The sequence below is a fragment of the Lysobacter sp. CA199 genome (assembly GCF_052078715.1).
GTDB lineage: Bacteria > Pseudomonadota > Gammaproteobacteria > Xanthomonadales > Xanthomonadaceae > Lysobacter.
In genome coordinates, this window is record NZ_JBQJIL010000015.1 from 1 (window position 1) to 57,025 (window position 57,025).

Here is a 57,025-nt window from a genome sequence, read left to right on the forward strand (position 1 = left end):
TTCCGGAGTAAATCGCTGTGTGCTCATGGTCTTCCTCCTATGCTCGGATCATAGGCCGGAAATGTCTATATTTCCCTGGACAGTCCAATCATAGGCCGGAAATGTCTATATTTCCCTGGACAGTCCAGCGCGACTGATTTTCGATATGCGATTCCCTGGGCAGAGATACGATAGTGCAAGTGGGATTAGCTATAACTATTTCAGGGATTATGATTCCAGTGTTGGGAGATACATGGAGAGCGACCCGATAGGCTTGCGGGGTGGGCTGTCGACATACGGTTACGTTAAGGGTAGCCCGTTGAATCGCTTTGATAGCAGTGGGTTGCTGGTCAGTGCTCAAACTGGAACTATTGTCAGTGGAGAGAATACTGTCGTATGCGATGGCAAGGGTGGGATGAAAGTTTTCCTGGACGATAGGGTTTTGTACAGCGATTATCCTTGCCTGATTGATTGTGCACGAGTACATGAGCAAACGCATCTCAATGATGCTCTTCGTATTTCTCCAAACGCATGCTTAGGGGATGTGGATAGGACTGGGATATTTTGGGATGACGCAGACAGGCTCGCATCTGAGAGAAACGCGCATGCGGCCGAGCGTTCTTGTCTTAAATCGAAGCTTCGTAATATGAATTGCGACGACAAATGTAAGCAGCAGATTGAGGAGAGGCTTCAGGAGGTCGATGTTGATCTCCTTCCTTACTATCAGAGCGGCCGGGATCCCTATACCACGAATCCGCGATATAACAAATGAGGGTTGCATGAGAATTATTGGTTTTCTCGCATTTGTGGCCTGTATTATCTTCCCAGCTATTTCCAATGCTGAAGATTTTGATGTTTCGGTTGATTTGGCGGGATCCAGTTCAGTCCCTCAGTTAAATGTGACTATTGCAAATAAGTCTTCTCGTAAGCTTGTCATATACAGAAATTCGTTGCCCTGGGTGAATCGCCCAGGAAGCTTTGTGTTGAAGGCTTTTAGATTTGATTCGGAATTTTCGGAAGTTTCCGTTGGCGGCCGATTGAGTAATCTTGTGGGTGTGCAGGAAATTCTGCCGGGTGAAGTTAAAAATGGCGTGATTGATCTTTGCTCTCGGATTCGAAACCTTGATTATGAGTCGGAAAAGGGGCGTTTGGTGTTTCTGTGGGCCTACCATATGAAGTCGCCAGGGGGGGCGGATTCTGGTTTGTATTCGGGATCATTTATATTGAAAGATCCAACGGCGTGTCGGGCATAATGGCGTCGCGCTCAAAAAAAGAGAGAAAAGGTCCCGCGCACGCTATTGCGACGCAACTCGCGGCTGATCGTGCTGGGCGCACGACCTAGCTGGCTGGCAATCATTCGTTGCGAACAACCAGCTTCGGATAAAGCATGAATCCGGTATCGTTCGTGCTGGTTCAGGCGGCCATCGGCCATGGGTCACTCCACTTGGCGGTGAAGTGGCTAGGCTAGGTCGCCTGGACCACTTCAACACGTTGGGTGTTGCGATCCAGAGTTGAACCCGCCGGCCTTGGAGTGGGCCTTGTTGCTGGGTTGACGGAGTGATTCAGCTAGGATGAAGAATGTTTTGCCGTCAGGCGAATGAAGTTCCCCTTCTTCCCCATCTCCAAAAAAAAAGCCCCGCATTGCGGGGCTTGTTCTCAGGTATTTGTTGACTAGTTATGCGCTACGCCGCCTTCGAACGACCTGCACGACTCGTAAGCCGAGCCGTCAGAACTTGCCCCCAGCTTTAAACCCGAAATACCCACTCGTCTCCCCCGTACGCACATCCACGCTTCCGCGTCCGGTGAGGCCGAAGCTCAAACCGTTCTGGGTCGCGTTGAGTCCGGCTTCGCCGGTGATCCGGCTCAGGCCTTGGTTGTCGACCGCCACGCCGCCCTGCACGTAACCGTTGACGTTTTCGGTGAAGCTCCTGGAGAGCTTCGCGTTCACGTCGGCGTTCTGGAAGCCTTGGTTGTTGAAGGTGGCGCCGGCGTTGAAGTCGAAGCTGTTGAGGTTGCCCAGGTCGACGGTGCCTTTGACGTTGCCGGTGTAACTGGGAGTGGAGTTGGGGCCGAACGGGCCGAGCGCGGTGCTTACGCTGAGGCTGTTGAAGCCGTTGGTGACGGTGGCGTCGGCGGCGAAGCCGATGCGGCCGGGGTCGATGCCCATGCGCGCTTCGACGTTGGCGGTGATGTCGCCGGTGTGTTTCAGACCCAGGTTGATCGAGACGTCGTTGAGCGTGGCCTTGGCCACCGCCGCCGGCTCGTTCGGGGTGATGCTGAAGGTCGGCGAGAACGCGTTGAACTCGGTGATCGCGGGCGTGGCAGGTGTGGCCGGCGTGGCGGGCATCGATTGGGCGATGTCGGCGTAGGTCGCCGCGTTGGGCACGCCGCCTAGGGTCTGGAACGAGGACAAGCTCGGCACCGTGTCGACTTGCATGGTGCTGAGCTGGGACACGGTGGCGGTGGAAATGCTCAGGTCGACCGGCGCGGCCTGTACCTTGTCGACCGCTGCTGCGGCGGCCGCTTCGGCGGCGGCTTTGTCGGCCGCGGCTTGCTGGGCGGCGGCGGTTTCGGCTGCGGCCTGGCTTTGTTGCGCCGAGTCGGCGGCGTTTTGCGAGGAGCCCGAGCCGGAGACTCCTGAGGAGCCGGTGTCTGCCATGAGAAAACCCTCCATGGGGGCGTCCGGCGGGGGCCGGACGCAGGGAAAGCGTTTTCAGCAGGTCGACCCTAGCAACCTCGTCCGGCGGTGAGTACCTGGGGCGGACCCCAGCCTCGGGGCTGTGCGGCGTAGGCCAATGCCGGCAATCGCCTGGAAACGCGGGTTTCCGCGAAATGTCGCGATGCCCGATTCCTCGGCCGTCGCGATGGACGGCGGTATGCGCGGCTGCGGTCCGGGCCCGCCGGGCCCTGCCCGCCGTTGCAGCGCAGCACCGTCGCGCGGCGCGGACTTGCCAACTCGGGCGCATGCTTCGATCCTTGCCGGTCTGCTCGACAAGGCGGGGCCGAATACTTATGAGTTCACGTGGTCTTGGATGCTTGACGCTCGTGGCATCGCTCGCAGTTCTATCGTGCTCAACTCAAACGCATGAGCGTGGCGAGACGTGGATAAGAGGGCGCGGGGTCACCAGTTCTTTTGAACTGCGTAAGGATGGAACCTATACGGCTTCCGAGAATTGCGATATCTGCTCCAAGAACGAGAGAAAAGGCACTTGGCGAAGAGAGAGCGGACGTTTGATGTTGAACGCGGCGGATGGGGCAATGGCCCAAGTGCTCGTGAACGTGAAATATCGTGGCTGCGATGGGCTTGTTCCGTTGGACAGTGCGCCGAAAGCGGGCGAGCTGCTCCCGACGAATGTTTATTTCCGGTGGCGCGATCCATGCGCTCGACACCTATGACTCGAAGACTCCTGGTCGTGCTCTTGTTTGCAGGCATCGGCTCGCCGGCAACGCATGCGCTGGCTGCGGAGCCTGGCGCCAAGCTCGTTCCTGCCACAGTGGAATACGTAAACAAGCGCGGCGACGGAAGCTCGTACCCGACCGGAGATGCCGGCTGCGAGGCTTTGGAATTGGAGTTGAATGCCAAGCCCGGCTTCGTTCATTTCTGGAACGGCAAGTTCCGCGATAAACCTAACTACGGGGAAGGTTGCGAGTTCGATATCTACGATCGCGATTCGGGTAACCACAACGGTCGACATCACTATCAGCGGTGGGTGTTCAGCCGGATGACGTGTCCGCGCGGTTACGACGGGGTGTATTACTCAGGCGACGGCAGCAAGCCGTATTGCCGTTTGGCCGCCAAAGTCGTGGGGCCGCCGGTCTGTCCCGATCCCGTAGCCGGGCCGCGGTCGGCGTGGTTGCGATGGACTCGACACTGCGAGAGATTCGTTTCCCGCAAGCGGATCTTCTGATCGCCGTGAACGGCCGCGGTTCCGCGTTGCGGCTTACTATGGCGTCAGGCGAAACGCGAAGGGCATCGGGCGGCGGACATTAAGCCGCGCTGTCGGTCATGGCAAAGGTATTGATACTCGGCCCACGGGCCCCGGCGGCGTTGGAATTGGCGCGGCACTTCGCCCACGCGGGATGGTCCGTGCACGTCGCCGACAGCGTGCCGTGCCGTTTGACCGCGTGGTCGCGATCGGTGGAGCGGGCGCACCGGTTGCCGCCGCCGCGTTCGGAGGCGGCGGCGTTCGTTTCGGCGTTGGCGCGCATCGCGACGGACGAGCGCATCGATCTGATCGTGCCCACGTGCGAGGAAGTGTTCACGCTCTCGCGGTATCGCAGCGCGCTGCCGGCATCGGTGCGAGTGTTGGCCGACGATTTCGAAACGCTCAAGGCGCTGCACAGCAAGCGACGGTTCCTGGAGCTGGCGCGCGATTGCGGCGCGCACGTGCCCGACAGTCAGGCGGTGACTACCTTGGAGCAGGCGCGCGCCTGGGCCGATGGCCGCCCGCTGGTGCTGAAACCGGAGTACTCCCGTTTCGGCGTGCATGTTCGCCTGCATCCGCATGGTCTGCCCGACGATGCGCCGCCGCTCGGGCTCGATCAGACCTGGGTCGCGCAGCGTTTTTGCGTCGGCACCGAGCTGTGTTCCTACAGCATCGCCGATCGGGGCCGTGTGCTCGCGCATTCGGTGTACCGGCCCGCGTACCGGCTCAATCGCAGTTCGAGTTTCTATTTCGAGCCGCAGCCGACGCCGGCGATCCGCGGTTTCGTCGAGCGCCTCGTGCGCAAGATCGAGTTCACCGGTCAGATTTCCTTCGATTGGATCGTCGGCGACGACGGATCGGCGACGGTGCTGGAATGCAATCCGCGCGCGACCAGCGGCGTGCATTTGTTCGCGCCGGGCGATGGGCTGCCGGCCGCGCTGATGGGGCAAGCGTCGCAATGCATCGAGCCGGGTAGCGCGCGGCCGAAGATGTTGGCGGCGGTGATGTTGAGCGCGGGCTGGCTGCAGGCCTTGCGCCATAGGCGGGCGGGGCAGTGGTGGCGCGATGTCCGGCGCGCGGACGATGTGCTCTCGATCGCGGGCGACCGCTTGCCGCCGCTCGGCGGATTCGCCGATATCGCCGCGTTCGCGGGCATCGCGCTGCGCAGCGGTTGCAGCCTGCGTGAAGCCGCGACGCGCGATATCGAGTGGGACGGCGAGGAGTTGCCCGACCTGTGAACCCGGGCGCGCGCATCGACGCCGAGTTCGCGCAGCGCGTGGAGGCGTTCGCGCGGATTCATGTCGGCGCCGATTCGCGCGAACTGGTCGCCAATCTTGCGACCTGCGCTGAGCTCATCGACGACGGCGAGCGCCGGTATCCGGTCAGTGTCGACGATGGCGATGGCGATGACGTGGGCAACGCCTGGGTCTGTTCGCCGCGCGCTACCTATGGCGATTACGCCACCGAGGAAGCCGTGCGTTATGCGCCGCCCGCGGCCGCGCCGCTGCTGCGCGCGGCCGGGCGCGGACTCGATGGCTGGCTGCGCCGCGCCGGCGTCGATCGCGCGGTGGCGATCAACAACTGGTGGCTGTCGACCAATCTGTATCCGCGTTGGCGCGAACGCGGCGTGGCGCGGCTGCTGCATGGCGCCTTACAGCGCTGGCCGACGCACGCGGTATGGCTGCGTTCGCTTAACCGCCGTCAGCACTCGTACTGGCTGGCCGAATGCGAGGCGCTGGGATTCACGCTGATTCCGAGCCGGCAGGTGTATTTGTTCGGCGATCTCGCCGAGTCGGTGCAGCGACGGCACAACCTGCGCGTGGACCTCAAACTGGCGAGCAAGCAGCCGCGCCGCGTGCGCGACGCCGACATCGGCCAGGGCGACTACGCGCGCATCGCCTGGCTCTACCAGTGTCTGTATATGGACAAGTACTCGCGCTGCAATCCGCGCTATACCGAGCGTTTCCTGCGCGAATGGCACCGGGCGGGCCTGCTGCGCTTCGACGGCTTCCGCGACGAAGCCGGGCAGCTGTCGTGCGTAGCCGGCGTGTTCGGCTTCGGCGGCACGCTGACCACGCCCATCGTCGGCTACGACACCGACCAGCCGCAGCGCCTGGGCCTGTATCGGCTGCTGACCGCGACCACGTTCGAGCGCGCCCTCGCCAGCGGCGAGGCGATCAACTTCAGCGCGGGCGCGGCCGAGTTCAAGCGGCTGCGCGGCGGCGAGCCGAGCATCGAGTACAGTGCGGTTTACGCCAGGCACCTGCCGCGAACCACGCGACGGGCGCTGAGTACGCTGTCCGCGATCACGCGCCGGATCGGTGTTCCGATCATGCGCAGATACGAGTTGTGAATGCGTCATGGTGCTGATGGGTTTTGTATGGAGGCCGTGATCGAAACCGTCCAACATCGAGTCACTTACGCATGGCATCCCTCGCACGCGGCGCGCTGGTTCGCCGTGTCGTGCTCGGATCGGCTGCGCGGTGCGCCCTTGGGCGTGACGGTGATGGACCGTCCGATCGCACTCGCGCGTACGTCCGACGGCCGTGCCTTCGCCCTCGAAGACCGCTGCCCGCATCGCCATGCGCCGCTGTCGGCTGGTCTCGTCACCGGCGATGGCATCGCTTGTCCGTATCACGGTTGGCGCTTCGACGCGCAGGGGCGGTTGTGTGCGATTCCGGGCATGCCCGCGGACTGTGCGCTGCCGCAAGTGCGGGTGCGCGCGGCCGCGGTGCGCGAGCACGATGGTCTGATCTGGCTGCGGCCGGACGGTAATGACGAGGGCGAGCTGCCCGCGATGGCGCGGCGTAATCCGCCCGGTTCGCGACGTTTTCTCTGGCAGACACGATGGCGCGCCCATGTGGTCGACGCGGTCGAGAATTTCCTCGATCCGATGCACACCCACTGGATCCATCCGGGCCTGGTGCGCCGAGGCGGCGAGCGCGAACCGGCGGTCGCGCATTTCCAGTCAACCGAAGCCGGTTTCAACGTCCTGTATCAAGGCAGCCCGCAACAATCCGGCCTGCTCTACCGCCTGTTCGAATCACCACGCGAAAGCGAACGGGCCCTGTTCGACGCCCCCGGCAGCGCCCAGATCGAATACCGCTACGTCAACGGCGCGATCGTTCGCATCAGCCTGCACTTCACCCCGTGCACCAGCGACCGCACCGCGGTGTTCGCCACCTTGCACGTGGAGAACCGCTGGGCGCCGGCGTGGTTGGTGCGGGCCGTGGTTTGGCCGTTCCTCAAGCGAGTCAACGATCAGGATGCGCGCATGCTGGCGCTGCAGGCCGATAATCTGCAGCGCTTCCCCGGAGTGCGCGTCGCGTCGACCCAGCTCGATCTGGTCCGGCATTGGGTCGAAACATTTTGGGCGACCGGCGTTGCGCCCGAGGATGCTCAGGCGCGCGAAGTTCGGATCTTGTTGTGAGCGCGGCGGCTCGCGCCGCGCTCAGTCGTCCTTCCGATCCACTTCGATCGGTATCGTCCGGTCGCTGTCTCCCAACTGGATATCGGCCCAGCGGCGCGGAACCGCCCGCACCTGATTGGCGTGCATCGCCGGCGCGAACTCCTTGGCCGGGACGCTCATATAACTGCTGTGTCCGATCTTGCTCCACTCGCCTTGCTCATGGCTGTAGAGGAAGCACTTCGGGCCCCATTGCTCGGCGTTGCACAGCAGGTAATCGGCCTGACCGTTGCCGTCCAGGTCCGGCGTCATCAGCACGCACTCGGAATCGGCGTTCAGGCAGTCGGGCGATTCCAGTTTCTGCGCGACCAAGGCTTGCAGCCAGGCCGGATCCGGTGCGCCGACGCCGGCGGCCGGCTTGATGTGCTGCAAGGCTTCGGTGGCCGTACGCGCCTGCTGACTGCGCTTGTCCTGGCGGTACTCCCAGGCGTTCTTCATGACCAGCACGCGCTCGATTTGCGCGCGCTGCTGCGCGTCGGACTTCGGATCGGTCTTCAGCGCCTCCAGCGCCTGATAACCGCGACGGCCGGTGTTGAAGCGCAGGTAGCTCAGATCGAACTCCTTGGCGTCGGTGCGGCCGTCGCGCAGCCGCGCGAGTTGATCGTTGACGCTGAGCCTGTGCGGGTCGAGCAGCCACGAGTTCGCGAGCACCGCCAACACCAGAATCCCCAACGACACGCCGACGTTGACCCGCTTGAGATCGTGCAACCAGCCTGCACGCGGGCGCAGCGCGGCGATCGCGTAACCAACCGCGTACGCGGCCAGCACGATCGAGGCCAGCACCGCCCAGTAGCGTTCGGCGGTCCAGCCGTACTGGCCGATGCGCAGACTCAGCGCATACAAGCCCAGGCCGGCGTAGATCGGCAGGCTCAGCAGCGCCGCATCGACCACCCGGCGCAACCAACGCGGATAGGGCGGCGCATCGTCGCCGTCCTGATAGACCGCGTTGACGAACAACACCATCACCGCGATCAGGCTCATCAGGATCAAGGTCGCCGAGCGCGTGCGCCACAGCGCTTCCAGGCCCGTGAACGGCAGGCTGACCACGAACAACAGCGCGATCAACGCGACCAGCGGCAGCAGCCCCTTGAAGATCGCGAACAGGATTTGCCGCGCCACTTGCACCGGCCGCTGCTGGGTGCGTCCGACCAGCACGCCCAGGCCGATCATGATGCCGGTGGCCAGGTGGATGAAGCTGCGCGTACTGAACAGATCGCTGAAGAAGCCGATGCCGATCAGCTTGAACAACACCGCGCACAGGCCCAGCACCGCCCAGCAAATGCCGACGAACACGGCGGTGAGCTTCAGGGTCAGCGCGTTCTGCCAGCCGTGTTCGAACAGCGCGGTGTACGGCGCGCGCCAATGGCCGTGGTCGAGCCGGCACTGCAGATAGGGCAGGACGACGAACAAGGCGATCGCCAGACTGGCGCCGAACGGCCACAGCACCGCGCTTTGCTTGATGTCGGGCGCGCCGCTGGCGCTCCAGCCGGCCCACAGCGCCAGCAGCAGATAGACCGCGCCCACGCCGATCGTTCCGGTCCAGAAACGCGGGTCGTCCAGGCGCCGCACCGACAGCAGCATCACCGTGGGCACCGACAGCGCGATCACGTACGAACACACTTCCAGTCCCGAGCCGTCGGGCGCGCCGATCCGGATCAGATACAACAACAGTCCTTGCAGCAGGGCGACCAGGACGATGAAGGATCGGGTCGCGCGCGAGAGCGCAACGGGCGCGGCGGTGGGCGAGGTGGTCATGCGGTTCCTTGGCGGTGGCCTGGGGTGAAGGGCGGCGGTGCGGTGGTGAGTTGAGCCGTCGCCGGCTGCGGGAGATTACCCGCATACCTTGAGGATGTTGAGTGAGCGCGGTATGAAGCCGAGAAGGCAGCGGGCCGCTTTTGTGGGAGGGGCTTCAGCCCCGACGCTTTTCTATCAGTTGGCGAAGTCGTATCGAGTCAGGCGATCCGAACGAAAAGCGTCGGGGCTGAAGCCCTCCCACAAAAGCGTTCGTCGGCCCGCTGAAATCGTCTTGCCGCTATTTCGCCTGGGTCTTGCGCACGGCTTTCTTTGCGCTGTTCGTCGTCGTTTTTTTCGTCGCCTTTTTGACTGTGGCCGTGGCCGTCGTGCGTGGCGGCGTGGTGGGCGAAGCTTTCGCCCCCGGCGCCTTGGCGGCGCTCGCCGCGGTCCGCTGCCAGTACGGCTTGAGTTTCTCGATGCGCTTGTAGGCCGGGCACGTTGCGCGATGCGCGCCGGACAGATAGCTCAGGCTCATCAGAAACTCGTTGGTGATCTCGCCGCCGGTGAAGCGGAAGGTGCGCTTGAACAGCTTGATCCAGTCGGCCTTGCTGCGCGGCTGGCCGTCGAGCAGGGTGTGCGCGTCGAGCCATTGCGCGAATCCGCCGTGGCTACCGCGCAATTGTTGGATCACCTGGGCGTTGTGGATCGCCGCATCGACCTTGAGCCGGTTACGGATGATGCCGGCGTCTTCGAGCAGGCGCAGCCGGTCGGCCTCGCCGTAGCCGGCGACCGTGTCGACGTCGAAACCGTCGTAGGCGCGACGGAAGCCCTCGCGCTTGCGCAGGATCGTCTCCCAGCTCAGGCCGGCCTGGTTGATCTCCAGGATCAGGCGTTCGAACAGGTCGGATTCCTCGCGCTGCGGAAAGCCGTACTCGCTGTCGTGATAGCGGCCGTGGATGGGGTGGCCGGGGGCGATGTCGCAATAGCCGGACATGCGGTTCTCGTGGAGTGGCGGTCGGACCCGATTGTCGGCGGCGCGGGGTTGGGAATCCAGCCGAGGGCTCGGGGGTGTTGGTGGGGAGATTGATGAGGGGAGACCTTTGTGGGAGGGGCTTCAGCCCCGACGCTTTTCGATCCGATCGCCGATCGGCCTGCAAGCGACCTGATCGAAAAGCGTCGGGGCTGAAGCCCCTCCCACAAGAGCCGGGCCCGCCAGCGAAGTCCTTCCCCCAATCCCTCACCGAAGGCCTCTACTAATAGATAGAAGGCTTGGAAGGCTTGCTCCTATGGAAAGGCGTCCCCGGCAAAAGGCCGTCTTCCGCAAAAGGCCGTCCCGCACCCGAGGGATGGCCGGATCCGCCCCGATTCGTCGTATCCGCGGGCCCCGCCGGCCGCCGCGCGGCCCGCCCTGCACGGCCCGAACCTGCGGCGCGCTGCGCGTTTTCGCGACCCGCAGCCGCGCCCGGCACGTTAGAATGGCCCCATGCCCGTGATGCCCACGCCCCTTGCCAGCCAAGTCCTGATCGCGCTGCCCGCGTTGGCGGATACCAATTTTTCCCGCAGCGTCGCGCTGATCTGCCAGCACGACGACGACGGTGCGATGGGGATCGTGGTCAATCGCCCCTCCGAGTACACCCTGGGCGAGGTCTTCGGCCAGATGGGCGTGGACGGTGGCGATGAATCGCTGCGCGCCCAGATCGTGCTAGCCGGCGGCCCGGTCCATCCCGAGCGCGGCTTCGTGCTGCACGACGGCGGCACACGCTGGGATTCGACCCTGGTGATCGGTTCGGAGCTGTACCTGACCACCTCGCGCGACATCCTCGAGGCCATGGCCAAGGGCGAAGGCCCGGACAACGCCATCGTCGCTTTGGGTTGCGCCGGCTGGGGTTCGGGCCAGCTCGAACACGAAATCACCGAGAACGACTGGCTGACCGCACCGGCCGATGCCGAACTGCTGTTCGAGCTGCCGCTGGACGTACGTTGGCATGCCGCGGCCGGCCGCATCGGCGTGGATTTCGCTCACCTGGCCGATTACGCCGGACACGCATGAACGATCGCGCCTCCGACGCAATCCGACGCGACGGCACCGTCCTCGGATTCGATGTCGGCGCGCGCCGGATCGGCGTCGCCGTGGGCAGCGCGTTCGGCCACGGCGCGCGCGCGCTGGCGGTGATCGACGTGCACGGCGCCGGCCCGGACTGGGGCGCGATCGACCGGTTGCATAAAGAATGGCGTCCGGACGGATTGATCGTCGGCGACCCGATGACCCTGGAAGGCGGCGATCAACCCGCGCGACTGCGCGCGCACGCCTTCGCGCGGCAATTGCGCGCACGCTACAAACTGCCTGTGGTGCTGGTCGACGAGCGCTCCAGCTCGATCGAAGCCGCGCACCGTTTTGCCGCCGACCGCGCCGAAGGGCGCAAGCGCCGCCGCGACGCCGAGGCGCTGGACGCGGTGGCCGCGGCGGTGATCGTCGAACGCTGGCTCGCCGCGCCCGACGACGCCACCGACATCGAACACATTTCGCATCCTTGAAGCACCGCACATCATGAATACCTACGTTTCCGCCACCGGCGGTTCGCGCCACCTGCTGAGTCTGCGCGAGGCTTCGCGCGAATCGCTCGAAGCCCTGCTGATCCGCGCCCAGGCCTTCGCCGAAGGCCATTACGACAGCCAGGCGCTGGCCGGCACCGCGGTGTGCACCTTGTTCTTCGAACCGTCCACGCGCACGCGCCTGAGTTTCCAACTGGCCGCGCAGCAACTGGGCGCCCACGTGCTCAACTTCGATGCGTCCACGTCCTCGACCAGCAAGGGCGAGACCGCGCTGGACACGCTCAAGAACATCGAAGCGATGGGCGTGCGCGGTTTCGTGATCCGCCATCGCGAAGACGGCGCGGTCGCCGCGCTGGCCGCGCAGGCGCGCGCCGGCACCTGCCTGGTCAACGCCGGCGACGGCCGCAGCGCGCATCCCACCCAGGGCCTGCTGGACATGCTGACCCTGCGCCAGGCCAAGGGCCGCGACTTCTTGCAACTGCGCATCGCGATGATCGGCGACGTCAAACATTCGCGCGTGGCGCGTTCGGACCTGCAGGCCTTGCGCGCGCTCGGTGCGGGCGACGTGCGCGTCTGCGGCCCGGCCTCGCTGCTGCCCGAAGACGGCACGCTGGATGGTTGCACCGTCACGCAGGATTTCGACGCCGCGCTCGACGGTGTGGACGCGGTGATGATGCTGCGCCTGCAGCGCGAACGCATGGAAGAAGGTTTGGTGACCTCGCTCGACGACTACCATCGCGACTACGGCCTGACCGCCGCGCGACTCAAGCGCGCGGCGAGCGACGCGGTGGTGATGCATCCTGGCCCGATGAACCGCGGCGTGGAAATCACCGACGAAGTCGCCGACGGCCCGCAGTCGCTGATCCTCACCCAGGTCGCCAACGGCGTCGCCGTGCGCATGGCGGTGCTGGAGATGCTGCTCAAAGGCTGAGGCCGCGGCCCGACTCGTTCCCTGCCGCGCGGCCTGCCGCGGCCGTTCTTACCGCTTCGATGGAATTGGACATGATCGTGAAAGACAGCAACGGCACCGCGCTCGCCGACGGCGATTCGGTTCTGGTGATCAAGGACCTCAAGGTCAAGGGCACTTCGGTGACGCTCAAGCGCGGCACGCTGTGCAAGAACATCCGCCTGACCGACGACGAAGAACTGATCGAGTGCAATGTCGAGAAGGTGAAGGGGGTGGTGTTGCGCACGGAGTTCCTCAAGAGGGCTTGAGTGCGGCGCACCACATCGGCGCGCGTGCGACGACGGCCGGCGCCTCACTGGAAGCGGTGTTTCGCCGGAGCGCGCCGCTTACTTCTTCCGCTGAGCGAACAACCAGGTCCACAGCTCCGACATCGCGTATGCCAGATCCCATGAGTTGTGGTCCGCGTCGGGGAACTCGGTGTAGCGCACCTGTTGCGCGCCGGCGCGTTTGAGCGCAGCGACCATGTCCCGAGATTCTTGCGGCGGCACGGCGTCGTCCTTGGTGCCGTGGAATATCCAGAACGGCAGGTGGGCGATGCCGCGTACGGCCTCGTCGCGGTTCAGTGTCGGGCCCAGATCGCGTATCCGCTCCAGATCCCACACGTGGGCGGGGTTGTAGCCGCCACAAATGGGCACCACCGCGGCGAAGCGGTCGGGCTGCATGATCGCCAACTCGAAACTGGCGTAGCCGCCCATCGACAGGCCGGTCATATAGGTGCGCGCTGGGTCGCCGTCGAACTCGTTTTGGGTGCGATCCAGGATCGCCAGCGCGGTGCGGTTGAACGAATCCGCGTCGGCTTGATCCTTGTGCATCTGTGGGAAGACCACGATCGCCGGAAACTCGTCCATGCGCTTGCGCACTACCGGGGCGAGACCGACTTCGACTTGCTTACGGTTGTCGTCGCCGCGCTCGCCCGAGCCGTGGACGAACAAGATGATCGCCGGACGTTCGCCGCTAGCGTTACGCGAAGGAACGAAGACCTGATAACGGTGCACGATGCCGTTGGGCCCCAGATACGCGCGCTCTAGGAAACGGCCGTGTTGGTGTTCGTCGGGCATGGTGGCTTCCTTCGCAAGAATTTCCGAGGCGGCAGGCGCGGCCTGGGCGGCGAGGGCCGCGAGCGCGATCGATGCGCACAATAGCGGCGCGATGAAGCGGAGCGGGCGGTGGCCGGGCATCGACACCTCCATGACGGGTGCGTGCATCATCGGCCGCCCACCGGCGGGGATTCAAGTCCGCGGGCGATGCGCGCGGTCGCGATGGCAAACGAGGCGGCGTTGCGGTGGTCAGGTCAATTGGGCGAGCCGTTGCCGCAACAAACGCTGCGCGGCCAGGATCGCGTTGGCGCTGAGGCGGAACTTGCGCTTCGGCGAGCCTTGCGGCGTCCAGGCGAAACGGCGCCACAGCGCCAACGGCACGCCGGTTTCGGCGTAGCCACCGCGCAAGCGGTGCAACAGGGTTTCGGCGTAGGCGTACAAGGCCAAGGCTTCGCGGAACTCCGGATCGCGCATCAGCACATCGACCTCGTGTTGCTCCAGCAGGCGATCGACTTCCAGGGCGATTTCGTCGAGCCAATAACGCATGGTCTTATCGGCGCGATGCCGATCGACGGGGCGAAGTTTTCGCGCGCGTAGCGAGGGGTTGTCGATGTGCCAACTGCACATCTCACAGAAGCAGTGTGCATCCGGCGAATACAGCCGTTGGCCAGGATCCGGGACCAGTCGCTGGCTGTCGCCGAGCTGGCTGGCAAACAAGCGACAGAACGCCTCCAGATGTTCCGGTGGCAAACGCGCCAGCGACGGCAATTCGGAGTAATGGCGTTGGATCCACGCCGCCGCGGCCTGCGGGTCGCTGCCGTACGCGTGGGCGGCCTCAAAATCGACGAGGCCGCGCTGGATGGCCTCGGCCAACCATTTCAACAGCGCGTAGCTGCGCGCCTGCAGATCCACTGCGTATTCGATGTCTGCTTCCTGCAACATGCCGCGATCTTAGCGGCAGCCGCGTTCGGATATGAAGACCGTTCGTCCAGGAGCGAACGGCATCGTGCAGGTGGATGGCGTGTTCGCCAGTTGACGAAAAATACGGCGCGGGTCTCGATCACAGCCAGCGGATTCGATCCGCGCAGCCTGGTTCAGCGCAACAGAATCAACGTCGCCAACCCAAGGAAGCTCAAGAACCCCATCACGTCGGTCAGGGTCGTCAGCATCACGCCGCCGGCCAGGGCGGGGTCGAAGCCCAGGCGCTTGAGCGTGATCGGCACCAGCACGCCGCCGGCGGCGGCGGTCAGCAGGTTGATGGTCAGGGCGGCGCCGATCACCAGCGACAGGCCGGGTTGGCGGAACCACAGCAGCACGATCAGGCCCAGGCCGATGCCGAGCACCAGGCCGTTGATCAGCGCGACGGCCAACTCCTTGCGCAGCAGCACGCCGACGTTGGAAGCGCCGATCTGGCCCAGGGCCAGGCCGCGGATCATCAAGGCCAGCACCTGGGTGCCGGCGTTGCCGCCCATGCCGGCGACGATCGGCATCAAGGCCGCCAGCGCGACCAGTTTGGCGATGCTGTCTTCGAACTGGCCGACCACGCTGGCGGCGAGGAAGGCCGTGCACAGATTGACGCTGAGCCAGATCAGCCGGCGCCGGAACGCGCGCCGCACCGGGCTGAACAAGTCTTCGTCCTCGTCCAGGCCGGCCGCGCTCAAGGCCTGGTGTTCGGCCTCTTCGCGGATGATGTCGACCACGTCGTCGATGGTGATGCGGCCGAGCAGGATGTTGTTGTCGTCGACGACCGGGGCGCTGATCCAGTCGTGATCGGAGAATTGCCGGGCGACTTCGCCGGCGGTTTCGCCGACGTCGATCGCCGGTTGTTCGTCGTCGATCAGTTTGTTGATCGCGGTGCCGGGCTCGTGCGTGAGTAGCGCGGCCAGGGCGATGCGGCCCAGGTATTGATGGCGGCGGCTGACCACGTACAGGTGATCGGTGTGCTCGGGCAGTTCGCCGCGCAGGCGCAGGTAACGCAGCACCACGTCGATGGTGGTGTCGGCGCGCACCGTCACCACGTCGGGATTCATCAGGCGGCCGGCGGTGTCTTCCGGGTACGACAGGACTTGCTCGAGCCGCTCGCGGTTCTCGCGATCCATCGACTTGAGCACTTCGTCGATGACGGTGTCGGGCAGGTCTTCGACCAGATCGGCCAAGTCGTCGATGTCGAGGTCTTCGACCGCGGCGACGATTTCGTCGGTGTCCATGTCCGCGAGCAGGCTTTCGCGCACTTCCTCGCCGACGTGGACCAGCACTTCGCCGTCGTCTTCCGGATCGACCAGACCCCACACCACCACGCGCTTGCCCGGCGGCAGCGACTCCAGCAGGTTGCCGATCTCGGCCGGGGAGAGGGTGTTGACCAGGCGCCGCACCGGCCCCAGACGACCGCTGTCGAGCGCATCGGAAAGCAGGCGCAATTGACGTGCGGTCTTGTCGTGGCGGACGGCTTCGGCCATGCGGTACTTCCTGGCAGGTGACGGACGCGGCCACGAAGCCGGCGAGGGGTCAAACGATCACGCCGGCATTATCGCCTGTGGGGCGCGGTATGCACAGCGTTGCAGTTTGCGCCAGGCGGGGTGGAGAGGATGTCTGCAACCAGTGCCTGCGTTGCCGCGAGGTATTTTGTGGGAGGGGCTTCAGCCCCGACGCTTTTCTATCCGCTCGCGGTCGACTCACAGTCCGGCGATCGGACTGAAAGGCGTCGGGGCTGAAGCCCCTCCCACAATAGATTCCGCGGCTGAGCGGGCTTGGCCTTCTCAGGCCTTGAGCCAAGCCTCGATACTGGCCCGGTCCTTCGCCCGCAGCAACGCGGGCGCGCGTTTGCGCAGCGATTCCAGATTCAGGCCGCGGATCGCCCGGCGCAGTTCCAGCAGCGTAGCCGGATGCAGACTGAATTCCTCCAGCCCCAGCGCCAGCAGCAACGGCGCGAAGTTGGCGTCGCCGGCCATTTCGCCGCACACCGCGACCGGTTTGCCGCGCGCCTTGCCCAGCCGGATCACGTCGCGGATCACCCGCAGCAGCGCCGGGTGCAGCGGGGTGTAGAGGTCGCTGAGCGCTTCGTTGTTGCGGTCGACCGCGAGCAGGTACTGGACCAGATCGTTGGTGCCGATCGACAGGAAATCGATCAGGCCGATGAAGCTGGGCAGGGCGATCGCGGCCGCGGGCACTTCGATCATCGCGCCCAGCGGCACGTGTTCGGCGATCTCGTGGCCCTGCCGGCGCAGGTCGGCGGCGACCTGGGTCAACAGCGCGCGCACGCTGCGCACTTCCTCGGTCGAGCTGATCATCGGCACCAGCACGCGCACCGGACCGTAGCCGGAGGCGCGCAGGATCGCGCGCAACTGCGTTTCCAACAGGCCCTCGCGCGCCATCGACAGGCGCACGCCGCGCACGCCCAGCGCCGGATTGGGTTCATCGCGCAGTGCCAGCCCGGTCCTGTCGGCCTTGTCCGCGCCCAGGTCCAGGGTGCGGATGGTGACGGTGCGGCCGGTCATGCCGAGCACGACATCGCGGTAGACGCGGAACTGCTCGTCCTCGTCGGGCAGCTCGTGGCGCTTCAGGAACAGGAATTCGGTGCGGTACAGGCCCACGCCGGCCGCGCCGAGCGCATGCGCTTCGGCCACGTCCTCGCGCGATTCGGCGTTGGCGTAGAGCTTGATGTCGACGCCGTCGAGGGTGCGGGTGGGCTCGCGACGCAGGCGGTGCAGCTGCTTGCGTTCGCGCGCGGACTCGCGCACCCGCGTGCGATGCGCGCGCAGGTCGTTGGAGTCGGGTTCCAGAATCACCGTGCCGGTGAGGCCGTCGACCACCAGCGCATCGCCGTCGTTGATCTTCAGCAGCGCCTGCGAGGCGCCGACGATCAGCGGCAGGTGCAGGCTGCGCGCCAGGATCGCGCTGTGCGAGAGGGTGCTGCCGGCGGCGGTGACGATCGCCATCACCCCTTGCGCCTGCAGCTGCGCCAGCTCGGCCGGGGCGACGTTGTCGGTGACCAAAATCTCGCCGGCCACGCCCGAGGTGTCGTGATCGCGCCGATGCAGCGCGGCGTGGATTCGCCCGATCACCTGGTCGATATCGTCCACGCGGCTGCGGAAATACGCATCGTCCATCGCCTCGAACACCGAAGCGATGCGGTCGCGTTGCAGGCGCAGCGCATAGTCGGCGGCGTAATGGCCGGTGCGAATCAGCTCGTCCAGGCCCTGTAGCAGTTCCGGGTCGTCCAGCAGCAAGGTGTGCAGATCGAGGAACTCGCCGACCTCGTGCGCGAGCGCGCCGTGCAGGCGTTCGCGCAGGGCGTGCATTTCGCCGCGCACGGTGTCGATCGCCGCGTGCAGGCGGCTCAGTTCGCCTTCGACCTGCTCGTGGGTGATGCGTTCTTCAGCGACTTCCAGCGCGTGCGGCAGCCGCACCCGGGCGCGACCCAGCGCACTGCCTCGTGACGCACCGTGACCTTGGAATTCCTGCCGCATCCGCGCCCCCGGCTCAGCTGTCTTCGTCGAAACGGCGATCGAACAGCGCGATCACGGCTTCGGCCGCGTTGGCTTCGTCCTCGCCGTCCACGCGCAGTTTGACGTGGGTGCCTTGGCCGGCGGCGAGCAGCATCACGCCCATGATGCTCTTGGCGTTGACCTCGCGGCCCTTGGCGGTGAGCGTGGCGTTGCTGCGGAAGGCCGACAGCACCTGCACCAGCTTGGCGGTGGCGCGGGCGTGCAGGCCCAGTCGGTTGGAGACGGTCAAATCGCGTTCGATCATGTCGGGGTCCTCAGGCATTGGTCAAACGCATCGTGTTCGATACGGCTGCGGTGCTTGGTTCGGCGTTGTGGGTAGTGCTTGATTGCGGTTCGCGTCATGCGTTCAACAGGCTTCCTGTGAGTGGGTGTCGCAAACCTGGCGCTAGGCGTCGTCATGGATCACGCCGTTGCGGGCGCCGGCCGCGGCGACCGTGGGCAATTGGTCCAGCCCGAGTTCGGCGTAATTCATCACCCGCATCAGCATCGGCAGGTTCAACGCCGACACCCGCCGCACCGGCGTGCCCAACTGGGCCACGCGCGCGGCCAGATTGCTCGGCGAAGCGCCGTACAGATCGGTCAGCACCAGCACGCCGTCGCCGTCGTCGACGCGGCGCAGGGCGGCGCTGGCGACCGGCAGCATCTGTTCGAGGTCCGCATCGAACGGCACCTCCAGGGCTTCGGTGCGCAACGGCAGCGGATTCAACAGGCGGCCGGCGACGGCGACCAGCGCGCTGCCGATTCCGGAGTGGGTGATGAGTAGGACGCCGACGGACATGCCAACAACTTAACAGAGCACGGTGACGGCCCGAAAGCGTCCGGACGGTCGTGCGTCGATTTGTCGTCGGCCCGGGCCGACGGTGAAGCGGCGACGCCGAAGATTTGCCGCGCCGCAACGTGCCGCGTTGCCGCCGTCGGCGGCGTTTGAATCGGACGGACGGCGCGGCTGATGTGTGGCATGGCGCGCACTGGACGGCGTCCCGGTGGCCATCCGGCTGCGCGACGAGGGCGGTCGTCAACGAAACGGGCCGCCCGTGGGCGGCCCGTTGTTCGGGACCGGATGCTGCGCGCGGCCGGTTACTGCTTGGGCGGCGTTTCGGTCTGGCTCTTGTCCGGCGGCGGTGGTGCGCCGTCGGTGGGCTGCGGATTGGCCGGCGGCGCGTCCGCGGGCGGTGTCTCGGCCGGCGGCGGCATATCGGCCGGCGGGGTGGTATCGCTCGGCGGAGTGGTCTCGGCCGGAGCCGCGGGGGCCGGACCGGCCGTGTCGGGCGGCGGGGTTTCGCCGGGCGGTTTGTTGCAGGCACTCAGCAGGCCGGTGGCGAACAGGGCGCTCAGCACCAGGGCCAGCGTGCGCGGACGGGGAAGGCGGGTATTCATAGTGATCCTTTGCTGATCGGCTCAGCGGTGGGGAGAAGAGGGCGGAACGATCGTCGGGTCGTGGCGCTGCGGGTCATTTGTCGCCGACGCGTTTGTTCTGGCCGGCCTGATACTCCGACAGCGAGATCGCGCCGTCGCCGTCGAGATCGTGGGCGGAGAAGTTGGCGGCCAACCGCGCGTCGAGCGCGGCCTCGTCGCGGCTGATCTTCTGATCGCCGTTGCTGTCGAGTTCGGTGAATTTGGCCGGACCGATCGCATCGGCGGGCGGAGGGGTGTGCGCGTCGCTGCGCGCATCGTTCATCGGCGGCTCGGTGCGCTGCATGCTCGCATCGGGCGGCGTGGAAGCGGGACGGGAACCGGGCGGGGCACCGTTCTGCGCGAACGCCGCGGGCGCGGTCAAAGCGGCCGATACGGCGAGCAGGAGCGAACTGAGTACGAGCCGGCTGCGGGTCATGGAGGTCATGTCGCTGCTCCGTGGTGGCGGGAACGCCGGGTCGGGCTTCCGGCGTAGTCCGAAGCTACGTCCTCGCTCGCAAGCATCGCGGCACAGGGATGGCAAAATTTCGTAATGCTTCACGCGATCGGGCGTGAAAAAGTTATTGCCGATTCATGTGGCGCGCGCGGATGGGACACGCTGCGCGAAGCGATCGCGGCCGTTCAACCGCATCGCAGTTGCTGCTTCGGCCGACTCCCGATTCCCGAACCGGGTCCCGTCAATCCAACTCGCGATGATGCACCGCCACCTCGTTCCACCCGCGCAGGCGCGCGTGTTCGGCCAGACGTTCGGCCAGATACACCGAGCGATGACGCCCGCCCGTGCAGCCGAAGGCGATGGTGGCGTAGCTGCGGGTGCTGTCCGATTGCAGGCGCGGCAGCCAGGTGTCGAGAAACTGGCTGATCTGTTCGACGTACAAGGCCACGTCGGCCTGCGATTCCATGTAATCGCGCACGCCGCCGTCGCGGCCCGACAGCGGCCGCAGCGCCGGATTCCAGTGCGGATTGGGCAGGGCGCGCGCGTCGAACACGAAATCGGCATCGGCCGGCACGCCGCGCCGGTAGGCGAAGGATTCGAACAACAACGACATGCCGGTTTCGCCGCCCAGGCCGAATTCGGTGATGACGTGGCGGCGCAGCTGATGAATGTTGAGCTCGCTGGTATCGACGATCGCATCGGCGATCTGGCGCAGCGGCTTGAGCACCTGCCGTTCCAGCGAAATCGCATCGGCCAGGGCCAGGCCGAACTGGCTCAGCGGATGGCGCCGGCGGGTATCGGCGTAGCGCTTGAGCAGCACCTCGTCGCTGGATTCGAAGAACACCAGTTTCGGATCCGCGCCCAAGGCGCCGACCGCCGACAACCATTCGGGAATATTGGCCAGGTCGCTGTGCCGGTTGCGCACGTCGATGCCGACCGCCAGCTTGGTCGGCATGCCGTCTTCGGCCTTGATCACGTTCTGCACGAATTGCGGCAGCAGTTCCGCCGGCAGATTGTCGACGCAGTAGAAGCCGAGGTCTTCGAAGGTGTTCAAGGCCACCGACTTGCCCGAGCCGGACATGCCGCTGACGATGACCAGACTGAACATGCTGCTTTCCGGCGCCGATTCGGCGTTGGCGCGCATGTCGTTGGCCGCGGCCGGGTTGGGTTGGGATTCGATGCCGCTCACGATTCGCCGCGCTCCAGGAAGTTGCTGTGCCGGGCGATGAAGGCCGCGGCCGGGTCCAAGCCTTTCATGCGCAGGCTATGCAGGCGCGTGGCCGCTTCGGTGAGCACGGCCAGATTGCGGCCGGGCATCACCGGCAAGGTGATCATCGGCACGTCCAGATCCAGCACCCGGCGCAGGCCGCTATCGCCGGTCAGGCGCTCGATCCCGGCCGGCTTGGGCTCGCTCATCGGCTTGGTCAGGTGCACGATCAGGCGCAGGTACTTGTTGTTCTTGACCGCGGTGTCGCCGAACATCTGGCGGATGTTGAGCACGCCCAGGCCGCGCACTTCCAGCAGATCCTGCAGCATGTCCGGGCAAGTGCCGTCGAGCACGTCGGGGGCGATCTGGGTGAACTCCGGCGCATCGTCGGCGACCAGACGATGGCCGCGTGTCACCAACTCGAGCGCCAGCTCGCTTTTACCCGATCCCGATTCACCGGTGATCAGCACCCCGATCGAATAAATCTCCATGAACACGCCGTGCAGCGTGATCTGCGGCGCCAGCGCGCGCGCCAGATGGTATTGCAGATGGTTGAGCAACTCGTGCCCGCGGCGCGGGGACACCCACAGCGGCGTGTCGCTTTCCTCCGCGGCGATGCGCAGATCTTCCGGGCAGGGCTGATCTTTGCTGATGACCAGGGCCAGCGGCCGGAACTGCATGATCTTCTCGATGGTTTCCCAGCGCAGCCGCGAATCCAGGCCGTCGAGCCAGGTCAGCTCCTCGGTGCCCAGGATCTGCACTTTGTTCGGATAGATCGCATTGAGATAGCCGGCCAGCGAGGGCCGGCGCGCGACCGTATTGACCGCCTCGACCAGCCGCCCTTCGCCGCGTTGCCCGGCCGCCCAGCGCAGCGCCAGGCGCTCGCGCTGTTGTTCGAACAGTTCGCCCGCACGGATGCTTTTGCTCATGGGACCGGAGTTTACGGGATTCGGGTTACCGGGTTTATCGAAGGCTGCCGTCCGATTTTGTCGAGGGCGGTTGCCCGCTGTAGCGAGCGCCCCTTAGGTCGAGTGCGGTTGCCCCTTTGAAAAAAGGGGGCTGCGTGAGGAGAAATCCTCCATGAAAGGGGATTCCCCCATGGCAGGCGTCGCCGGCCGGGTTTCGGGAATCAAGCCGCGCTGCGGCGGCAGTGGTCGAGCAGGCGGAAGCTCAGTTCGGCGACCGACGGCGCCGAGCGCAGGCGGTCGCGGAAACCGGGGTCGGCGAAGCGCTCGGCCAGTTCGGCGAGCAATTGCAGATGCTGCTGGACATGGTGCTCGGGCACGGCCATCGCCAGCACCAGGTCGACCGGTTGGCCGTCGGGCGCGCCGAAATCGACCGGCTGGGCCAGGCGCAGGAACACGGCGCGACTGGTCTCGAACAAGGGGCTGCGGCCGTGCGGGATGGCCACCCCGTGGCCGATCGCGGTGCTCGCGAGTTTTTCGCGTTCGCGCAGGCCCGCGTTGAGCGAAGCGGCGATCAGCGGGCTGCCTTCGGACAGCATGCGCGCGGCGGTTTCGAGCACCGCGTTGCGATCGCCGGGTTCGACCAGGATCGCAACGCGCTCCGCGCTCAACAGTTCGTAAAGCGGCATGACGGCGTTGTAGGTGGCTTGCGGTACGTGGCTGGCGCGGAGTTTACGCTAAGGTCAGCTGAGTTCGCCGTTGCGGGCGAGGCTTTCGCCTCGATGATGGTCGACTTGCTTGCTCTTGTGCTTCATCAGCAGGCGGTCGAGCTTGTCGGCGAGCAGGTCGATGGCGGCGTACATGTCGATCGCGGCGGCATCGCAGTGCAGGGTGCGGCCGGCGATGAGGATGGTGGCTTCGGCTCGATGGTCGGGCTTGTCGAGGCTGAGCTGGGTTCGCACGTCGAAGGGATGGTCGTAATGGCGTTGCAGACGGGCCAGCTTGGTTTCCACGTAGTCGCGCAGGGCTGCGGTGACTTCAAGCTGCTGGCCGTGGGTTTCGATACGCATCGGGGACCTCCTTCACGTCGCGGATGAATGCGGAACTCGAGGTTCCGTCCGGCCTTGCCGGACCTAAACGGAACCGGGTGACGCCCTAGCCAAAGCCAGGGAGTCCAGCATCTCACGCTGAGTCTGCGGCGCAAGGGCCCGGTCTGGTCCTTTGGTAGTAACCGGCGCGGAAGACGTTGATACGGAAGAGATTTTTTCCGTATGTAAAGTTTTTGCAATGTCTTTGGCGGGAAAAGGTATAAGCCGCCAGGTTGACGGAGGCCAAGCGCACGCAACGTCACGACGCACACGAAAAGCCCCTCTCGCGCTTGCGGGAGCGGGGTTGGGGTGAGGGCGCGCCGGTAGCAACGTGCCCTTATCCGGCCCCCGCCTTCGCGGGGACAGACTCTCCCGCCACCTTCTCCCGCAAGCGGGAGAAGCGAAGGGCTGCGGGGCTCAGCCCATCCGCACGCGATCCTGAGACGAGGGGATGCTCATCGCCTCGCGATACTTGGCGACGGTGCGGCGCGCGACCGGCACGCCGGTGGCCTTGAGGGTTTCGGCCAGGCGCGCATCCGACAAGGGCTTGCGCGGATTCTCCGCTTCGATCAGGCGGCGGATCATCGCCTGGATCGCGGTGCTGGACGCTTCGCCGCCCGAACCGGTATCGATGCCGGAGGCGAAGAACGCACGCAGCGGCACGGTGCCGCGCGGAGTGCGCGCGTACTTGCGCGCGATCGCGCGCGAGACCGTGGATTCGTGCAGGCCGACTTCGGTGGCGACTTCGCGCAAGGTCAGTGGGCGCAACGCGCTGTCGCCGAATTCCAGGAACGCGGCCTGTTGCTTGAGCAGGCAACGCGCCACCTTGAGCAACGTGTCGCCGCGCGCTTCCAGACTCTTGAGCAGCCAGCGCGCTTCCTGCAGATGGCCGCGCAGATAACTGGCGTCGGCGGCGCTGGCGTGGCGGATCATGCCTTCGTAACCGCGATGGATCGAAATGCGCGGACGCATCGTTTCCGACAAGGCCACGCGCCACAGGCCGCGCTGACGCCATATCACCACATCGGGCGTGACATAGGTGTCGGTGGAGATCGCACCCATCTGCGCGCCGGGGCGCGGATCGAGCGAGCGCAGCAATTGCACCGCGACATCGACCTGCGCCTGATCGAGCTTGAACTCGCTGGCCAGGCCGGCCACGCCGATGCGCGGCAGACGCTCCAGGGGACCGGCGCAGATCTGCAGCGCCAGCGCCTTGCCCGGGGTCTCGTCGGGCAGGGTGCCCAACTGCAGGCTCAGGCATTCGCCGAGCGAACGCGCGCCGGTGCCGACCGGATCGAACCGCTGCACCTGGTGCAGTACGGTGACGATTTCGTCTTCGCCGACGTGCAATTCCGGCATCAGCGATTCGGCGATGGCCTGCAGGGGCTCGCGCAGATAGCCGTCGTCGTCGATGGCCTCGATCAGGGCCACGCCGATGCTGCGGTCGCGGGTCGACAGCGGGCTCAGGTGCAATTGCCAGAGCAGGTGGTCGAGCAGGGTCTCGGCGTCGGCGACCTGTTCGGCCGCGGTGGAGTCTTCGTCGTTATCGGACGGGCCGACCCGTTCGTACCAGGTCTCGCCGTCGTCCATGGTCCATTCCGGCTCGGGCGTGGCCGCGTCGCTGCCGGGGCCCGGGCCCTCGCCGTGATCGGCGTTCTCGCTGGAGGAGGCCGAGGTCTGCGGTGGACGCAGTTCCTCCTCGCCGCCCGGCGCGGCCGGTTCGGTCCAGTCCAGCAGCGGATTGCTCTCCACCGCGCTCGCCAGTTCGGCTTCCAGTTCCACAGCCGACAGTTGCAGCAGACGGATCGCCTGCCGCAATTGCGGCGTCATTACCAACTGTTGTCCGAGAGAGGCTTGGAGGCGGGGCTTCATGTTCGATGGCTGACGCGACCTGAAAGGCAACGACCTGAGATGGCAGTCGGCCGAGTCGTGCATCGCGGGCGTCGTTCGCGCCCGGCAACCAGAAGGTTACAGACGGAAAGTTTCGCCCAGGTAGACGCGACGGACATCGGGGTTGGCCAGCAGCGCGTCCGGAGCCCCCTGCGCGAGCACGCCGCCGTCATTCAGGATATACGCACGATCGCAAATGCCCAAGGTTTCGCGAACGTTATGGTCGGTGATCAGGACGCCGATCCCGCGATTCTTGAGATGGCGCACGATTCGCTGGATCTCGCCGACCGAAATGGGGTCGACACCGGCGAAAGGTTCGTCCAGCAGCATCAGGCGCGGCCGAGTGGCCAAAGCGCGCGCGATTTCCACGCGGCGGCGCTCGCCGCCGGACAGGCTGGCGCCGAGCTGATCGGCGACGTGGGTGACCTGCAGCTCGTCCATCAGGCTGGCGAGCTCGCGTTCGATGCCGGCGCGGTCGAGGTCGGCGCGCAGTTCCAGCACCAGGCGCAGGTTGTCGGCCACGCTGAGTTTGCGGAACACGGAAGGTTCCTGCGGCAGGTAACCGACGCCGTACTTGGCGCGCGCGTACATCGGTTCTGCGGTGATGTCCTTGCCGTCGAGCACGATCGAGCCGGCATCGGCCGGCACCAGGCCGACGATCATGTAGAAGCAGGTGGTCTTGCCGGCGCCGTTGGGGCCGAGCAGGCCGACCACTTCGCCGGCGTCCAGGGTCAGGCCGAAATCGCGCACGACCTCGCGCTGGCGGTAGGCCTTGCGCAGGCCTTGGGCGACCAGCATCAGCCGCCTCCCTTCTTGGCGGGGGCGGGCTTGCTCGCCGGCTTGGCCGGAGCGGTCTTGGGCACGGCCGGAGCCGGTGCCGCGCCGTCCTTGTTCTTGGGTTGCAGGCGCATGCTCACGCGGCCGCCGGTGCCGCCGCTTTCGACTTGCCCCGTCTTCATGTTGTAGACGATGCGTTCGCTGGCGATGGTGTCGCCGGCGTTGTCGACGAAGGCGTTGCCGGTGAGGATCACCGTGTCCTTGGACATGTCGTAGTCGACTTTGTTGGCGCGGCCGTTGAACGGCTTGCCGTCGTCGAGTTCCTGCTTCAGCGTGACCTGCGAACCGGTCAGCACCACTGAACTGATGTCGCCGCCGCTGCGCTTGATGTCGGCCTTGGACGAATTGATCACCAAGGTGCCCTGGACGATCTTGACGTTGCCGGTCAACACGCAGGGACCGGAATCGTTGCCGACCTGGCAGTTGCTCTGGTCGGAGTCGACATCCATGGGCTGGTTGCGGTCCGAGCTGCGGGCCTGCGCGCTCATGGCCGGAGCCAGCAGCAGCGCGGCCAGGCACAGGGCCGGCAGATTAGCGGGCTTTCGCTTCATAGCGCGCCTTGACGTTGGATTTGAGGATCACGTTCTTGGTCTCGAGATCGGCCTCAAGGCCCAGACCGCTCAGTATAGTGCCCGGCTGGACCATGTTGACCGCGACGGCCGAGGTGGCCTTGTTCGCATCGGGGAACACGTTCAGTTCTTCGGTGGCGATCTTGATCGGCTTGCCTTCGGCATTGGTGCTGTCGGCATGCACCTGTCCGCGCAGACGCACCTCGTCGGCCTCGGCGCTGACCCAGCCGCGTTGCGAGCGCACTTGCCACGGGCCGCCGTTGCTGCCCTGCTTGGGCGGAATCAGGAACAGCGGCGTGGTGATGTCCATGGTCTTGACCGCCGGATCGCGGGTCAGCTGGGGCGCGCGCAGAGTGAAGGATTCCTTGCCCTGCTTGTCGAGCACGATCGCTTCGAAATCGGTCAGCACGTAGTCCGGCCGCGTACCGGTCCGGGCCGCTTGCGGCTTGTCGCGCTGCGACCACAACGCCCAGCCGCTGAGCGCGGCGGCGGTGAGCAGGATCAGGGTGAACCATCCGCGCCAGCTCATCCCAGCGCTCCGTTCAATACGTCTTCGGCGTGGCCTTGCGCGCCCAGCAGCAGATCGCACAGTTCGCGCGCCGCGCCTTCGCCGCCGCGCGCGACGGTGCGCCAATGCACGCGTTCGCGCACCCACGGATGCGCGTTGGCCGGCGCGACCGCCAGGCCCACGTGCGGGAGGATGCGCAGATCGGCGAGGTCGTCGCCCATGAAGGCGACTTGTTCCAGGCTCAGGCCCAGGCTTTCGGCGATCAGCTTGACGCAGACCAGCTTGTCCTTGACGTCGCCGTGCGAACTGGCGCCCAGCTCGGCGGCGCGATGGGCGGCGATCGCCCCGCCGCGCGCGGTCACGAAATGCACTTCGATCCCGACCTTGCGCAGCAGCGCCAGACCCTGGCCGTCCTGGACATGAAAGCTCTTGTACTCGCGCCCGCTGCTGTCGAAGGTCAGCCGGCCGTCGGTCAGCGTGCCGTCGACGTCGAAGCAGGCCAACCGGATGCGGGCGGCGCGTTCGCGGATGGCGGCGGGATAGTCGTTGAGGTGGCTGTAGGGCATGGGATTCGGGATGGGGGATTCGGGATTGGTAAAGGCGTAAAGAGCGGGTGGGCCGGGGGATTCGCATTTTTCGAATCCCGAATCCCCCATCCCGAATCTCCGCCGTTAAACCACCCGAGCCCGCAACAAGTCGTGAATGTTCAAGGCGCCGACCACCCGCCGTTCAGTATCCACGACCAGCAGGCCGCTGATCTTGTGGGTCTCCATCAACTGCGCCGCTTCCACCGCCAGCGCATCGGCGCCGATGGTCTTGGGCGAACGGGTCATGACTTCGGCGATGCGCGTGGAGCGCAGATCCACGCCGGGGTCGTCGAGGGTGCGGCGCAAGTCGCCGTCGGTGTACAGGCCGATCAGGCGCTGCGCGTCGTCGACCACCGCGGTCATGCCCAGGCGCTTGTGGCTCATTTCCACCAGCGCCTCGCTGACGGTGGCGTCGGCCGACACCCGCGGCACTTCCTCGCCGGCGTGCATGATGTCGGTGATGTGCAGCAGCAGGCGGCGGCCGAGCGCACCGGCCGGATGCGAGCGGGCGAAGTCGTCGGCGGTGAAGCCGCGCGCTTCCAGCAGCGCGACCGCGAGCGCGTCGCCCATCGCCAGCGAGGCGGTGGTGCTGGAGGTCGGCGCCAGGTCCAGCGGGCAGGCCTCGGCCGGGACACTGACGTCCAGGTGCACGTCCGATTCGCGCGCCAGGGTCGACTGCGGCCGCCCGGTCATGCCGATCACCGCGTTGCCCTGGCGCTTGAGCACCGGCAGCAGCATCAGCACTTCGTCGCTTTCGCCCGAATAGGACAAGGCCAGGACCACGTCGGCGTCGGTGATCATGCCCAGATCGCCGTGCCCGGCCTCGCCCGGGTGGACGTAGAACGAGGGCGTGCCGGTGGAGGCCAGGGTCGCGGCGATCTTGCGCGCGATGTGGCCCGACTTGCCCATGCCTGTGCACACCACGCGGCCCTTGGCGCCCAGGATCAGCTTGCAGGCTGCGGTGAAGTCGCCGTCGATGCGCGCCGCCACCGCTGCCAGGGCCTGGGCCTCGATCTCGAACACGCGCCGGCCGCTTTCGGCCAGTCCGCTGTCGCTGGCGTGGGCGGACAGTAGGCTGGAATCGGGGGCGGGAACGGGTCGGGTCATGGGCAGGCCGGTCGTGAAAACGGGTGGTTCAGTGTGTTTCAGGGGAGCGCCGTTTCGAAGCGAGGGGCTTTCGGCTAGGCTAATCGGCCAATTCTAAGCGGTTCGCCCGCCCAGCGTCGTTCCGGCCGGCACATCCTCGCCATCCGGTCCTGCGCATTCAGCCGGCTTCCGGCCCGCGCAGCGGTACCGCGCCGGCCCGGGCGCCGCTTTCGTCCCCACGGCCCGGGTCTCCGGGTCGGCCATTCCAGAGGCTTTGAGTGAACGCCGAAACCATTCGCACCCTGATCGAACAAGGCCTGCCCGGCGCGCAAGCGCAAGTGCGCGGCGATGACGGCGTCCATTTCGAGGCCACCGTGGTGGCCGAGGCGTTCCGCGGCAAGTTGCCGCTGGCGCGCCACCGCCTGGTCTATGCGACCCTCGGCGAGCGCATGGGCGGGGAGATCCACGCGCTGGCGCTGAAGACGATGACGCCGGAAGAAGCAGGGAATCGGGAATAAAGGGAATGGGGAACGGCGAATCGCAGGCGCACGTGCGCTTGGACTTCACCGCGACCTCACCCAGCCCGATCGCTTCGCTTCTACCATTCCCCATTCCCAGTTCCTCATTTCCGGCTCTCTCAATGCACAAAATCGTGGTCGAAGGCGGCCAGCCGCTCAACGGCGAAGTCCAGATTTCCGGCGCCAAGAACGCTGTCCTGCCGATCCTGTGCGCGACCTTGCTGGCCGACGCGCCGGTGACCATCCGCAACGTGCCGCGTCTGCACGACGTGCTGACCACCGCCAAGCTGCTCGGCGAGCTCGGCGCGGGCGTGACCAGCGACGGCGCGACGATCACGGTCGATCCGACCACGGTCAACAGCCATATCGCGCCCTACGAGTTGGTCAAGACCATGCGCGCCTCGGTGCTGGTGCTGGGCCCGCTGCTGGCCAAGTACGGCGAGGCCGAAGTTTCGCTGCCTGGCGGCTGCGCGATCGGTTCGCGCCCGGTCGACCAGCACATCAAGGGCCTGCAGGCGCTGGGCGCGGAGATCACGGTCGAGAACGGCTACATCAAGGCGCATCGCAAAGGCCGTCTGAAGGGCGCGCGCTTCGTGTTCGACGTGGTCAGCGTGACCGGTACCGAGAACGTGCTCATGGCCGCGGCCCTGGCCGAAGGCACCAGCGTGATCGAGAACGCGGCGATGGAGCCGGAAGTCGTCGATCTGGCCGATTGCCTCAACTCGCTCGGCGCCAAGATCGAGAACGCCGGCAGCGGCCGGATCGTGGTCCACGGCGTGGAGCGTTTGCACGGCGGCAGCCACGACGTGCTGCCCGACCGCATCGAGACCGGCACCTTCCTGGTCGCCGCGGCGATGACCGGCGGCCGCGTCACCGCCACCCGCAGCCGCGCCGATACGCTCGATTCGGTGCTCGACAAGTTGCGCGATGCCGGCGCGACGATCGAAGTCGACGGCGACCGCATCACCCTGGACATGGGCGGCCGCCGCGCGCGCGCGGTCGATCTGGTGACCGCGCCGTACCCGGCGTTCCCGACCGACATGCAGGCGCAGTTCATGGCGCTCAACTGCATCGCCGAAGGCGCGGGCGTTATCAACGAGACGATCTTCGAAAACCGCTTCATGCACGTCAACGAATTGCTGCGCCTGGGCGCGGACATCCGCGTGGACGGCCACACTGCGGTGATCCGCGGCGTGTCCAAGCTCAGCGGCGCGCCGGTGATGGCGACGGATCTGCGCGCTTCGGCCTCGCTGATCCTGGCCGGCCTGGTGGCGCAGGGCGAGACCACGATCGACCGTATCTACCACCTCGATCGCGGCTACGAGAACATCGAAGAGAAGCTGTCGAAGCTCGGGGCGAAGATCCGCCGGATTGGGTGACGCATTTTTCCCCTCTCCCGCAAGCGGGAGAGGGAGAGGGACGGGGCACGAGTGTTGTTGCGGCGGCGATGACCGAAAACAAAAAGCCCCGCGTTTGCGGGGCTTTTTTGTCGGATCGCCGATCTTCGCGCGCAGTCTCGCCTCAACGCACCGCCTGCACCCGCAGATCGATCGCGTCGCTGCCGTTCTCGCGCTGCAGGATGCGCACGGGCACCGGCAGGTTCGGCACCACCCAGGCGATGGTTTCCTTGTCGCCGTTCTTGCTCGAGACCTTGGTCGCCTGCTGCGATTTGCCGCCGACGGTGATCGCTTCCTTGCCGACCACGCTGTAAGTCAATTCCTTGACCCGGCCGCTTTCGACCATGCGGTAGGTCATCGGCTTGCCGGCGCCGGCGTCGCGCACCAGCGCCAGGTTGACCAACAACGCGTCCAGGTCGCCGCTCTGCAATTTGATCGGGCCGGCGCGATCGGCTTTGACGTCGCCGGTCCAGGTCGCTTCGCCGCGCGACCAGTCGTAGGTGGCGGCGATGCTCTTCTTCTTGGTCAGCACCTTGCTCGAATCGCTGCCGCTGAGCGGACGCAACTTGCCGCCGGCTTCATCGAAGGTGGTGGTCTGGCGCAGTTCGGCCAGCGGGCTGGTGATCGACAGCTCGTACTTCCAGCGGCCGCCGTCGGCCTGGGCCACGGTCATGCGGCCGGCGCCCTGCATGCCCATGTAGCTGGCCGAATAGTCGGCGCTGAAGGGCTTGACCGCCAACGCCGGCGCGCTGACCGCGGCCAGGGCGACGGCCAGGGCCGCGAGGCGGAACTTGGGGGAACGATGGGTCGTCATTGTTCGTTGACTCCTTTGTATTCGACCAGACGCAAATCGTAGGTGTCCTGGCCATCTTCGCGCTGCAGGATGCGCACGGGGGTGGGAACGCCGTCGACCACCCAGATCGAGGTTTCCTCATTGCCGCTCTGCACGCGGTTGACGCGCATCGCGTTGAAGCTCATGTCGTCGACCTTGACGCCTTCCAACTCCTGGGCCACCAGGTATTGATGGGGGCGCAGGCGCCCGGAATCCACGAAGCGGTAGTTCAAGGTCTTGCCGGGCTGGGCGTCGCGGACCACCGCCAGATTGATCAGCAGGCCGCTCATGTCGCCGTCCTCCAGCGCGATCGGCTTGCGCCGGTGTTCCTTGATGTCGCCGTCCCATTGCGCGGCATGCTTGTTCCAGTCGTAGCTGCCGTTGATCACCCGCTTGGAAAACAGCAGCTTACGCACCATGGTCTGGCTTAGCGGCCGGTAGGTTTCGCCGACCAGATCGAACAACGTGCTCTGCTTCGCGGCCGCGCCGGTCAGGCCCATCATGCCGTGCTCGGCGCGGATGTCGAGATCGATGCGCCAGTGGCCGCCCTCGGGCTTGACCTGCATGGTCGCATCGCCGAGCGCCTTGCCGCCGTTGAAGACCTGGTAATTGGCCACGAACGGTTCCAGCGCGAGCGCGCTGCCGGGAACGGCCGCGCCGGTCAGCGTGGCCAGAAGCAAGGGCAGGAGGGACTTCATGACGAGGCGGGACGAGTCCTGGGGCGCGGAGCGCAGGGAGAATGCGGCGAAGACGCTCGCAGCGTTGAGCTGGCGGCGGCCTCCGACCGCCGTGGCGGTCAGGCCGGGTTACCGCTGGCCGGATCGGTCAATCGGCCGGCGAAATCTAAACGCAGCGGCGTAAATAGCGGATGACCGTCCAGGACTACGGTTGCGCCGTGTTCAGCCAGCCGGCCCGACGTCGCCAGTCTCATCACTGCGAGCAACAACGGGTGTTCCACGCCCAGCACCCGCTCGGCGAGCCTGTCGGGCGTATCGCCGGCTTCGATCGCGACCACGGCTTGCGCGATCACCGCGCCTGCGTCGAGTTCCGGGATCACGAAATGCACGCTGGCGCCGTGCTCGCTTTCGCCTTCTTCGATCGCCCGTGCATGAGTGCGCAGGCCGCGGAACTTGGGCAACAGCGAGGGATGGATATTGAGCGTGCGGCCGCGGAAGCGTTCGACGAACGCGTTACCGAGGATGCGCAGATAACCGGCGCACATGACCCAGTCCGGGCGCACGGCGGCGACCGCGTCGGCGAGTTCGGCGTCGAAGGCCTCGCGGTTGGGATAAGCCCTGGCGTCGGCGGACCAGCGCAGCTTTGCCGGCACGCGCTGCAGCGCGGCGGCGCCGGATTTGTCCGAGAAGACTCCGACGATCTCGCCGGCCAGAGTGCCCGCGGCGATGGCGTCGAGAACGGCCTGCAGATTGCTGCCGCGGCCCGATGCGAGGACGGCGATGCGGGGGAGCGGTTGGGGCATTGGGCCGGCAGGGTAGGAGCGGATCGGCATTTTAGGCGATCTGCGAGGTGGGGCGGTGGCCCTCACCCAACCCTTTCCCGGCCCGAACGCATGGCGTTCGGGCGTTCGCCGACGCGCGAGCCGGTGGCTGGCAAGCTGCGTCCGCTCACCCGGCAAGCGGGAGAGGGGCTTGCATCCGCGTTGTTGGCCTGGCTCCCTCTCCCGCTTGCGGGAGAGGGCCGGGGTGAGGGCATGCGTGAACTGGGCTATGACCAACCCGGCAACGCCCCCACGTTCAGAACTTCGCATCCACCGACACGAACCACTGCCGCGGCGCGCCGGTCAACAGCGTCTGGAACGTGCCCTGCGGATCGGTATCGCGGAAGCCGTTGCTGCCCAGGGTCGCGACATAGGTCTTGTCGAACAGGTTGTAGACGTTCAGGCCCACGCGCAGCGACTTGATCTGGCCCACGTCCTTGCGCTGCCAGCTCAGCCCGGCGTCCCACAACCAGAACGCGTCGGTGCCGGCGTCGTTGGTGTAGGTGTAGTAACGCTTGCCGGTGTACTTGCCGCCCAGGCGCAGCTCGACGTCGCCGATGCCGTAGCTCACCTCGGTGGCGAACAACTGTTTGGGCGTATCGACCACCTGCTTGCCGCGTACTTCGACCACCTTGCCGCTGCTCAGGTAATTCGAGCGGTATTGCGACTCGTTGTAGGCATAACTGGTGAGCCAGCGGAAATTCTTCGTCGGCGTCCACACGAACGCGAACTCGCCGCCCACGGTACGGACCTTGCCGACATTGGCGAACTGGTTCGGACAACTGACCACGCCCGGGCAGGGCACGATCACCAGTTGGCGGTCTTCGAAGTTGACGCCGTACAAGGTGGTGGACAACTGGTAATGATCGTCGCCGTAGCGCCAGCCCATCTCCAAGGTCTTGGACTGCTCGGGCTTGGCGCTGGCGCGGCTGAGGTCGAACGAGGCCTGAGTCAGCGACCACGCGCCGTTGACGCCAGGCCGGAACGCGGCCTGATTTTCGGCGTAGTTGGCGAACAGATCGCTGCGCTCGTTCAACTGCCAGGCCAGGCCGAGTTGGGGCAGGAAGTTGTCGCGCGTGCGCAGACGGCCGCCGGCGCGGCCCGGGACGACGACGGTACCGTCGGTCACCACGTCCTGGCCCTTGAAACCGGCGTTGACGGTCAGGCGCTCGTCGAACAAACGCATCGTGTCCTGCAGGAACCACTGTCGGGTGCGGGTATCGAAGCGCTGGCGGAACAGGCGCTGGGCGAACTCGCTGGGATCGAAGAAACGCTGATCGTCGATGGGCCCGGCGATGTTGACGAAGCTGCGGCCGGCGCCGTGCACGCTGTCTTCGAACCAGAACCCGCCTTCCACGGTGTGTTGCTCGAAGGTGTAGGCCAGGCGCGCGTTCAAACCGCTGCGCTCGATGTCGTAGCTGGTGATGCGCAGCGCCATCGGAATCGTCGGCGAACTGATGTACGGGGTGAACCAGTGGCCCTGGCCTTCGTTGCGATGGTAATAGGCGGTGGCGTCCAGGCGCAGCTTGTCGGTGAGGTCGAATTCGCCCGACAGGCTGGCCAGATCGTCGTTGCGCAGGCCGCGCGCGCGGAAGTAGGCGTCGTCCTTGGTTTTCACGCAGCCGCTGAACTGGCCGTTGGCGGCGGCGAGCGCGCGCTGCCAATCGGGAGCGTAGTTGTCCCAGTCGTAGCCGCAGCGGCGGATGAGGTCGAGCGACAAATCCTGATCGTCGGTTTCGTTGCGACGCGAAGTCGACAACCAGGCGGCGATGCGGCCGCGATCCCATTGATAGACCGCCTTGCCGTTGAACTGCTGCTGCTCCTGCACGCCGTCGCCGCGCCAGCGTTCGGACTCGCTGCGCATGCCCGAGACGTAAGCGCTGAAGCCGGCATGATCGCCGGTGTCCACGCGCACGAAGCTGCGCAGTGTCGCGTTGTCGCCGAAGGCCACGCTGGCGCGCGCGCCGAATTCGCTTTCCGGGTCGGAGGAATGCAGCAGCAGCGCGCCGCCCAGGTTGCTGGTGGAGGGAATGCGCAGCGCGCCGGCGCCCTGCGCCAGTTCGAGCTCGGCGATGTTCTCCGGCAGGATCGCGCGATTGGGCGACAGGCCGTTGTTGTTGGCGTAGCTGTTGTCGCCCAGCGGGATGTCGTCGAGCGAGTAGCCCAGCTGATTCTGCGCGAAGCCGCGGATTGCGATGCGGTTGGACCACTCGTAGTTGCCCCACGGATCGGACGATACGAAATGCACGCCCGGCAGCTTTTCCAGCACCTTGATCGGGTTGGTGCCGAGCGCGGTGGCCTGCAGTTCGACTTTGCCGATGCGTTGGACCTGACGGGTATCGCGATTGCCGATCACCGAGATCGTGTCCAAGGTGGCGGCATCGCCCGCGGCGACGTCCAGCGGGGCGCCGCTGGCGGCGACCGCGTTGGCGGCTGCGTTGCGCACCCCAGCATCGGCGGTGGTCGGGGTTTGCGCGTGGCTGACCAGGGGCAGCACGGCCAGCAGGGCCAGCGCCAAAGGAGTGCGGGTCGGGGTCTTCATGCGGTTCTCGTGGAATGCGCGCCACGGTCGTGGCGTCTGACGGCATTACAACGAGGGGATATGAAGGGCCGTGCGCGAGGGACGGACCGCGCGGCGTACCTGTCTAGTGGGTCGTGGCCGATACGGCTGAATTGAGCGGGCAGGGCCGGGAAAAGTCCCGGGAGGACCGATTCAGGGTATTTGCGAGTACCGGGCCCGACAGGGCTCCCTTAACGCGCCGCGACCAGGCCGGCCTGCGTCGGGTTCTCGTGTTGCGGCGGCGACTGATGCTGGGTTTCGGCCTGGGCGTCTCGCGTCGCCTGAACCTGCCGATAGCGTTCCTGCGCCGGCAGGGTCAAGGCTTCCGCTACCGGCATGTGGGCGACATTGGCGGCCGGGTCGGGCGATGCGGTCGAGCCGACGCGGTACGCGAACAGCAGTTCGCCCGCCGCGCGCGTCGGGCTGGCATTGTTCAATGCGAGCCGCACGTCGTCGTTGGCGTTGAACTTCATCTCCACCGCCACCGCCATCGACAACGCACTCGCGCTCAAGCGCTCGCTGCGCTCGTCCCAAGGTTTGCCGATTTGCGGGTCGAGGCCGCGGACACCTTCGCGGATTTTCTCCAGCAAGGCGCGATCGGAATGATTGGGGTCTGATGCCGTGGAAACCGGCGCCCCCGTCGTAGTGGACGGGAGGCGCCTGCGGGCTGAGTTTCGGGGCGATGTACTTGGCATGGCCGGACAGGTACGCATCGCGATGGGTCAGCCGGCCGTCCGCATTTTGATCCTGCAACGAACCGCCCAGAGTGTAGGGCCGATCCGGCACTTGAGCGGCGATGCGATCGACCACCGCCGTGTCGTCCATCTCGCCGTTGCGCCACTACTTGTAGGCCAGTCCCAGTTCCAATCCGTTGAGGTAGCCGATGGAGTTGAACGGCAGTCCCATCTGGGCGAAATCGTGATGCTTTTCCAGGTCCTTGAAGATCGGAAAGGCGTTGAAGATCGCCTGGGCTTCCAGCCGGGAGCGGTATCGAACGTAGTCGTCCGCGGTCCTGCCGGTGAACGGCGTGACGCCGGTGTTGTAGCGGTCGTGGCCGATTTCGTGGGCCAGGGTGCCGAAGGTGTGGAGCTGGGAGGGGACTGGGGCGTCGGCCTTTTGAAGCTGGTGCCACTGTTCTTGATTCAAGTAAATCTTCGGCGGCGTGGACGCGTGGTAGTACGGCAGATTGACGTTACTGCTTATTTCGAACCGCCCACCATTCTTGAAGAACTGACCGGAATCGGCAACGGCGTTGGGCGATGTCTCGATCCATTCACGCATACGAGATGGCATGGATTGGAACGAATCGATGCCCCTGAGCGACCTGATTCCATCTGCGACTGATTCGTCGGTCAGGGTTCTATCTTTTCGATGGAGTGATATGTATGTCGGCTATGCATTGCCGATCGTGCGGCGCTGTTTCGAGGTGCACGCTGAAACCGTTCTGTTCGATCTCATACTTTCCGCCGCGATCGACGCCATGCTCGTCGACGATAAAGGGTTCCATTGTGGCGCCAGTAATGGCGAGGGCGCGCTCAGTCGGAAAGCATGGCTTAGCGGCAAGGCCGATATCGATTCTGTTAGCCTGTTCGCGAATCCATGCGAAGCTCAAAATCTGCTCATCTGACAACCGAACTGGGCCCTTTCCATACAGTTGAGAGGCCTGAAGCGATTCCATCTTGAATGTCTGTTGCAGGGCGGCTATCACTCGCTTAACCCCCTGCTGTCCATCTAGCGGCCAACGAGAAAGTTCTCGACGGTGACCTCACCCTTTGGCGTTACTGTCGCGGCAGAGGCCGCATGCTGCGCAGACTGCTCGGGTCCATGCGCACAAGCGCACACAGAAAGTACACTCAGTGTGGTCGCGCAAAAGATTGCATACCGAGTGTTCATCGTCGCTCCGTGCGTGGGGCTTGCGTGGAGATTGCCGCAAGTGTCGCGTAGCGACAAGCAGAGCCGGAAAACCCATGCCACGGACATACGAAGCTCGCAATATTTCGCAACGCCCGATCAGTAACGCTGCTTCCCGCCCACCCACACCGCTTCGACCTGCGGCAAGCCGCGCACGACACGTACCCGCAGCAAGTCCGCACGCAGGCCTGCAGCGATTTCGCCGCGGTCGCTGTAGCCGATCGCCCTTGCCGGCGTCCGGGTGACCATCGCGATCGCGCGCGGCAAGCCGATCGACGCCCACTCGCCCAATTGGAACGCGGCCAACAACAGACTGCCGGGCACGTAGTCGGAGGAGAGCGCATCCAGCGCGCCGGCGCGGGCCAGATCGGCGGCGGCGACGTTGCCGCTGTGCGAGCCGCCGCGCACCAGGTTCGGCGCGCCGGCCAGCACCAGCAGGCCGGCCGCGCGCGCGGCGACCGCGGTGGCCATATTGACCGGGAATTCAGCGATGCACGCTCCGGCCTCGACCGCTTCAGCGACGTGGCTCAGATCCGAATCGTCGTGGCTGGCCAACGGCAGGCCACGCGCGAGCGCCATCTCGATCACCACGCCACGATGCGCATCGGCATGGCGCCGCTGCAATTGCCGCAGATGCTCCAGCCGCGCGTGGAACTGCTGATCGTCGCGAGCATTGCCGTGGCGTGCGCTATAGGAGCGATAGCGTTCCAAGTCGTGGAACTGGCGTTGGCCCGGGGTGTGGTCCATCAGCGACAACAGCCGCAGTTCGGGCGTGTCCAGCAACGGCCGCAGGCGTTCGGGCAGGTCCGGGCAGGGCAGTTCGCAGCGCAGATGCACGGCATGGTCGATGCGCAGGCCGCCGTCTTCGCGCGCCTGGGCCAAGGCGGCGAGGACCGCGACCGGATCGACCGCTTCCTCGGCGTCTTCCTCGCCGACCGAGATCGCGTTGAGCGCGGTGGTGATGCCGGCGGCCAACAGCTGCGCATCGTGTGCGAACAGCGCGGCCGCCGCCGGCCAGTGCGCGCCGGGACGCGGCAGCAGGTGCTTTTCCAGATTGTCGGTATGCAGTTCGACCAGGCCGGGCAGCAGGTAATCGCCGGCGCAGTCGATCGCCGCGGGCGCGTTCAGGCGGCCTGGGCCGAAGTCGCGGATCACGCCGTCGGCGAGGACCGCATGGCCTTCGATCACCTCGCCGGGCAGGATCAGACGGGCGTTGTCAAGCAGGATTTCGGTCATGGTCCAGTGTGCGCGGTCGGTCGGAGGGCGGGTTCTGTCATGGGCATGCAACGCCGGCGGGTTCTCATGGCGGCTGGTGCGGGGCCCGACCTGTCTAGTCAAGCAAGCGCAGATGGAGGTTGTATGACATCCACCCAGTCCGCCGCGGTCGACGCGGCCAGTCCGGTCCTCGCGTCCGAGCCGGCCGCGCAGCGCGACGCCGCGTTGCCGCTGTGGCAACAGATCGAGACTGCGCTGCTCAAGGACATTCGCGCCGGAGTGCTCAGCGAAGGCGACAAGCTGCCCTCGGCGTTCGATCTGGCCAAACGCTTCGCGGTCAACCGCCATACCGTGCGTCGCGCGATCGAAGCCCTGGAAGAGCGCGGCGTGCTGCGGACCGAAACCGGCCGCGGCAGTTTCGTGCAGGAACACCCGTACCACTATCCGATCGGCCGGCGCACGCGCTTCGGCAAGGCGATGCACGATCTCAACGTGGAAAGCCGCTACCGCCTGATCGAAGCCGGTGTGCAGACGCCCACCCGGCTGGTCGCGCGTTCGTTGGGTCTGATCTCGGGCGAACGCGTGCACCGCATCGTCTATTCCAGCGAAGTCGAAGGACGCACGGTCGACCACAGCGAGGCCTGGTTCCCGGCCTCGCGCTTTCCCGGGTTGGACCGGGTCTTCGCCGAACAACTGTCGGTGACCCGCACCCTGGCCGAGTTCGGGGTGCGCGACTATCTGCGCAAGCACACCTCGGTGATGGCGCGATTGCCCGCCGCCGAGGTCGCACGCGTGCTCGGCCAGTCCACACGCAGGCCGGTACTTTGCGTGCATTCGCTCAACGTCGACACCCAGGGCGTGCCGGTGCAATTCGGCGTGACGTCCTTCGCGGGCGATTGGGTGCAGTTGATGGTGATGGCGGAGTCGTGACATCGCCCGCCGCGGCGTGACGGCCGCGCGGATAGGCCGGGTGTCCGGATAGCACCCGCGCGAAATCTCGTATCAGCATGGTACGGGTTGCCGTTGGTCCGATGAGAACGCCCTGGCCGTTGCATGCCGACGCGGCCGCGACTCTCCCGACTGGCGCGGCGTGGCCTGCGCCGCACATCATCGAAAACGGTGCTGCATGTGCAGCATGACTCGATGCTCGCGCAGCGAAGTGTGATTGCGTTGACATCGCGGTCGCGGCTGCGCGAGGTCGTGCAGGTCGACGCTGCCGGCGCATGGAACGTGGACGGCCGCGCGTACGGACCGGCCGTCGTTATGAAGCGATTCTTTCTCCATTCGCCTGTTTTTTCTTGCTGCGCGGATTTCCTATGCGAAGAACAGCTGCATGAACTTGTCGTCCATGCGCGGCCTTGATCCGACGCGTATCGGAAGCCGCCGTAATGCCGGCCGTCGGTCGGGTTCGTCCGGTGTTTCGATACGGGTTACACATCACTGTTTTGTCGATTTTTCAGGGCACGATTCGCCAGGACAAGCAAAGGAAGGCTGCCGGATGCCGTATCCATGCGCTCAGGATGAGGAAGCGTCGCCGCTGCTTCAGTGCGGCGAATCCCCCGAACGATCAAGCTCTTCCGTGCGCCGCCTGCGCGCGGGAGACGTGTCGTTTTCGTCTCATGGATTTCGCCGGCATGGAGGCCGGTGAAGCTGTCAAGCGCTGCAGAGCTTGATGCAATGCAAGGCCGGATTTCGGCACGAGCAGTATCCGGCCGCGTCCGAAGAGCTTTCAGGAGGAGGGCTTGGAGGTGCAAGGAATATGGTTCCGATCATCAATCGAAAAGGAGTTTTCAATGGACCGCATCCTTAAGTTGCAAGAAATCCCGATGCACGACAACAGCCAAGAGCCCGGCAACAGCACCGCGACCTCCGGGTCGACGTCAAGCTGCAACGCCTGCGTCTGCGAGACGATTCCGACTCCGGTGTAACCCCGGCGTTCGGTAATCGACTGCAAACGCAGTTCGAGAGGGAGCGCGCGCTCCCTCTCTCTTCCGGACGGATGAGCCCGCGCAATCGCAGCGCGTGGCGGGGGCGTTTGCTGCAAGTCAGTTCGTGAAGCACGAGGCGGCACCGGGCCGAAGCCATGGCCGCGGCGTCGACGCCACGTGCTCGTCCAGGGATAAGTCGTCACGAAGCCGGCAGGGAGAGGACCATGGCTGAGATGTTGGTTGGGGACAAGGTGTTGTACTCGTTGGTCAGAGGCGACTTTTACGAGCCCGTCTCGCGCTATCAGCCGGTGCGCGAGCACTTCTACGATCCGATGCGGCGACTGCTTCCCGACGAATGGGATATCCAGCAGCACAACGTGTGGTACGGCTGCTCTTACGAGGGCGCCGAAATTCCCGCGCAAGGTTGGAAAATCCATCTGTCGGCGACACCCGCGCATGCGCCCGCGATCCTGATGACGGTCGCCCGTCTTCTGGCGCCGCAAAAAGTGACCTTCAAGTTCCTGACCGATCGCACGATGCTCTGGCTGTCGAACGGCAAGGGCTGGAGCCGCGGCGCTTCGGGCAAGTTCATTACCGTCTATCCCACCGATACCGAGCATTGCGCGCAGTTGCTGGAATCGCTGTACGAGGCGACCCTCGGCTATTGGGGGCCGTACATCCTTTCCGACCGCCGTTACCGGGACAACCGAATTCTGCATTACCGCTACGGCGGCTTGTTGCCGATCAAGCGTCTGGACGTGAGTGGAACCACCGTTCACGTCATCCAGGACAAGAACGGAAACTACGTCGACGACACGCGCACGCCGTTCTTCAACCTGCCGGCGGACATCGAGGATCCGTTCCTCAAGTTCAGCGCCGCGCCCGCCGACGACGGCGAGGCCGGGACTTTGAAGAAGGGCCGTTACGAAATCGAAGCCGCGCTGGCGATAAGCAATTCCGGCGGCGTGTATCTCGCGTTCGACCGGCACGAGGAGCGCAAGGTCATCATCAAGGAAGGGCGGCCGTACACCAATGTTTCCGTGCGCGGGCTCGACGCCGTGCAGTTGATGAAGAAGGAACACCGTCTGCTAGGCCTGGTGGCGGATCTGGACATTTCGGCCAAGCCGCTGGACTTCTTCATCGACTGGGAGCACGCCTATCTGGTCGAGAGCTATCTGGAAGGCGGCAATACGCTGCGCAACTATTTCGCCAACATCAGCCTGCCGATGCGCACGCGCGCCGGAGTCGAGGAGAGCCGGGAATATTATCGTCTGTACCGCAAGCTGTTCTCCAAGCTGGGGGTGATGCTGAAGGAACTGCACGATCGCAACATCGTGTTCAGCGACCTTTCGATGACCAACGTGCTGGTGATCGAACGCGAGGGCGAAGATCCGGAGCTGAAGCTGATCGATTTCGAAGGCGCCTACGAGGAAGGCATCGACCTGCCGACGCACTTGATGACGCCTGGCTTCTCGCCGCAGGAGGCGATGGAGCGCGGCATGGCCACTCGCCAGGACGACTACTACGCGTTGGGCAGCCTGATGATGGTCGGCTTGTTCCCGATGAATCCCCTGTTGGTGCTCGACCGCGATGCCCACGAGCGCTATCTGGCCGCGTTCCAGCGCGATTTCGACTTCCCCGAGCACTTGGCCGATCTCATCCGCCGATTGCTCGATCGCGATACCAGCAAGCGGCCGGACATGGACGAGATACTGCGCGCCTTGTCGATCGAGCACGAACCGAAAGCGCCGTGCGTGGGCACCCACGAGATCGACGCCGCCGATCTGGACGGCACCATCGCGCGCGTGTTCGAACACTGCGACGCGGCGGCCGATTTCGACCGCCGCGACCGGCTGTATCCGGCCGACCCGACCGTATTCGAGACCAATCCGCTGAGCCTGGGCCATGGCGCTTGCGGCGTGGCCTATGCCATGCATCGCGTCCGCGGCCAGGTCGACGAGCGCGTGTTGCAATGGATCCGCTCGCATCGGGTCGACGGAAACACCTACGCGCCCGGACTGTATGTTGGATTGTCCGGCATCGCCTGGTCGATGCTGGAGATGGGATTGCACGACGAGGCCGTCGCGACCTTGGCGTGCGCCAAGGACCATCGGCTGCTGTGGAGTTCGCCGAACCTGTTCAACGGCGCGGCCGGCTGGGGCATGACCCAACTGCGCTTCTTCCTGGCCACCGGCAACCAGCATTATCTGGAGGAAGCCAAGAAAGCCGGCCGATTCCTGGTCGAAAGCCGCGAAGTCGAGCCGGAGCTGCACGACGGCTGCTTCTGGACGTCGCCGGAAGGCATCTCGGCGAGCTTGGGCCACGGTACGGCGGGCGTCAGCTTGTTCCTGCTGTACCTGCACTTGGCGACCGGGGACGGTGCTTACCTGGCGGTCGGGCAGCAAGGCGTCAACTGGGTTCTGGACAAGGCGGTCCGCCGGCGCGAGGAGGGCGGCATGACCTGGATCGCCCGCGACCGGACGCCGAGCCTGATGCCTTACTGGCGTTGGGGCAGCTCGGGCGTCGGGCGGATGTTGTTGCGTTACTGGCATGTCACCGGTGAGGCGCGCTATGCCGAGGCGGTGGCCGAAGTGCATGTCGATTGCGATCGCAAGTACGCCATCTTCCCCGGTTACTTCCTGGGGCTGGCCGGCATCGCCGACATGTACCTGGACCTGGCGCGCTTCCCGCAATGGGAGGACAAAGCCATCGCCAGCGCACGCAAGCTGCTGGCCGGTTGCATGCTGTTCCCGGTGCAACGCGGCAGCGGGCTCGCCTTCCCCGGCGAATCGCTCAACCGCATCAGTTGCGACTTCGGCACCGGCGGCGCCGGCATCGCGCTGGTGATGCATCGCTATCGCACTCGCGGCGGCGCCTCGTTCATGCTCGACGACTTGCTTCCGAACTGGTCCGCGGCAGACCGGCCGGAACAGTTGCAGGCGGCGCTCGGATGAGCGTCGCCGCCAACGCGTCGTTGCGTTCTGTTACCGGACTGGCGCGGCTGGCCTGGCGACCTCAGCGACGGTGCGAAGTCCGATGACCGATCAGTCACCGCGGGCAGACAAGACGGTAGGCGGCGTGCAACTGCGCCGCATCGCCGCGCTCAGCCGGCCGCATATCGGCGGGATTTTGTCCTGCCTGGTGCTGATCTTGGCCGCGACCGCGATCCAACTGTTGATGCCCGTGGGCATCCAGCAGTTGTTCGATCGCGCCTTGGTCGGCCGCGAAACCGGCATGGTCCACCTGCTGGCGGCCGGTCTGCTGGCGATATTGATCCTGCGCTCGCTACTCAGCTACGCCGGCCAGTTCCGCCTGCAGGCCATCGGGGACATCATCATCGCCGACCTGCGCGGGCGGTTGTTCGAGCACTTGCATACGCTCGGACTCGACTACCACCACCGCCAGCGTATCGGCGATCTCTTGTCGCGGCTCAGCAACGATGTGGCCTCGGTGCGTCACATCGTGGCGAACCTGCCGGTGTTCGTCGCGATCAACTGCTTCCAGTGCATCGGTGCGACGATCGTGATGCTGTCGATGAACTGGCGGCTGGGTCTGGTAGTGCTGACCATGGCGCCGCTGGCTACGGTGCTGAGCCGGATCTTCGGTCCGGTGTTCGAACGCTTGTCGACGCAGATCCAGGACGAGCTCGCGCGCTCGACCACGATCGCCCAAGAGTCGCTGAGCGGGATCGAAGTGGTCAGCACCTACGCCCGAGCGCCGTACGAATCGCAGCGATACCGCGGCGGCCTGCGCAGCTACCTGGCGGTGGTGCTTTCGATGCGCCGCACCGACGCGCTCTACAGCGCCCTCACCGTGTTTCTGACCACCTTCGCCACCATCGTGGTGTTCTGGTACGGCGGACTGCAGGTGATACAGGGCGCGCTCAGTGCCGGCAGCCTGGTGGCGTTCCTGCTGTACTCGTTGAACATCACTCAGAGCATCAGTTCTCTGGCGCAGCACTATTCCTCGCTCAAGCAGGCTGCCGGCGCCTCGCGCCGGGTGTTCGAACTGCTCGACGTCAAGCCCGATATCCGCGATCGCCCCGGAGCGGTCGAGCTGTCGTGCGAGCACGCCACGGTGAAGTTCATCGGCGTGGATTTCGCTTACCGGCCCGGCGAGCCGGTCTTGTCGGACATCCACCTGGAAGCGCGGGCCGGCCAGACCATCGCCCTGGTCGGCCACAGCGGCGCCGGAAAATCGACCCTGATCAAATTGATTCCGCGCTTGTACGACGTCGCCGGCGGCGCGATCGAGGTCAACGGTCGGGATATTCGCGACTACACGATCGAATCGCTGCGTCAGGCGATTTCGGTGGTATCGCAGGACGTATTTCTGTTCGGGGCCAGCGTGCGCGACAACATCCGCTACGGCCGCCTGGACGCGAGCGACGAGGACGTGGAGGCGGCGGCGCGCGTGGCCAACGCGCACGAGTTCATCGTGCAGATGACCGCGGGCTACGACACCCAGGTCGGCGAGCGCGGCCTGCAGCTGAGCGGCGGCCAGCGGCAGCGCCTGTCGATCGCTCGCGCCTTGCTCAAGGACGCCCCGATTCTGCTGCTCGACGAAGCGACTTCGGCCATCGACAACGAATCCGAGGCGTTGATCCAGTCGGCGATCGACCGGCTCAAGGCCAGGCGTACCACCTTCGTTATCGCTCACCGTTTGGCGACGGTGCGCAACGCGCACCAGATTCTGGTCATGACCGGCGGACGGATCGTGCGGCGTCCGGGCTACGACGAATTCATCGAGCGCGGCGCGGGCCATGCGCCGCCATCGCTGCAGCCGGGCGCACTGCGCGCGGTGGACGAGCCCGAGATTCGCTTCGAGCCCACGGCAGCGGTCGCGGAGCGAAAGGCATGAGCACGACGGCTTTGCCGCATGCGTGGCCAAGGCCGAGACGAGGCACGGCGGCCGTGACTGGGATCGCGCGTCGCATCAAGCATTCCGATGAGGTTCTCTGCAATGGACGTCGTCAAGCAAAAACACGGTAGTGGTCTTTTCTCGCGGCGAAAGCTCGTTTCGGCCGCGGCGATGCTTGCGCTCGTCGCGTGCGCCTTCGCGATCATGGGCCTGGACGAGGCGATGCCGAGTGCGCCGCGCTCGGAGTTGTGGATCGATGAGGTCCAGCGTGGGGACATGATTCAGGAGATCCGCGCCACCGGCAGCCTGGTGCCCAAGCACGTGCGCTGGTTAGCCGCCGGCACCGAGGGCGCGGTGCAGGAAGTGCTGGTGCAACCCGGCGCCCGGGTGAGCGCGGATACCGTCATCATCCGGCTCAGCAACCCCATGGCATTGGCCGACCTGGAGAAGGCCCGCGCCGCGCTGGCCGGGGCCGACGCGGGTATCGCGGCCAAACGCACGGAGCTGCAATCGCAGCAGTTGGATCAGGACGCCGTGCTGTCCAAGGCCGAGTCGCAACTCAAGGTCAGTTCGGCCAAGACCGACGCGCTGCGTCGGGCCCTGGCCGCGGGCGTGATCTCGAAGCTGGAATTGATCCAGAGCGAAGTCGGCATGGCCCAGGACCGGAACATGGTCGCGATCGAGAAGCAGCGCGTGACCGCCGCGCGTCGCAACTTCGAGGCGCAGATGCTGGCCGAGCGTGCGCGCCGCGACGAACTGGCCAGTGCGCTGTCCCTGGCCGAGCAGAACGTCGCCGCGTTGCAGGTCCGGGCCGGCATCGACGGCATCCTTCAGCAGGTGAGCGTCGAGCCGGGACAGCAAGTGGCTGTCGGGGCGAGTCTGGCGCGGGTGGCTCGTCAGAACGAGTTGATCGCGCGCTTGCTGGTGCCCGAAGTTCTGGCCAAGGATCTGGTCCTGGATCTGCCCGTGCGCGTGGATACCCGCAACGGTGTGGCCGAGGGCCGCGTCGACCGAATCGACCCGGCGGTGCGCGAGGGCCGGGTCACGGTCGATGTCGATTTCGTCCGCGCCTTGCCAGCGAGCGCGCGCCCGGATCTGTCCGTGGACGGCAGTATCGTGCTGGCCCGCCTGCGCGACGTGGTCAGCGTTGGACGCGCGTCGTCGGCGATACCGAACGGCGCTTCTACCCTGTTCGTACTGAGCGGCGACAGCGAGATCGCACAACGCACGCGCGTGGTGTACGGCCGCACTTCCAGCGACCGCATCGAGGTCAAGTCCGGGTTGCGACCCGGCGACCGCGTGGTTCTGTCCGACACCGCGCAATGGAGCAAGCACCAGGCGTTGCGCGTTCGCTGAGCCGATGCGCGGCGATTTTCCACCTCACCATGGAACGGCCATGAATCTGGACATCGGCACCTTGACCTTAGACGAGATCGCGTTCGCGGTGCACACCGGGCCGGATCGGCCGCTGATCCGAGTGCGCGGCCTGGGCAAGGTGTTCGACACCGACGAGGTGGAAACCCATGCCTTGTCGGCGGTATCGCTGGATGTCATGGCGGGGGAATTCGTCGCGATTACCGGGCCGTCGGGTTGCGGAAAATCCACGCTGCTGTCGATCCTGGGCCTGCTGGACAAGCCGACCTGCGGCGAGTACTGGCTCGACGGCAAGCCGGTTGCTGGATTGGGCGCATCGGGCCGCGCGCGAGTGCGCAACGAAGCGGTGGGCTTCATCTTCCAGGCGTTCAACCTCATCGCCGATCTGAGCGTCGAGGAAAACGTCGAGCTGCCTCTGACCTACCGCGACGGAATCGGCAAGAGTGAGCGTCGGCGCCGGGTCGAGGAAGCGTTGGAACGCGTCGATATCGGACACCGTCGCCGGCACTACCCGGGACAGCTGTCCGGCGGTCAACAGCAGCGTGTCTCGGTCGCGCGCGCGCTGGTCACGCGGCCGGCGGTGCTGCTGGCCGATGAGCCGACCGGCAACCTCGACCGCCACAATGGCGAGATCGTCATGCGCCTGCTCGAAAGCCTGCATCAAAGCGGCTCAAGCCTGTGCATGGTCAGCCACGATTCCGCGTTCGCCGCGCGCGCCCAGCGGACAGTGCATATGCTCGATGGCCGCATCGAGGGCATTTCGACGCGCTCCGGGGAGGCGCCGTGAATCTCGGCGCGATCCTGCGCGACTGGCATCAGGCTTGGCGCGCATTGCTGCGCCGGCCGGGCTATCTGACCCTCGCCAGCCTGACGTTGGCGCTGGGCATCGCGGCGGTCACCGCCGTGTTTTCGCTGCTCTACCAAGGCTTGTTGCGCCCGCTGCCCTTTGCCGAACCCGAGCAGTTGGCCGCCGTGGGCTTGGACTATGGCGACACCGTGGTTTCGGCGCCGGCCATGCTGGATGTCGTCGGGGCGATGCCGGGCGTGACCTCGGCGGGCATCGCCTCGGCTTACCTGCGCAACGCCAACATCGTGCGTGGCGACACCTTGCTGGTGAGTCCCGTGCTGGCGGCCGACCACGGCTTTTTGCCGACGCTCGGCGTGAAGATGGCGCTGGGCCGCAACTTCAGCGCCGACGAAGACCGGGCGGACGGCGACGAGGTGGTCGTGCTCAGCCACGATTTCTGGATGCGCCAGCTCGGCGGGCGCGCCGATGCCGTCGGTCTCGGCATCGTTTTGGAGGGGCGCCCGGCGACGGTGATCGGTGTGCTGCCCGAACGCTTCGTCTGGCCACAGCCGTTCGATCTGCTGGTGCCGATGCGCTTGCAGCGCGGGCCGCGGGACATGGACGCCAACCATTACGTGATCGCGCGCTTCGATGGCGACGGTGCCGGGCGCGATGCGCGCATCGATGCGCGCATGCGCGCCCTGGTCGATTCCCTGCGTTCAGTCCTGCCCGCGGACAACTATGAGTACCTCACGCAGAACCGCTACAAGGCGATGCCGCTGCGCGATTTCTACGTCGGCGCAAGCAGTTCCGCGCTGTGGCTGTTCTTCGCCGCCGCGCTGTGCGTTCTTGCCGTCGCCGGGATCAATCTCGGCAATCTGGTCGTCCAGCGTTCGGTACTGCGTTCGCACGACAATGCGGTACGCGCCGCGCTGGGCGCCCCCGCGCTGCGGCTGGCGATGCCGGCGCTGGGTGAGGGGCTGTTGATCGGTCTGTTCGGTGTGGCGACGGGCCTGGCCCTGGCATGGAGCGGTTTGCGCCTGCTGCGTCGCGTGGCGCCCGTGCAATGGTTGCCCAACAGCGAGATCGCCTTGGTCGATGCGAGCTGGGTCTTCGCGCTTGGGGTGGGCCTGCTGTTGGCCGTATTGGCGGCCGTTGCAGGCGCTTGGCGCGCCCGCATCGGTTCGCTGACCGACGAGTTGGTCGGCGGTGGCCGCTCGGGCCCGAGCCGCGGCGCCGGCCGGCTGGGACGCGCGCTGGTCATCGCGCAGGTGGCGCTGGCGGCATTGCTGCTGGTCGTGTCCAGTTTGTTCATGCGCAGCCTTTATCAGCTCAACGCGGTGCCGCTGGGCTTCGATGGCCGGTCGGTGCGGGTATTCCAGCTCTCGCCGGTCAAGCCGCTGTATCCCGACGCGAAGGCGGTCGCCGCGCAAAGCCAGGCGATCATCGATCGCCTGCGCGCGCTGCCCGGCGTCGAGCGAGTCGCGATGTCGACCAACCTGCCGATAGGCTCCCAGCTCAATATGCCGGCGACCTTGCCGGACGGCACCTCCGTGCAGCCGCAGTTTCGGCCGGTGGATGGCGAGTTCTTCGCCACGTTCGCGATCCCGACCCTGCGCGGCCGAGCCTTGAACGCCCGCGATACCGGCGGCGCCGAGCCGGTGTGCGTGGTCAGCCAGACGTTCGCGGACAAGCATTTGCGCGGCGACCCGATCGGCCAGTTGGTCTACATGGGGCGCGGCGGCCGTTCCGAGGACACGCCGGCGATGCGTATCGTCGGGGTGGTCGGCGACGTGCGCCAGTTCGGTCCGGACCAGCCGGCGCCGCCGATCCTCTACGTGCCGTTCCAGCAGCTTGAGGCCAAGCTGTGGAACAAGATCCGCGAGTACGGGCCACTCAACTATGCGATGAGCGTTCGCGGCGCCGATGCCGTGGCCGATGTCGGTGTGCATCGCGCGGTCGCCGAAGCGGCGCCAGGGCAGCCCATCGGCGAGGTGCGGCGAATGCAGTCCGTGGTCGAGGCGACGATGGAGCGCAGCTACATGCAGTTGCTGCTGGTCGGCCTGTTTTCGGCCATGACCTTGCTGCTCGCCAGTATCGGTCTGTATGCGGTGCTTTCGATCTCGGTCGCGAACCGGCGCCATGAATACGCCGTGCGCGCGGCCATGGGGGCCCGGCCGCTGCGTCTGATGATGCTGGTGCTGCGCGACAGCGGCGTGCAGGTGTCATTGGGGCTGGCGATCGGCGTCGCCGTCGCGCTGGCCACATCGCGATTGATCCGGCGCTTCGTCTTCGGCATCAGTACCGCCGATCCCTTGGCCATCGCCTTGGTGATCGCCGCACTGCTGACGGCCGGCGCGCTGGCCGCGTTCTGGCCGGCGCTGCGCGCGGCGCGGATCGACCCGATGCGAGCCTTGGGAACGCAATGACGCGCCATCCGGGGCGCGACACTTCGCCAGAGGACGGGGGTGTCGGCGATGATGACCGAATCGTGACATGAACTTGCCAGGCTCTGGCGGCTGCGCGGTTTGAGTCACGTCCCTGGGCGATCAAGCGGCCTAACCTGCCGGCTCCTTTCATCGTTGGAGCGGGTCATGTCGCGTCGCAGATCGCATCGTTCGTGTGTCGCCTCTTCCATGGCGTCTTCCATTTTGCTGGCCCTGGCCTGCGCGGCCGCCGCGCCGGCGATCGCCAAGACTCCGAAGGTCTTGTTCATCGGCACCGACGGATTCCGCGGCGATGTCTACGGCACCACGGCCACGCCGAATCTCGATGCGCTGGTCGCCGACGGTTATCTCGGCCGCGAAGGACTCACCTCCGATACCGCGATCAGCGGCAGCGGCTGGTCGTCGTTGTTCACCGGGGTGGAGCGCGACAAGCACGGCGTTTACGACAATAGCTTCAACGGCAAGAACTACACCGCCTGGCCCGATGTGCTCAGCCGCATCGAAGCGGTCGTACCGAACAAGCGCACCGCCGTCGCGCTGGCGTGGGCGCCGCTGGCCACGCAGATTCCGTGGAAGGCCGACACCGTCTACAACGCCGGCAGCGACGCCAACGTACTGAGCAAGGCGCTGGAATTGCTCGGCGACGCGGCCGGCCCGGACGTGCTGTTGCTGGACTTCAATGAGCCCGACGAAGCCGGACACGCGGGCAGCTATTTCAATCGCGATGCCGCCGGCTACGCCGCGGCGATCCGCGGTATCGACGACAACATCGGCAAGATCATGGCGAGGTTGCGCGCACGCGCCAACTACGTCAACGAGGATTGGCTCATCATCGTCGGTACCGATCACGGCGGCTCGATCCATCACGGCCATAACACTCCGGAAGATCGCAAGACGCTGATCGCCTTCAGCGGCGAATCGGTGCCGAATCTGGGCCTGGAGCCGTTGCGGCTGGCGCCGCGTCAGGTCGACGTCGCGCCGAGCATCCTGGCGCATCTGGGGCTGGCGGTTCCGGCCGGTCTCGACGGCCGGCCGATGCACAAGCCGGTGCGCGAGGCCGCGCCCGCGTTCGGTGCGAATCTGTTGGTCAACGCCGGCGCCGAATACTCGCTCGGCCGGCTCGATCGCGCCTACGACAGCGATGTTCCGGGTTGGCGCAAGGGCAATGGCGGTCAGGTGGTGAGCTATGCGCAATACACCTGGTTGCCCGCGCGGCCGAGCGGCGGCGGCGAGAATCTGTTCATCGGTCGCGATACCGCGCGCAGCAACACCTTGAGCCAACGCGTGGATCTGCGCGGTCTGGATTTGAGCGGCGGCGCGGCGACGTTCAAGCTCAAAGCCGATCTGGGCGCTTCCAGCGGCCATCGCGCGCGAGTGTTCCTGCGCTTCTACGATCTGCGCGGCCTGGCCAGCTTCAGCGCGGCCGGCATCGGCCACCTGTTCCGCGGCGGCGACTACTACCGCTACGACATCGCCGCCGATCGCGTCGCCAACGGTTATCCGCAGTCCATCGCGACGAACTGGCCGGGCCTGGAGAAATTCGCCGGCGGCGCGCGCGATATCGACGCGGCCTTCGATGCCGGAAACGGCAAGGCGTACTTCTTCAAGGATGCGCAGTACCTGCGTTACGACCTGACCGCGCGCAACGTCGATCCGGGCTACCCGCTGGCGATTTCCGGCAACTGGGCGGGCCTGGAGAAATTCGCCGGCGGCGCGCGCGATATCGAGGCGGCGTTCTTCTTCAGCCGCAGCAAGCTGTATTTCTTCAAGGGCGATCAATACATCCGCTACAACCTCGACAACGATCGCGCCGACGCCTATTACCCGGCCAATCTGTCCGACAGCAGCTGGCCCGGCAGCGGTTACTGGCCGGCGAACTGGTCGGGCGTGTTGAATTTCAGCAACAGCAAATCCTATGTGTTCAAACCCGGCGAGTATCTGCGTTACGACCGCACGCTCGATCGCGCCGATGCCGGCTATCCGGCCACCATCACCGCCGGCAACTGGCCCGGGCTGCAGGCGCTTTACGCCGGCAGCGCGTTCGAACTCGCGTCCAGCGGCGGCACCGGCGCGATGCAGAGCTATCAATTGAACGGCCGAGTGCCCGCCGATGCGCAATGGGCCGAAGTGGAAATCCGCTTCGAACACGGCGCCGGCACTGGCGACGCCTTCGCCGACAAGCTGGAGCTGACGATGTCGCGTTGAGGCAGGCCCATCGGCCATACCCTGGGCAGGTCGGCGTTCGCGACTGTCCGCGCAAGCTCACTGCGGTGACGACGCGGGCGGCGAACGCCGATGTGCCCGATTGCGATCTATGTCCGGCACGAATGTGATCGCTTATTACAAAGAACGGACGCATGCGACGCAGGTCTCAATTCACTTGCTTTCGCTTCGCGCCCGGATCGGCAAAGCTTGCTCTCGCGGCGACAGGGAGCGGCGAGTGGCAAAAGGCAAGGCGAAACCTTGGACAGGGGCAGCGGTGGCTTTGCTGGGAGCGTTGGGCGCGACGAGCGCCGCGACGGCGACCGATGCCGTAAGCACGGTCGCCGGCGAGGCAAGTTGCGCGAGCTTGCAGACCGTGTTGCCGGACCCGGCGCAGTGCAGCGCCGCGTACCAGCTCGACTCGGCCACCGACCAGCGTGCACGGTTGGACCATATCTATCGACAAAGCATCGCCCTGGCCGACAAGAACCGTCTGGGTGAGGCCGCGCGCGCGCTGGACTGCGCCGAAGCGGTGGCCGGCGCGTATCCCGCGCCGGCGATCGCCGAGGAACTGTTGCGCCGGCGCGGGGTGATCGAATTCCGGCGCGAATGTCCGCTGGAAGCGCTGGCCCTGTTCAAGCGCGCGCTGGCCGAAGCCGAGCGCGGCGAGGACCGCCGCACCCAGGCCAAGAACTGGAGCAACATCGGCTCATCGCTGCGCCGGCTCGGCGATTACCAGGCCGCGTTGCGCGCGCAGATCACCAGCCTGGAGTTATGGCGCCGGCTGCCGGACGCCGAGATCGCGCGCACGCTCAACAATATCGCCGACGTCTATCGCGACATGGGCGAAACCGACAAGGCGGTGAGCTATTACCAGCGCGCGCGCACCGAGCACCTGCGCCGGACCAACGCTGCCGAAGCCGCGCATGTGCTCGAAGCGCTCGGCACCTTGTACCTGGACGCCGGCGATGTGACGCAAGCCGAGCGCGTGCTGCTGCAGGCACGCGATGAACTGCTTCAGGCCAACAACGCCAAGTACCTGCAACGAACCTACGCCGAGCTGGCGCGCGCGGCGCTGTTGCGCAACGATCTCGCCGCCGCCGCAGGCTGGAGCGCCAGCGGCCTGGCCCTGGTCGACACCGCCGCCGGCGAGTTCGCGCCGGCACCGCTGCAATTGCAGACCGCGCAGGTGGAACGCCTGCGCGGCGACGCGCGGGCGGCGCGCGAACGCGTGATCGCCGCGCTCAAGACCCTGGCGACGCAGGACAGCGACCGTCCTGCGCTGTTGGCCGAACTGGCCGCCGATCACGAGGCGTTGAGCGAATGGCCGCAGGCGATGGCGGCGCTGCGCGAGTCCGAAAACGCAGCGCGGCAACTGCGTCAGGCCCGCTACGACCGCGAGATGAAGTGGCTGCAGGTGCGCTTTGAGACCGCCGAGCGCGACCGCACCATCGCCAACCTGGCCGTTGAAAATCGAGTACGCACATTGGCGCTGTGGCTGACCGTGGTCTCGGCGCTGGCCGCGTTGCTCGGGCTGACCGTGTTCTTCCTGCGCCGCCAGCACCGCGCGCGAGTGGCCGAGGCGGCGCGGCGCGCGCGCCTGGACGAAGAAATCGACTACTACCGCCGCGCCGCAGCCGAACTGGGCATCGATCGCGCGCGCCTGCAGGCGGCGTTGGACAGTCGCGAGGACGCGGTGCTGGTGCTCGACGCCGCGGGCCAGGTGCTGGCCGCCAATCGCCGCGCCGGCGAACTGCTGCAACCCGGCGGCGGCGCGGTGTTGGCCGGGCATGGCTTCGGCGAATTGCTCGACGAGCCCGGCGCGCGCGCGTTCGCGCAGGCGCTGGAGCATTTGGACGAATCCTCGGCGCCGCAGCGCGTGGAATTCGGCCTGAGCGCGGGATCGCAGCGGCTCAGCGCGGAACTGAGCGAAAGCGGGCAGGGCGAAGGCCTGATCGTGCTGGGCTTGCAGCGCATCGCCGCCAGCGCCGCCGCGCAATCGCCGGCGCCGGCGGTGGAGCCGATGGCCTTGAACGTGGAGCCGTCGATCGAGGGCGACGAAGGTCTGCGCCAGTCGTTCCGCCGCGCCCTCGTCGAGCTGATGCTGGCGGTGGTCGAAGCCTGGGAGCGCAGCACCGGCCAAGGCCGCTTGGAGTTGGCCGAGAAGAGCCGGATCTGGCGCGTCACCGTCGACGACGGGCGTCTGCGCGCGCGCGCGATGGAGCGTTATCTGAGTCTGTCCAAATTGCCGCGCCAACCGCGCTGGCGCGACGTGCTGCGCTCGGGCTACTACGTGCTGGCCGAATGCACGCTGGAAGAACCGGTACGCAGCGAACTGCAGCGGCACGTCGACACGGTGCTGACCTACACTCGCCGCAACGCCCTGGTCTGAGCGACGCCGGGCGTCGCGGCGCCGGCGCGCGTCGCGGCGGCAAGCCGCGACGGCGTGGCCGGGCTCAGCGCCCGCTCTTGGCCTTCGGGGCTTTCGACACCGCCGGTACTTCGCAGATCACGCACACGCCCCACAGCACCACATCGGTGGGCTCGGCTGACCTATAGGTGTACTTCTGGTGGTGGTCTTCGCGCAGATAGCTGGCCGGGCCGAGCGCCATCGCCACCGGCGCGACGCGCAGGGCGCGCGCGGACGGGCGCGGATCGACCTTGGCGCAATACTCGCCGGACATCAGCGTGACCACGTCCCAGTGGTCGTCGACCTGGCCGCAGGACTTGGTACCGCCGCCGGCCGGACACGAACCGCCCGATCCCGGCGGCCGGCGCTCCAACTCGGCGTGGAAGTCGGCGGCCTGCTTGGAGGTGAAGGCGAAGTTCGCGATCTTGCGCACCTGGACGCCGTCGGCGTCGCACTGCGGATTGGTCTGGTGGGCGAACGCGCCGCCAGTGGTGAGCGCGGCGGCGAGGATCATTCCCTTGAGGGCGTGGCGCATCGTAGTTCTCCTGGTCTGTGTCGCGGGGAGCGCGACGCAGATCGAGCCTAGGAGTAGGCATCGACGCCGTCCAAACAATTCACGGGCACAAACGGGGACGTTTTTTTCGGAACTTGCCGGTGCTCACAGTGGCAGAGTGATGTGATTCGCGGTTGCGGAGCGATGGCCGCAGGGCGCTGCGAAAGCTTCCCGCCGTGTCCCGGTTCGATCCCGGATCCTTCCTCGCATCGCGGGCCGCGCCGAGGGTAAATGGAGCCATCGCTCCAGCGCTGATCGATCCGCCGGCATCGGGACCCGTCTCCGGCCGGCCCAGCCAGGCGGCTGGCGCAGGCGAACGGATCATCAGGTTTCCGTCGCGGCCCGCACCGGAAGGAACGCTCCCGCAAGGGGCGGAACGCGGCGGCTCATCGGATCGCGCCCCGGGCCGCACCGGGGCGCCGATCCGATGAGGTGGGCTCAGGGAGGGCTGCCGGTCCCTGGATCGGGTCCGGCACGTTCGGCGCCTGGCGCCGAACGGTCATCCATCGGGTTCGGCGCGATCGCGCTTCCGTGGCCCGTATCGGGCCGCGCGGGCGGAGGCCGATGAATGCGGCGTATCGATGGGCATAGGGACATGCAACCCGCCTCGCGCCGGCACGGATGCCGGTGCGGTCGGTAGCGCCGCGCGCCGTGCGCGGCGCCGGCGGGTACGGTCAGTCCGACGGGGGAGCCAACGGACTGAGCGACGCGGGCTATGGCGGATCAGGACGCCATAGCCCGCGATTGGATGTAAGCCGGGTTGGGGGATTCGAGATTCGCAAACGCGGGTTCGGACTTCAGGCTTTGACCAATCCCGAATCCCGCTCCATCACGCCGCCCGCCGCACCGCCCCGTAACGGCCCTCGACGATTTCCTCGGCCAGGCCGAAGCTCAAGGTCATGCCCAGGCCGCCGCCGCCGATGGCATTGACGATGGTCACGCCCGGCGCTGGTTCGGCGACGAACTCGCTGCTGCCGTCGGTGAGCTTGGGATAGATGCCGTGCCAGGTCTGGATCACGCGCGGATCGGGCAGGCGCAGGAAGCGGCTCAGGTAGCCGAGCACCTTGGCGTTGATCGAGTGTTCGTCGAACGGGTCGTGGGTGTGGGCGTAGGCGTGCGAATCGCCGACGGTGATCTCGCCGTGGCCGTTCTGCGCCGCCATCACGTGGATGCCCAGTTCGATCAGGTCGCCGAACTGTTCCTGATAACGCGCGCGCAGCGGCGCCACGTCGGCGGCCTGCTGGAAGCCGGCGTAGTGCACCAGCGACAAGCCGCCGCACAGCGCCGCGCCGAGACGGAAGCCGTCGGGTTGCGGCGCCAGGCGCAGCATCTGCAGCTTGCAGCGGGTCAGCGGCGCGGCGGCGTAGAGTTGCGGATAGAGCTGTTCGAACTCCGGCCCGCTGCAGACGAACACCTGATCGGCGTCGAAGCGGCGCGTGCCCGAATAAGCGCGTCCGGTTTCCACCGCGGTCACCGGCGTGCGCCAATGGAACTGCACGCCGTAACGTTCGTGCAGATAGCCCGGGATCGCGGCGAGCGCTTGGCGCGGATCGACGATCATCTCGTCGCGGTTGAACAAGGCGCCGCGCAGTTGCTCGGCGACCATCGCCGGCGATTTGGCCAGCGCCGCGTCGCGATCGAGCAGGCTGCACGGGCGGTGCGAACGGTTGGCGGCCTCGTACTGTTCCAGCACTTCCCATTCGTCCTGGGCGTAGGCCATGTGCAGCGAGCCGCAGGGGTCGTGCCAGAGCCCGGCGCCGTCGATCACCTCCTGCCAGATCGCGCGCGAACGCATCGCCCGCTGATAAGCCTCGCCGTTGGTCACGCCGATCGGCCAGAT

Annotated in this window: 50 protein-coding genes and 3 pseudogenes (1 of these 53 cut by a window edge); 22 read left to right on the forward strand and 31 right to left on the reverse strand. The window is 66.1% G+C overall.

Annotation, left to right across the window (positions count from 1 at the left end):
- Positions 1-145: 145 nt before the first annotated feature.
- Positions 146-751, forward strand: coding sequence for an RHS repeat-associated core domain-containing protein (locus ACTOWJ_RS24785; protein WP_441337293.1), 606 nt, complete (start codon positions 146-148; stop codon positions 749-751).
- Between the two features lie 7 nt (positions 752-758).
- Positions 759-1,232 (forward strand): hypothetical protein, encoded by a 474-nt coding sequence (locus ACTOWJ_RS24790; RefSeq protein ID WP_441337294.1) that lies wholly within the window; start codon positions 759-761, stop codon positions 1,230-1,232.
- A 29-nt stretch (positions 1,233-1,261) separates the two neighbouring features.
- Here ACTOWJ_RS24790 and ACTOWJ_RS24795 read toward each other — a convergent pair.
- A pseudogene (locus ACTOWJ_RS24795) lies at positions 1,262-1,411 on the reverse strand (helix-turn-helix domain-containing protein); the annotation flags it as partial.
- Positions 1,412-1,705: 294 nt separating this feature from the next.
- Positions 1,706-2,638: a hypothetical protein gene (locus tag ACTOWJ_RS24800; RefSeq protein WP_441337295.1), complete on the reverse strand. Its 933-nt coding sequence runs from the start codon at positions 2,636-2,638 to the stop codon at positions 1,706-1,708.
- A gap of 754 nt (positions 2,639-3,392) precedes the next feature.
- Between ACTOWJ_RS24800 and ACTOWJ_RS24805 the strand changes: the two genes are divergently transcribed.
- The 4 genes from ACTOWJ_RS24805 (at position 3,393) to ACTOWJ_RS24820 (ending at position 7,335) form a co-directional block, all read left to right on the forward strand.
- Positions 3,393-3,887, forward strand: coding sequence for a hypothetical protein (locus ACTOWJ_RS24805; protein ID WP_441337296.1), 495 nt, complete (start codon positions 3,393-3,395; stop codon positions 3,885-3,887).
- A gap of 179 nt (positions 3,888-4,066) precedes the next feature.
- Positions 4,067-5,143, forward strand: a complete 1,077-nt coding sequence (locus tag ACTOWJ_RS24810; RefSeq protein WP_441337297.1) for an ATP-grasp domain-containing protein — start codon at positions 4,067-4,069, stop codon at positions 5,141-5,143.
- Positions 5,140-6,258 carry a hypothetical protein gene (locus ACTOWJ_RS24815; protein ID WP_441337298.1) on the forward strand — a complete coding sequence of 373 codons (1,119 nt, stop codon included), beginning with the start codon at positions 5,140-5,142 and terminating at the stop codon, positions 6,256-6,258. The genes ACTOWJ_RS24810 and ACTOWJ_RS24815 overlap by 4 nt, the downstream gene beginning before the upstream one ends.
- A 36-nt stretch (positions 6,259-6,294) precedes the next feature.
- The gene (locus ACTOWJ_RS24820) at positions 6,295-7,335 is read left to right on the forward strand and encodes a Rieske 2Fe-2S domain-containing protein (RefSeq protein ID WP_441337299.1); all 1,041 of its coding nucleotides are present in this window, start codon (positions 6,295-6,297) and stop codon (positions 7,333-7,335) included.
- A 21-nt stretch (positions 7,336-7,356) separates the two neighbouring features.
- Here the strand turns inward: ACTOWJ_RS24820 and ACTOWJ_RS24825 are convergent, their stop codons facing one another.
- Together ACTOWJ_RS24825 and ACTOWJ_RS24830 are read right to left on the reverse strand one after the other, a co-directional pair.
- On the reverse strand, positions 7,357-9,126 hold the full coding sequence (locus ACTOWJ_RS24825; RefSeq protein WP_441337300.1) for a DUF4153 domain-containing protein: 1,770 nt from the start codon (positions 9,124-9,126) through the stop codon (positions 7,357-7,359).
- Positions 9,127-9,547: 421 nt separating this feature from the next.
- A pseudogene (locus ACTOWJ_RS24830) lies at positions 9,548-10,099 on the reverse strand (DNA-3-methyladenine glycosylase I); the annotation flags it as partial.
- A 489-nt stretch (positions 10,100-10,588) separates the two neighbouring features.
- Between ACTOWJ_RS24830 and ACTOWJ_RS24835 the strand changes: the two are divergent.
- The 4 genes and pseudogenes from ACTOWJ_RS24835 to ACTOWJ_RS24850 form a co-directional block, all read left to right on the forward strand.
- Positions 10,589-11,155 carry a YqgE/AlgH family protein gene (locus ACTOWJ_RS24835; protein WP_441337301.1) on the forward strand — a complete coding sequence of 189 codons (567 nt, stop codon included), beginning with the start codon at positions 10,589-10,591 and terminating at the stop codon, positions 11,153-11,155.
- Complete coding sequence (gene ruvX / locus ACTOWJ_RS24840; protein ID WP_441337302.1) at positions 11,152-11,640, forward strand: Holliday junction resolvase RuvX; 489 nt, start codon at positions 11,152-11,154, stop codon at positions 11,638-11,640. Before ACTOWJ_RS24835 ends, ruvX begins: the two co-directional genes overlap by 4 nt.
- A gap of 13 nt (positions 11,641-11,653) precedes the next feature.
- Entirely contained in the window at positions 11,654-12,589 is a 936-nt protein-coding gene (locus ACTOWJ_RS24845) for an aspartate carbamoyltransferase catalytic subunit (RefSeq protein ID WP_441337303.1), read from the forward strand.
- Positions 12,590-12,663: 74 nt separating this feature from the next.
- Positions 12,664-12,873, forward strand: a pseudogene (locus tag ACTOWJ_RS24850) (alkylphosphonate utilization protein); the annotation flags it as partial.
- Between the two features lie 78 nt (positions 12,874-12,951).
- Here ACTOWJ_RS24850 and ACTOWJ_RS24855 read toward each other — a convergent pair.
- The 18 genes from ACTOWJ_RS24855 to ACTOWJ_RS24940 all read right to left on the reverse strand — a co-directional run bounded on the left by ACTOWJ_RS24855 (position 12,952) and on the right by ACTOWJ_RS24940 (position 28,714).
- A complete protein-coding gene (locus tag ACTOWJ_RS24855; RefSeq protein ID WP_441337304.1) occupies positions 12,952-13,683 on the reverse strand; it encodes a prolyl oligopeptidase family serine peptidase in 732 nt (243 codons plus the stop codon).
- A 228-nt stretch (positions 13,684-13,911) separates the two neighbouring features.
- Positions 13,912-14,604, reverse strand: coding sequence for a hypothetical protein (locus tag ACTOWJ_RS24860; RefSeq protein WP_441337305.1), 693 nt, complete (start codon positions 14,602-14,604; stop codon positions 13,912-13,914).
- A gap of 152 nt (positions 14,605-14,756) precedes the next feature.
- Positions 14,757-16,118 (reverse strand): magnesium transporter, encoded by a 1,362-nt coding sequence (mgtE, locus tag ACTOWJ_RS24865; RefSeq protein ID WP_441337306.1) that lies wholly within the window; start codon positions 16,116-16,118, stop codon positions 14,757-14,759.
- 300 nt (positions 16,119-16,418) lie between these two features.
- The gene (gene ptsP / locus ACTOWJ_RS24870; RefSeq protein ID WP_441337307.1) at positions 16,419-18,128 is read right to left on the reverse strand and encodes a phosphoenolpyruvate--protein phosphotransferase; all 1,710 of its coding nucleotides are present in this window, start codon (positions 18,126-18,128) and stop codon (positions 16,419-16,421) included.
- A gap of 13 nt (positions 18,129-18,141) precedes the next feature.
- On the reverse strand, positions 18,142-18,411 hold the full coding sequence (locus tag ACTOWJ_RS24875; protein ID WP_441337308.1) for an HPr family phosphocarrier protein: 270 nt from the start codon (positions 18,409-18,411) through the stop codon (positions 18,142-18,144).
- A 141-nt stretch (positions 18,412-18,552) separates the two neighbouring features.
- Positions 18,553-18,945 (reverse strand): PTS sugar transporter subunit IIA, encoded by a 393-nt coding sequence (locus ACTOWJ_RS24880; RefSeq protein ID WP_441337309.1) that lies wholly within the window; start codon positions 18,943-18,945, stop codon positions 18,553-18,555.
- 299 nt (positions 18,946-19,244) lie between these two features.
- The gene (locus ACTOWJ_RS24885; RefSeq protein ID WP_441337310.1) at positions 19,245-19,544 is read right to left on the reverse strand and encodes a hypothetical protein; all 300 of its coding nucleotides are present in this window, start codon (positions 19,542-19,544) and stop codon (positions 19,245-19,247) included.
- Positions 19,545-19,617: 73 nt separating this feature from the next.
- Positions 19,618-20,007, reverse strand: coding sequence for a hypothetical protein (locus ACTOWJ_RS24890; protein ID WP_441337311.1), 390 nt, complete (start codon positions 20,005-20,007; stop codon positions 19,618-19,620).
- Positions 20,008-20,257: 250 nt separating this feature from the next.
- Positions 20,258-21,124, reverse strand: a complete 867-nt coding sequence (gene rapZ / locus ACTOWJ_RS24895; protein WP_441337479.1) for an RNase adapter RapZ — start codon at positions 21,122-21,124, stop codon at positions 20,258-20,260.
- A gap of 77 nt (positions 21,125-21,201) precedes the next feature.
- Complete coding sequence (gene hprK / locus ACTOWJ_RS24900; protein WP_441337312.1) at positions 21,202-22,152, reverse strand: HPr(Ser) kinase/phosphatase; 951 nt, start codon at positions 22,150-22,152, stop codon at positions 21,202-21,204.
- Between the two features lie 200 nt (positions 22,153-22,352).
- Positions 22,353-22,817, reverse strand: coding sequence for a PTS sugar transporter subunit IIA (locus ACTOWJ_RS24905; protein ID WP_441337313.1), 465 nt, complete (start codon positions 22,815-22,817; stop codon positions 22,353-22,355).
- Positions 22,818-22,871: 54 nt separating this feature from the next.
- On the reverse strand, positions 22,872-23,198 hold the full coding sequence (gene hpf, locus ACTOWJ_RS24910; RefSeq protein ID WP_441337314.1) for a ribosome hibernation-promoting factor, HPF/YfiA family: 327 nt from the start codon (positions 23,196-23,198) through the stop codon (positions 22,872-22,874).
- A 435-nt stretch (positions 23,199-23,633) separates the two neighbouring features.
- Positions 23,634-25,088, reverse strand: coding sequence for an RNA polymerase factor sigma-54 (locus tag ACTOWJ_RS24915; protein WP_441337315.1), 1,455 nt, complete (start codon positions 25,086-25,088; stop codon positions 23,634-23,636).
- A 96-nt stretch (positions 25,089-25,184) separates the two neighbouring features.
- Complete coding sequence (lptB, locus tag ACTOWJ_RS24920) at positions 25,185-25,904, reverse strand: LPS export ABC transporter ATP-binding protein (RefSeq protein WP_441337316.1); 720 nt, start codon at positions 25,902-25,904, stop codon at positions 25,185-25,187.
- A complete protein-coding gene (gene lptA / locus ACTOWJ_RS24925) occupies positions 25,904-26,494 on the reverse strand; it encodes a lipopolysaccharide transport periplasmic protein LptA (RefSeq protein ID WP_441337317.1) in 591 nt (196 codons plus the stop codon). The genes lptB and lptA overlap by 1 nt, the downstream gene beginning before the upstream one ends.
- A complete protein-coding gene (gene lptC / locus ACTOWJ_RS24930; protein WP_441337318.1) occupies positions 26,475-27,041 on the reverse strand; it encodes an LPS export ABC transporter periplasmic protein LptC in 567 nt (188 codons plus the stop codon). Before lptC ends, lptA begins: the two co-directional genes overlap by 20 nt.
- Positions 27,038-27,586 carry a KdsC family phosphatase gene (locus ACTOWJ_RS24935; protein ID WP_441337319.1) on the reverse strand — a complete coding sequence of 183 codons (549 nt, stop codon included), beginning with the start codon at positions 27,584-27,586 and terminating at the stop codon, positions 27,038-27,040. The genes lptC and ACTOWJ_RS24935 overlap by 4 nt, the downstream gene beginning before the upstream one ends.
- 105 nt (positions 27,587-27,691) lie before the next feature.
- A complete protein-coding gene (locus ACTOWJ_RS24940; protein ID WP_441337320.1) occupies positions 27,692-28,714 on the reverse strand; it encodes a KpsF/GutQ family sugar-phosphate isomerase in 1,023 nt (340 codons plus the stop codon).
- A gap of 257 nt (positions 28,715-28,971) precedes the next feature.
- Between ACTOWJ_RS24940 and ACTOWJ_RS24945 the strand changes: the two genes are divergently transcribed.
- Together ACTOWJ_RS24945 and murA are read left to right on the forward strand one after the other, a co-directional pair.
- Positions 28,972-29,211, forward strand: coding sequence for a BolA family protein (locus ACTOWJ_RS24945; RefSeq protein WP_336088825.1), 240 nt, complete (start codon positions 28,972-28,974; stop codon positions 29,209-29,211).
- A 122-nt stretch (positions 29,212-29,333) separates the two neighbouring features.
- Positions 29,334-30,590: a UDP-N-acetylglucosamine 1-carboxyvinyltransferase gene (gene murA / locus ACTOWJ_RS24950; protein WP_441337321.1), complete on the forward strand. Its 1,257-nt coding sequence runs from the start codon at positions 29,334-29,336 to the stop codon at positions 30,588-30,590.
- Between the two features lie 142 nt (positions 30,591-30,732).
- On the opposite strand, the gene ACTOWJ_RS24955 is transcribed toward murA, so the two are convergent.
- The 6 genes from ACTOWJ_RS24955 to ACTOWJ_RS24980 all read right to left on the reverse strand — a co-directional run bounded on the left by ACTOWJ_RS24955 (position 30,733) and on the right by ACTOWJ_RS24980 (position 36,779).
- Positions 30,733-31,422, reverse strand: a complete 690-nt coding sequence (locus ACTOWJ_RS24955; RefSeq protein ID WP_441337322.1) for a DUF3108 domain-containing protein — start codon at positions 31,420-31,422, stop codon at positions 30,733-30,735.
- Positions 31,419-32,138: a DUF3108 domain-containing protein gene (locus ACTOWJ_RS24960; RefSeq protein WP_441337323.1), complete on the reverse strand. Its 720-nt coding sequence runs from the start codon at positions 32,136-32,138 to the stop codon at positions 31,419-31,421. The genes ACTOWJ_RS24955 and ACTOWJ_RS24960 overlap by 4 nt, the downstream gene beginning before the upstream one ends.
- A 98-nt stretch (positions 32,139-32,236) precedes the next feature.
- The gene (purN, locus tag ACTOWJ_RS24965) at positions 32,237-32,920 is read right to left on the reverse strand and encodes a phosphoribosylglycinamide formyltransferase (RefSeq protein WP_441337324.1); all 684 of its coding nucleotides are present in this window, start codon (positions 32,918-32,920) and stop codon (positions 32,237-32,239) included.
- A 274-nt stretch (positions 32,921-33,194) separates the two neighbouring features.
- Positions 33,195-35,480: a TonB-dependent receptor gene (locus ACTOWJ_RS24970; protein WP_441337325.1), complete on the reverse strand. Its 2,286-nt coding sequence runs from the start codon at positions 35,478-35,480 to the stop codon at positions 33,195-33,197.
- Positions 35,481-35,689: 209 nt separating this feature from the next.
- Positions 35,690-36,211 (reverse strand): XVIPCD domain-containing protein, encoded by a 522-nt coding sequence (locus ACTOWJ_RS24975; RefSeq protein WP_441337326.1) that lies wholly within the window; start codon positions 36,209-36,211, stop codon positions 35,690-35,692.
- Positions 36,212-36,338: 127 nt separating this feature from the next.
- The gene (locus ACTOWJ_RS24980; RefSeq protein WP_441337327.1) at positions 36,339-36,779 is read right to left on the reverse strand and encodes a hypothetical protein; all 441 of its coding nucleotides are present in this window, start codon (positions 36,777-36,779) and stop codon (positions 36,339-36,341) included.
- 10 nt (positions 36,780-36,789) lie between these two features.
- On the opposite strand from ACTOWJ_RS24980, the gene ACTOWJ_RS24985 reads away from it, so the two are divergent.
- Positions 36,790-37,125 carry a hypothetical protein gene (locus ACTOWJ_RS24985; protein WP_441337328.1) on the forward strand — a complete coding sequence of 112 codons (336 nt, stop codon included), beginning with the start codon at positions 36,790-36,792 and terminating at the stop codon, positions 37,123-37,125.
- Between the two features lie 383 nt (positions 37,126-37,508).
- On the opposite strand, the gene ACTOWJ_RS24990 is transcribed toward ACTOWJ_RS24985, so the two are convergent.
- Positions 37,509-38,645, reverse strand: coding sequence for an alpha-D-ribose 1-methylphosphonate 5-triphosphate diphosphatase (locus tag ACTOWJ_RS24990; protein WP_441337329.1), 1,137 nt, complete (start codon positions 38,643-38,645; stop codon positions 37,509-37,511).
- 123 nt (positions 38,646-38,768) lie between these two features.
- Between ACTOWJ_RS24990 and phnF the strand changes: the two genes are divergently transcribed.
- The 9 genes from phnF to ACTOWJ_RS25035 all read left to right on the forward strand — a co-directional run bounded on the left by phnF (position 38,769) and on the right by ACTOWJ_RS25035 (position 54,614).
- Positions 38,769-39,554 (forward strand): phosphonate metabolism transcriptional regulator PhnF, encoded by a 786-nt coding sequence (gene phnF, locus ACTOWJ_RS24995; RefSeq protein WP_441337330.1) that lies wholly within the window; start codon positions 38,769-38,771, stop codon positions 39,552-39,554.
- 863 nt (positions 39,555-40,417) lie between these two features.
- Complete coding sequence (locus ACTOWJ_RS25000) at positions 40,418-40,552, forward strand: hypothetical protein (protein WP_441337331.1); 135 nt, start codon at positions 40,418-40,420, stop codon at positions 40,550-40,552.
- Positions 40,553-40,776: 224 nt separating this feature from the next.
- The gene (lanKC, locus tag ACTOWJ_RS25005) at positions 40,777-43,506 is read left to right on the forward strand and encodes a class III lanthionine synthetase LanKC (RefSeq protein ID WP_441337332.1); all 2,730 of its coding nucleotides are present in this window, start codon (positions 40,777-40,779) and stop codon (positions 43,504-43,506) included.
- An 82-nt stretch (positions 43,507-43,588) separates the two neighbouring features.
- Positions 43,589-45,412, forward strand: coding sequence for an ABC transporter ATP-binding protein (locus tag ACTOWJ_RS25010; protein WP_441337333.1), 1,824 nt, complete (start codon positions 43,589-43,591; stop codon positions 45,410-45,412).
- Between the two features lie 171 nt (positions 45,413-45,583).
- Entirely contained in the window at positions 45,584-46,768 is a 1,185-nt protein-coding gene (locus tag ACTOWJ_RS25015; RefSeq protein WP_441337334.1) for an efflux RND transporter periplasmic adaptor subunit, read from the forward strand.
- A 40-nt stretch (positions 46,769-46,808) separates the two neighbouring features.
- Positions 46,809-47,573, forward strand: a complete 765-nt coding sequence (locus ACTOWJ_RS25020) for an ABC transporter ATP-binding protein (protein WP_441337335.1) — start codon at positions 46,809-46,811, stop codon at positions 47,571-47,573.
- A complete protein-coding gene (locus tag ACTOWJ_RS25025; RefSeq protein WP_441337336.1) occupies positions 47,570-50,002 on the forward strand; it encodes an ABC transporter permease in 2,433 nt (810 codons plus the stop codon). Before ACTOWJ_RS25020 ends, ACTOWJ_RS25025 begins: the two co-directional genes overlap by 4 nt.
- A 207-nt stretch (positions 50,003-50,209) precedes the next feature.
- Complete coding sequence (locus ACTOWJ_RS25030) at positions 50,210-52,225, forward strand: hemopexin repeat-containing protein (protein WP_441337337.1); 2,016 nt, start codon at positions 50,210-50,212, stop codon at positions 52,223-52,225.
- A 274-nt stretch (positions 52,226-52,499) separates the two neighbouring features.
- Entirely contained in the window at positions 52,500-54,614 is a 2,115-nt protein-coding gene (locus ACTOWJ_RS25035; RefSeq protein WP_441337338.1) for a tetratricopeptide repeat protein, read from the forward strand.
- 64 nt (positions 54,615-54,678) lie between these two features.
- Here ACTOWJ_RS25035 and ACTOWJ_RS25040 read toward each other — a convergent pair whose 3' ends face one another.
- Positions 54,679-55,167, reverse strand: a complete 489-nt coding sequence (locus ACTOWJ_RS25040; protein WP_441337339.1) for a hypothetical protein — start codon at positions 55,165-55,167, stop codon at positions 54,679-54,681.
- 847 nt (positions 55,168-56,014) lie between these two features.
- A protein-coding gene (locus tag ACTOWJ_RS25045) for a TIGR03364 family FAD-dependent oxidoreductase (RefSeq protein WP_441337340.1) crosses the window boundary here: on the reverse strand, positions 56,015-57,025 show its 3' portion. Its footprint extends 144 nt past the window's final position; 1,011 of the gene's 1,155 nt are visible here — the last part of the coding sequence; its start codon lies beyond the right edge, outside the window; the stop codon is at positions 56,015-56,017.

Coding starts and splice junctions, on each gene's coding strand:
- ACTOWJ_RS24835 (WP_441337301.1), top strand. CDS start 10,589: ATGCCCGTGATGCCCACGCCCCTTGCCAGCCAAGTCCTGATCGCGCTG.
- ACTOWJ_RS25020 (WP_441337335.1), top strand. CDS start 46,809: ATGAATCTGGACATCGGCACCTTGACCTTAGACGAGATCGCGTTCGCG.
- mgtE (WP_441337306.1), bottom strand. CDS start 16,118: ATGGCCGAAGCCGTCCGCCACGACAAGACCGCACGTCAATTGCGCCTG.
- ACTOWJ_RS25015 (WP_441337334.1), top strand. CDS start 45,584: ATGCTTGCGCTCGTCGCGTGCGCCTTCGCGATCATGGGCCTGGACGAG.
- ACTOWJ_RS24855 (WP_441337304.1), bottom strand. CDS start 13,683: ATGCCCGACGAACACCAACACGGCCGTTTCCTAGAGCGCGCGTATCTG.
- lptA (WP_441337317.1), bottom strand. CDS start 26,494: ATGAAGCGAAAGCCCGCTAATCTGCCGGCCCTGTGCCTGGCCGCGCTG.
- ACTOWJ_RS24935 (WP_441337319.1), bottom strand. CDS start 27,586: ATGCCCTACAGCCACCTCAACGACTATCCCGCCGCCATCCGCGAACGC.
- lanKC (WP_441337332.1), top strand. CDS start 40,777: ATGGCTGAGATGTTGGTTGGGGACAAGGTGTTGTACTCGTTGGTCAGA.
- ACTOWJ_RS24940 (WP_441337320.1), bottom strand. CDS start 28,714: ATGACCCGACCCGTTCCCGCCCCCGATTCCAGCCTACTGTCCGCCCAC.
- ACTOWJ_RS24860 (WP_441337305.1), bottom strand. CDS start 14,604: ATGTTGCAGGAAGCAGACATCGAATACGCAGTGGATCTGCAGGCGCGC.
- ACTOWJ_RS24845 (WP_441337303.1), top strand. CDS start 11,654: ATGAATACCTACGTTTCCGCCACCGGCGGTTCGCGCCACCTGCTGAGT.
- ACTOWJ_RS24885 (WP_441337310.1), bottom strand. CDS start 19,544: ATGAATACCCGCCTTCCCCGTCCGCGCACGCTGGCCCTGGTGCTGAGC.
- lptB (WP_441337316.1), bottom strand. CDS start 25,904: ATGCTGGTCGCCCAAGGCCTGCGCAAGGCCTACCGCCAGCGCGAGGTC.
- ACTOWJ_RS25010 (WP_441337333.1), top strand. CDS start 43,589: ATGACCGATCAGTCACCGCGGGCAGACAAGACGGTAGGCGGCGTGCAA.
- ACTOWJ_RS24915 (WP_441337315.1), bottom strand. CDS start 25,088: ATGAAGCCCCGCCTCCAAGCCTCTCTCGGACAACAGTTGGTAATGACG.
- rapZ (WP_441337479.1), bottom strand. CDS start 21,124: ATGTTCAGTCTGGTCATCGTCAGCGGCATGTCCGGCTCGGGCAAGTCG.
- ACTOWJ_RS24905 (WP_441337313.1), bottom strand. CDS start 22,817: ATGCCGCTTTACGAACTGTTGAGCGCGGAGCGCGTTGCGATCCTGGTC.
- ACTOWJ_RS24980 (WP_441337327.1), bottom strand. CDS start 36,779: ATGCGTGAATGGATCGAGACATCGCCCAACGCCGTTGCCGATTCCGGT.
- purN (WP_441337324.1), bottom strand. CDS start 32,920: ATGCCCCAACCGCTCCCCCGCATCGCCGTCCTCGCATCGGGCCGCGGC.
- hpf (WP_441337314.1), bottom strand. CDS start 23,198: ATGCGTATCGAAACCCACGGCCAGCAGCTTGAAGTCACCGCAGCCCTG.
- ACTOWJ_RS24960 (WP_441337323.1), bottom strand. CDS start 32,138: ATGAAGTCCCTCCTGCCCTTGCTTCTGGCCACGCTGACCGGCGCGGCC.
- ACTOWJ_RS24975 (WP_441337326.1), bottom strand. CDS start 36,211: ATGCGTACCTGTCCGGCCATGCCAAGTACATCGCCCCGAAACTCAGCC.
- ACTOWJ_RS24890 (WP_441337311.1), bottom strand. CDS start 20,007: ATGACCTCCATGACCCGCAGCCGGCTCGTACTCAGTTCGCTCCTGCTC.
- phnF (WP_441337330.1), top strand. CDS start 38,769: ATGACATCCACCCAGTCCGCCGCGGTCGACGCGGCCAGTCCGGTCCTC.
- ACTOWJ_RS24880 (WP_441337309.1), bottom strand. CDS start 18,945: ATGTCCGTCGGCGTCCTACTCATCACCCACTCCGGAATCGGCAGCGCG.
- lptC (WP_441337318.1), bottom strand. CDS start 27,041: ATGAGCTGGCGCGGATGGTTCACCCTGATCCTGCTCACCGCCGCCGCG.
- ACTOWJ_RS24875 (WP_441337308.1), bottom strand. CDS start 18,411: ATGATCGAACGCGATTTGACCGTCTCCAACCGACTGGGCCTGCACGCC.
- ACTOWJ_RS24985 (WP_441337328.1), top strand. CDS start 36,790: ATGGATTGGAACGAATCGATGCCCCTGAGCGACCTGATTCCATCTGCG.
- ACTOWJ_RS24785 (WP_441337293.1), top strand. CDS start 146: ATGCGATTCCCTGGGCAGAGATACGATAGTGCAAGTGGGATTAGCTAT.
- ACTOWJ_RS24990 (WP_441337329.1), bottom strand. CDS start 38,645: ATGACCGAAATCCTGCTTGACAACGCCCGTCTGATCCTGCCCGGCGAG.
- murA (WP_441337321.1), top strand. CDS start 29,334: ATGCACAAAATCGTGGTCGAAGGCGGCCAGCCGCTCAACGGCGAAGTC.
- ACTOWJ_RS25030 (WP_441337337.1), top strand. CDS start 50,210: ATGGCGTCTTCCATTTTGCTGGCCCTGGCCTGCGCGGCCGCCGCGCCG.
- ACTOWJ_RS24955 (WP_441337322.1), bottom strand. CDS start 31,422: ATGACGACCCATCGTTCCCCCAAGTTCCGCCTCGCGGCCCTGGCCGTC.
- ACTOWJ_RS24970 (WP_441337325.1), bottom strand. CDS start 35,480: ATGAAGACCCCGACCCGCACTCCTTTGGCGCTGGCCCTGCTGGCCGTG.
- ACTOWJ_RS24800 (WP_441337295.1), bottom strand. CDS start 2,638: ATGGCAGACACCGGCTCCTCAGGAGTCTCCGGCTCGGGCTCCTCGCAA.
- ptsP (WP_441337307.1), bottom strand. CDS start 18,128: ATGCGGCAGGAATTCCAAGGTCACGGTGCGTCACGAGGCAGTGCGCTG.
- ACTOWJ_RS25000 (WP_441337331.1), top strand. CDS start 40,418: ATGGACCGCATCCTTAAGTTGCAAGAAATCCCGATGCACGACAACAGC.
- ACTOWJ_RS24825 (WP_441337300.1), bottom strand. CDS start 9,126: ATGACCACCTCGCCCACCGCCGCGCCCGTTGCGCTCTCGCGCGCGACC.
- hprK (WP_441337312.1), bottom strand. CDS start 22,152: ATGAGCAAAAGCATCCGTGCGGGCGAACTGTTCGAACAACAGCGCGAG.
- ruvX (WP_441337302.1), top strand. CDS start 11,152: ATGAACGATCGCGCCTCCGACGCAATCCGACGCGACGGCACCGTCCTC.
- ACTOWJ_RS25040 (WP_441337339.1), bottom strand. CDS start 55,167: ATGCGCCACGCCCTCAAGGGAATGATCCTCGCCGCCGCGCTCACCACT.
- ACTOWJ_RS24790 (WP_441337294.1), top strand. CDS start 759: ATGAGAATTATTGGTTTTCTCGCATTTGTGGCCTGTATTATCTTCCCA.